Source organism: Streptomyces xantholiticus (genome assembly GCF_014651015.1).
GTDB lineage: Bacteria > Actinomycetota > Actinomycetes > Streptomycetales > Streptomycetaceae > Streptomyces > Streptomyces xantholiticus.
In genome coordinates this window covers 1-57671 of sequence record NZ_BMWB01000026.1, presented here as the reverse complement: position 1 = coordinate 57671, position 57671 = coordinate 1, and the positions used below count along the sequence as shown (strand labels likewise).

Here is a 57671-nt window from a genome sequence, read left to right as displayed (position 1 = left end):
GAGGAGGGCCTGCCGCCCGAGGTCGGCGCCGACTACGACTACGTGGTCGCCGGGGACGTCATCGAGCACCTGTCCCGGCCGGAGCGCGTACTGCGGGAACTGCGGGACGTGCTGCGTCCCGGCGGCCGGATGCTGCTGTCCGTGCCGAACTTCGGCCACTGGTACTCGCGCCTTCGCGTGGCCCTCGGCGTCTTCGGCTACGACCGGCGCGGCATCCTCGACGAGACCCATCTGCGTTTCTTCACCCGAGGCAGTCTGCGCCGCACCGTGCGGGCCGCGGGCTTCGACCAGCTGCGGCTCACCTCGACCGGCGCGCCCTTCTGGTCCGTGCTCGGCACCGGCGTCACCGCCGGGGTCCTGGCCGACGTCTCCCGGCTGTTGACGCGTGTGCGGCCGACACTCTTCGGCTACCAGTACGTCGCCGTGCTCACCCCGCACGCGGCGCAGACGATCATCGCCGGGGAGCACGTCGATGTACAGGACATTCTCAGCCGCCAGCACGTCCCCGCCGAGCTCGCCGCCCGAGTGGGCACCGGCAGCTGACCCCCGGCGCCGACGGCCCACCAGGAGGAGGACCTTGACCCTGCCCAGTCTGTTGCTGCTGCTCTTCGCCGTCTTCTCCTCGGCGGCGGGGCAGATCATGCTGAAACACGGCATGCGCTCCGCGGCCGCCGTGGCCGAGCACAGCGGGGGTTCGCTGATGGTACGGGCGGCGACCAGCCCTTGGGTCGTCCTCGGCCTCGTCGTCTTCGGCGTCTCCGCGGTGGCCTGGATGTCCACGCTGGCACGGGTGCCACTGAACATCGCCTATCCGTTCAACGCGCTGGGCTATCTGCTGATCGTGCTGGCCAGTTCCACCGTGCTGCACGAGCGGACCTCGATGTGGACCTGGGCCGGCTCGCTGATGGTCGTGGCCGGCCTGGTCACCGTGATGGCCGGCCATCAGAGCTGAGCATGTCCGCCCGGTGGGCGTGGGCCTGGCTCGGCAGCACCACCGGGCGGCGCTCCGCGGGCGGTGTCACGGGCAGCAGCTCGGGCTCGCCCAGCAGCACATGGCGTACGACGCGCTCCGCTGCCCGCCCGTCGTCGAACGTGCAGAAACGCTCCCGGAAGGCGGCTCGCAACGCACGCGCCGCCTCGCCGTCCCACGTGCCGTCGGAGAAAACCCGGATCAGCTCGTTGGTCGAACGGGTCACCGCGCCGGGCGTGTCACCCGGTGCACCGGAGAGCAGGTCGAAGCAGACGCCGCGCACGGCCCGGTACGTCTCCCAGTCGGGGGCGTGGATCACGATCGGCCGGTCCAGGTTGGCGTAGTCGAACATCGCGGACGAGTAGTCGGTCACGAGCGCGTCCGCCGCCAGATACAGCTCCTCGGCGCTCGGGTGACAGGAGACGTCGACGATGCCCGGGTGCGCGGCGAGACCGCTCTCGTCGTGGAAGTAGTGGGCGCGGACAAGGAGCACGGTGTCCTCGCCCAAGGCCTTCGCGACGCGCTCCAGGTCCAGCCGGCAGGTGAACGTCCGTTCGTAGTCGCGGAACGTCGGCGCGTACAGGACGGCCCGCTGCCCGGGGCGGACACCGAGCGCCGCACGGACGGCGCGGATCCGCTCCGGGTCCGCCTCGACGAGGACGTCGTTGCGCGGGTAGCCGGTCTCCAGATGCCGTACGGCGCCCGGGTAGGCGCTCGCCCAGCTCTCCGTCGAGTGCGGGTTGGACGAGAGGCTGAGGTCCCAGCGGTCCACCCGGCGCAGCAGGTCCTTGAAGTTCATGCCCTGTGCCGCCGCCGGGTACCGGGCCTGGCCCACACCCATCACCTTGAGGGGCGTGCCGTGGTGGGTCATCACATGCACCTGGCCACGGCGCTTGACCACCTGATTGGGGAAGTTGACGTTGCTGAAGAAGTACGTGGCACGGGCCATCACCGCCCAGTAGCGCCGCGATCCCGGCACGACGTGGTCGATGCCGGGCGGCAGTGCGGCGGCGGCCTTCTGCGTCACCACCCAGACCCCGCGCACATGCGGCGCCAGCTCCGCCGCCTTGCGGTGCACGGCCGCGGGATTGCAGCTCACTCCCCGGTTCCAGTACGCGCTGTAGACGGCGAGGTCGCGTTGCAGCGGCAGCAGTCGCTGGAGGCGGTAGTACAGCGGCGTGAGCCGCCGTCCCAGCCGCCGGCGCACCGCCGGCACGACGGCGAGCAGCCCGCGGCGGGCGGCGAGGGCGGCGTCGAGGGCCCGCAGCCGCCCGGCCCGGCCGCCGGTCAGCAGCCGCAGGCGCAGCGCCCTGACGCCGTCCGCCGGGCGGTGTCCGGGCGGCAGGTGGTCCCGGTGGAACGCCGCGACCGCACGGACGTAGGCACGACGGCGTCGCCGGAGCACCCCGTACGTCTCCAGCAGCTCCCGCGAAACCAGGTCGAACAGCGGCCCGTGCACGGCGTCGAACCGGGGCGCGTCCCGCAACGCGCGGATCAGGCCGCCGAACTGCTCGACGAGTTCGAGCTCACCGCCCAGGGCGGTCTGCTCGCTCCGACCGGTCTGCTCGCTCCGCTCGCCGGGAGCGAGGCCGTCGTGCGGTTCCGCGAGCTGCGGCACATGACGCTGCTGACGGTGCTCGACACACGGCACCGGCAGCGCGGCGACCGTACCTGCGGTGGCGAGTGTGCCCAGCGCGTACATCCGGTCGCCGTACTGCCCCGGGGCGAAGGGCACGTGCCCGGACTCGTGGAACTCGCGGCGCACCGCCCGGTTCCAGCACACCGCGGCCACCTCGAGGAGCTCGGGGCGGTCCGCGAGCATGCAGACCTCCGTACCGGCCATGTCCTTCAGCAGCTGGAGGGACCGGCTGGGCTGCGGCGTGCCGCGGAACGGTGTGCGGACATGGCCGAAGAGCAGCAGGTCCGGATCCTTCGCCGCCGCGAGCCGGTCGGTGATCCGCCGCAGTGCACCGGGCAGCAGCACATGGGTCCCCTCCAGGAACAGCAGGTAGTCGCCCTTCGCGTGCTCCGCCCCCGCCGTGCGCCGGCCGTCGGGGCCCGCCGGCTCTGCGAGATGGACGGCACGCACCCGTGGGTCGACTGCCGCGATCTCGTCGAGCAGCCGCCCGGAGCCGTCCGGGCAGCCGTCGGCGACCCCGATGATCTCGAAGTCGGCGAACGACTGGGAGAGCACCGACTCCAGGCACTCGCGGAGGCTTCCGCGTACACGGCGGACGGGGACGACGACGCTCACACGGGGCATGGACAACTTCTTCTCGCGTTCTTCTGGGACTCAGGCGTGCTGGGAGGGAACGAGGCCGCCGGCGCCCTGGGCGGGCAGCAGGCCGGCCGCCGGCCGCGGCACGGTGGCAGACAGCGGTACGGGGGCCGGGGTGGGAGCGGGAGCCGGGATGCGCTGCTCCTGCGGGACGACGACCGGCAGGCCGGCGCTCTCTCCGAGGAAGACCCGGCGCACGACGCGTTCGGCCGCGAGCCCGTCGTCGTACGGGCAGAAGCGCCGCCGGAACGCGGCCCGCAACTGGGCGGAGCGCGAGCCGCTCCAGTGGCCCGTCGCGAAGATGTCGACGAGTTCGTCCTCGGTACGGGCGACGGCTCCCGGCGGGCACTCCCGGATGTCGAAGTACGTCCCGCGCGCCGCCTGGTAGGCATCCCAGTCGCCGGTGTGCAGCACGATCGGCCGGTCGAGGACCGCATAGTCGAACATCAGGGACGAGTAGTCCGTGACCAGTGCGTCAGAGGCGAGGCACAGGGACTCCACGGAGGGATGGCCGGAGACATCGATGATCCGGTGCGCCTCGGCGCCGACCAGTGGGGTGTCGCTGAAGTAGTGTGCGCGGGTGAGCAGCACGAACCCGGGGCCGAGGGCCGTGGCGAACCGCTCGACGTCGATCTGCGGGGTCTGGCTGCGGCGGTAGTCGCGGTGGGTCGGCGCGTAGAGGACCGCGAGGCGGCCCTCCGGGATGCCGAGCGAGGCACGCAGCCGTGCCACGTCCTCGGCGCCGGCGCGCTGGTACACGTCGTTGCGCGGGTAGCCGTACTCGAGCACGGTGCACGCCGACGGGTATGCCCGCTCCCAGACCAGGGTGGAATGGCGGTTGGCGGAGAGGGCGTAGTCCCACTTGTCGGCGCTTGCCAGCAGCTCTGCGAAGTTCATGGAGCGGGCGGCGGCCGGGCGTTCCTGGAGGTCGATGCCCATCGTCTTCAGCGGCGTGCCGTGATGCGTCTGGACCATGATCTGTCCGGGCCGCTTGACCAGCCGCCGGTCGAAGTTGACGTTGTTCACCAGGTATCTGGCGCGGGCGAGCGCCAACCAGTAGCCGAACGACCCCGGCCGCAGCCGCCGCGTCCCTGCCGGGATCGTGTGGTGGTGGGCCTCGTCCGCGATCCACGCGGTGCGGATGTGCGGTGCGAGCTCGCGCACCTTCTCCTCGATCGCGGCCGGGTTGCAGGAGTAGCCGCGGTTCCAGTAGGCGGCGAAGACCGCCAGGTCGGAGCGGACCGGCAGCCGCAACTGGATGCGGTAGTGCACCTGCAGGGCCACGGCGCGCAGCACACGGCGGCCGCGCCCGGCGACCTGGCGGGTGCGGGAGCGCAGCCGGTCACCCGCCCACAGCGCGCGGTAGAGACGGTGGCCGCCGTTGCGGATCAGCGCATGGCGCAGCCGGCCGCGCAGGGCGGGCGTCGCCCCCGGCGCGCGGTACCGGCGGCAGTGCGCACGGGCCCGGCGGAAGAACTCGGCACGGCTGCCGCTGGGCAGCCGGCCCCGTGCCGTGGCCAGCGTCGAGAAGTGGTCGACCATCCGCCGGTACAGGACGGGCTTCCAGTGCTCGAGCGCGGGGCGGGCGTCGAGGAACGCGAACACCCGGTCGTACTGGTCGAAGATGTCGAAGTGCTTGCGGCTGGTGGTGGCGAGGATGTTGCCGCCCTGCCGGCGCTGGCGGTAGTGCACGCACACCCGGTCCAGGGTGGCGATGGTGGAGGCCGCCAGCAGCGCCGGATAGGTCCAGGGGGTGTCCTCGTAGTAGCCGGGCGGGAAGGCGAAGCCCTCACGTTCGACGAACTCCCGCCGGTACGCCTTGTTCCAGACCACCATCAGCAGCTTGAGCAGGTCCGGCCGGTCCGCGAGAGCGAACGGCGCCCGGCCCTGCTCGGACAGCAGTGCGGCGAACTTGTTCCGGGAGACCTCACCGGTCCAGTACGTGCGGGCGTAGTCGAAGACGAGGACATCGGGGGCGCCGGTCCTCTCGAGCCGGTCGGCGACGGCCTCGAGCGCCCCGGGGACGAGGCTGTCGTCGCTGTCCAGGAAGAGGATGTAGTCACCGGTCGCGAGGGCCAGCCCGGCATTGCGCGCCTGGCCGAGTCCCACGTTCCTCGGTAGGTGGACCGCCCGTACGCGCGGATCCCGCGCGGCAACCTCATCGATGATCGCACCGCAGGAATCCGGCGAGCAGTCGTCGACCGCGATGAGTTCGAGATCGGCGAAGGTCTGAGTCAGCACCGAATCCAGGCATTCATGCAGGTAGGCCTGGACCTTGAACGCGGGCACGATGACGCTGAACCGGGGCACGGCACATCCAGAGGTCGCGCGGGCAGGATGGCCCGAGAACGGCCAATGGGGTGACTTGGTTACGCCGCACGTGGCATACGGGGGACGAACATGGAATGGCGGCCCGGTTACGGGGTAACCAGGCCGCTTCTTCCGTACGTCCGTCAGTCAGCCGGTCACTTGACCGCGCCCGCCATCACACCGGAGACGAACTGCCGCTGGAAGGCGAAGAACACCGCCAGAGGAATGATCATCGACACGAACGCACCGGGCGCGAGCACGTCGATGTTGTTGCCGAACTGCCGTACCTGCCGCTGGAGCGCCACGGTGATCGGCGCGCTGTCGGAGTCCGCGAAGATCAACGCGACCAGCATGTCGTTCCACACCCACAGGAACTGGAAGATGCCGAGCGAGGCGATCGCCGGGCCGCCCAGCGGCATGACCACCCGGGTGAAGAGCCGGATCTCACCGGCGCCGTCGAGCCGGGCAGCCTCCAGCAGCTCGCGGGGGATCTCCGCGAAGAAGTTCCGCAACAGGAAGATCGCGAAGGGCAGGCCGAAGGCGACATGGAAGAGGACCACGCCGATCGTCGTCTCGAAGATGCCGATCACGCCGAAGAGTTCGGAGACGGGCACCAGAGCGACCTGCACGGGGACCACCAGCAGACCGACGACGACCATGAACCACCAGTCACGTCCGGGGAACTCCATCCACGCGAACGCGTATCCGGCGAGGGCGCCGATGACCACGACCAGCACGGTGGCCGGGACGGTGATCATCACCGTGGAGAAGAGGGAGTCGGTGATCGCCTCGTTCTCCAGCAGACGTGAGTAGTTCTCCGTGGTGATCCGGGCCGGGGCAGTGAACACCTTCCACCAGCCGCTGGCCGCGATGTCGCCGCTGTCGCGCAGCGACGAGAGCAGCAGGCCGACGGTCGGCATGAGCCAGAACAGCGCCGCCAGGACCAGGAAGACACGCAGCACACCACCGCCGGTGCGGGCGGCGATCCGGGTGGCGAGGGAGTGCTTGGCCTTGACCTCGGAGCCTGCCGTGGCGTCGGTCTTCGCCGTGGCGTCGGTCGCGCTCATTGCCGGGTCTCCCTTCGCATCCTGCGGATGTTGAAGAACATCACCGGCAGCACCAGCAGCAGGAGCAGCACCGCGATCGCACTGCCCAGACCGAGGTCAGCGTCGGTGCCGAACGACGACCGGTACAGCTGGAGCGCGAGGACGTTCGCGTCGTCCTGGGACGAGCCCGGCGCGATGATGAAGACCAGGTCGAAGATCTTCAGCACATTGATCATCAGCGTCACCAGGACGACCGCGAGCACCGGCGCCAGCAGCGGCACCGTGATCCGTCGGAACACCTGCCATTCGTTCGCGCCGTCGACCCGCGCCGCCTCCATGAGTTCGCGCGGCACGCTCGCCAGCCCCGCCGCGATCAGCACCATCGCGAACCCCGCCCACATCCACACGTAGCTGCCGATGATCGCCGGCGTGACCAGGTTCGGGCCGAGCCAGTTGACGCCGTTGTACGGCTCCCGGAAGTTGTCGGCGGGAAGCCGCAGCAGCGCGCCGTCCGCGGAGGCCGGCAGGGTGAACGTGCCGTCGGCCCCGGCGCGGGCCTCGGCGACCACCTTGCCGTCCTTGACCGCCTCCACCTCGATGCCCTTGAGGCCGAGTTCCTTGGTGTCGACGACGTTCGGCTTGCCGCCGCCGCCCCGGGTGAAGTCCAGCCAGGCCGTCCCGTGGATCTTCCCGTCGCCGGGCTCCGCCGTCTTGGCCGGCTGCGCATCGGACGGCATCTTCGCGGGCGCCACACCGACCAGGGGTATCCGCACGGGAGTTCCGGCCGAGACCGGCTCCTTGGTGATGAACGCACCGCCCCCGGCGGCCTCCAGCGGATGCACCGGCAGTGGGCGGGCCCGGGGGAAGCCGGCCGACTCGGCGAACGTGTCGTGCACGCCCACCCAGACCGCGTTGGCCACCCCGCGCTCCGGGTCCTGCTCGTACACGAGCCGGAAGATGATGCCCGCGGCGAGCATCGAGATCGCCATCGGCATGAAGACGATCAGCTTGAACGCGGTTCCCCAGCGGACCCGTTCGGTGAGCACCGCGAAGATCAGACCGAGCGCCGTGGAGACGGTCGGTGCGACCACGACCCAGATCGCGTTGTTCTTGACCGCGGTCAGGATCGTGTCGTCGGTGAAGATCTCCACATAGTTGCCGAGCCCGGCGAAGCCGCCGCCCGACTGGTCGAAGAAGGACCGGTAGAGGGAGTACCCGATCGGGTAGACCACGAGCGCGCCCAGCAGCACCAGCGCGGGCAGCAGAAAGCCGGCCGCCACGATTTTACGTGTGCCTGTCACGCTCTTGCGCTTGTCGGCGGGGGGCGCCGGACGGGCCGGGCCCCCCGCGGTGACGGGCGGCACGGCGTCAGCTCTTGAACGCCTTGGCCGCCTCGGCCTCCAGCTTCTGCTGGGTGCCCGCGACATCCTTGGGGTTCTTCAGGAAGTCCTGCAGGATCTTCCACTCGCCCTTGCCGGGCGTCCCGCCGAACGACTGCGGCATCTGGTCCGACATGTCGAAGCGGAAGTCGTCACCCGACGCGATCAACGCCTTCGCGATGTCACGCTGCACGTCGTTCGGATACGCGGCCACGTCCAGCGCCTTGTTCGGCGAGAGGAATCCACCGGCCGCCGCCTGGATCGCCGCGGCGTCGGGCGACGCCAGGAAGGTCAGCAGCGCCTGGGCTCCCTTGCTGTCCTTCAGCGCCACCGCCGCGTCGCCGCCGGTCACCACCGGCGGCTTCGCGCCGACGGCCGGGAACGGGAACACCTTGGCGTCCGTACCGATCTTGGCGTCGGTCTGCGCGATGTTGACGGTCACGAAGTCGCCCTCGAAGACCATCGCGGCCTTCGGAGCGTCACCGCCGGTGAAGGTCTGGGTGACGGACGCGGGGAACTCCGTCTGGAGCGCGCCGTCCGTGCCGCCCGCGATCAGGTTCGGCTTGCCGAACAGCTCGCCGAGCGTGGTCAGGGCGTCCTTCACCGACGGGTCGGTCCACTTGATCTCGTGCTTGGCGAGCTGGTCGTACTTCTCGGGACCGGCCTGGGAGAGGTAGATGTTCTCGAACCAGTCGGTGAGGACCCAGCCGTCGGCGCCCGCGACGGAGACCGGCGTCACGCCCGACGCGGAGATCGTCTCCGCCGTCGACAGGAAGTCCTTCCAGGTCTTCGGCTCCGTCGCCCCCGCGTTCTCGAAGACCGTGTTGTTGTACCAGATCAGGGACTTGTTGGCGGCCTTGTAGTACACGCCGTACTGCTCGCCGTCGACGGCCCCGAGGTCCTGCCAGCCCTTCGAGTAGTTCTTCTCCAGCTGCGCCTTGGCCTCAGGACCGACGGGCTTGGCCCACTTGCGCGCCACCGCCTGCTCGATCGCACCGACCTGAGGCAGCATCGCCACGTCCGGCGGGCTGCCGCCGGCGATCTTCGTGCCGAGGAAGTTGACGATCGGGTCCTGCGCGGGGACGAAGGTGACCGTCGCGCCGGTGCGCTTCTCGAACTCGTCCAGGACCTTGGTGAAGTTCTCCTGCTCGGGGCCGCTCCAGACGGCGGCGACCTCGATCTTCTCGCCGTTCAGCTTCGGCAGCTGGACCGATGCGGGCGACTCGCTGCCCTGCGCCGGACCGCCGTCACCCGGCTCGCCGCCGTCCTTGTCACCGCCGCATCCGGTGAGGGCGAGGGCGCCGATCGCGGCGAACACCACTGCGGCCCTGCTCGTACGAAGAGTTCTGCGCATCACTGCCCCGTCTCTCCTGTGCGCTGCTGTCCCTGACCTGTCGCGCCTTGCGACAGGTCTACGCCCGCGCTACGGGTGCCGCAATACCGCCCCCGGCGACTATCACTCTTTCGTGATGCCCTCGTGACGTGATGTCAGGTCAAACGGAGGCAGCGCAGTTGCACAGGCCGGTGCTCATGGGCAAGCCCGTCAGGGATGGGCCGGCGCCAGCGGAGGGACGGGCGCCGCGTCCACCGAGCGCGCGGCCCGCTCCAGCGCACTGGCCAGCAGCGCCAGGTCGGTCGGGCCGTTGCCCAGCTCACGGACGGGACGGCGGGTGGGCGGATCGCCCATCCGCTCCCACTCGAGCGGGACCACGGTGGGCCGCGAAGTCGCCGTACGCGGTATGCGTCCGGTGACCCGGCCGCTCTGGAACGCGGTCACCCGCCCGTCCGGATGCCCCAGCCTGCCCCGGCCCGGGGCCGGGTCGTCAGGCCCGGGCGCGACCGGCGGTGACTCCAGGACGACCCGCAGGCGCGCACCCTCGGCCAGCAGCGTGTCCGCGGTGCGGTCGGGGCGGGACGAGGTCGCCACGAGATGGACGCCGAGCCGCCCGCCGTCCCTGGCCACCGCTTCCAGCGCCCGTACGACGGAACCGGCCGCCGGCCGGCCCGGGCTGCCCAGCGCCGGGGCCACCAGCGCATCGAAGTCGTCGACCAGCACCACCAGGCGCGGCAGCGGGTCCGGCTCCTGGCTCCTCGTACGCCCCCCGGGCCGGAGCCTGAGGGTCCCCGACGAGGGCGAGTCCAGATCACCTCGCTGCTCTGCGGCGCTCGGCGGGCGCTGGCCCACCATCCGCTCGGCGACCTCGCGCCGGGTCCGCCACTCGGCGAAGTCCCGGGCGCCCGCCTCGTCCAGCAGGGCCGCCCGGCGCTTCAGCTCCGCGCCGAGCGACTGCGCGAACGCCCGCATCCGCACCGGATCGTTCGCCACCAGGTGTTCGGTCACATGCGGCAGCTCCGTGCAGACCGTCAGACCCTCGCCGCGCTCCCCGCCCGCGCCGTCGACCAGCAGCAGCCCGAGCCGGTCCGGGCGGCCCGCCGCCGCCAGGGACGCGGCGACCGAGCGGAGCAGCTCCGTACGTCCGCTGCCTGCGGGGCCCTCGATCAGGAGATGCGGGCCCTCCTGTGCCAGGTCGACGGACAGTGGCCCCCGGGGGCCGGCGCCGAGGACCACGGTGCCGTCGCAGGCCGACGCCCAGCGCGCCATCAGCGACGCCGGGGTGGCCCGCGCCAATTCCAGTTCGTCCAGCAGCCGCGCGGACTGCGGCAGTACGGCCGCCCTGCCGGTGTGCACGCTCGAGCCCTCCGCGCGCAGCGGGGCCAGCGCCCGTCCGAAGCGCTCCGCCCAGGCGGCGGACACCGCGTCCACCACGCCCACCGTGCCGTGGCCCGCCGGCTGCCCGCCGGCCACCCGCATCAGCCGCAGGGCGGTCGCCACGTCCCCGCTCAGCAGGGCGACGGCACCGCACTCCCGGAACGGCAGCGACACCGCGCAGGCCGACTCGTAGGTCGCGGCGACAGGGGAGAGGGGGGAGGCCGCGGCCGTCTCCGCGAGACAGATCACATGGATGCCGGAGGCCTGGCCGGCACCGGCCAGTCGGGCCGTCGTCTCACGCAGCGCGGCGGAGCCCGGATCCCCGTCGACGATCACCACGGTGCGCGGGCCCTCGTGCCGGTCGGCCGCCTCCGTGACGGCCCGGCGGTCTGCGCTCGGCCAGCCGGCGCCGAGCGGGCCGTCGTCCAGCCGGCGCATCAGCTCCGCGGCGCGGGCGGTGGCCTGGTCCCGGTCGTACGCGAGCAGCAGCCGGCAGTCCTGGCCGTGCGCCGGGCGAAGATGCGGCAGCCAGCCAAGCCAGGCCCACTCGCTCCTGCGCTCCTCGAGGGGGCGGGTGCGGTCCGCGCTGATCAGCACGATCTCCAGGTCGCCGGGGGAGTGCAGGGCGGCGAGCTGGGCCACGGCGGACCTGGCGAGGCCCGCGAGCCGCGCACGCGGGCCGGCGAGCCCGAGCGAACCGGCCTCCTTCAGGGCGACGGTCACGGGCACGGACGGCAGCTCCGCACGGTCCGCCGTACCGAGCCTGAGGACGAGCGACTCCGGATGCTCCGGGCCCCTCTCCCACAACCTGGGTCCGGGGCCGAGGGCGGTGAGGAGTACGGCCGCCGGATCCGGCCAGCTCGCCACGGCGGGCGCGGCCGTCTGCATCGCGGGCCGGCCCGTGCCGGCCTCCTCGAGTGCCGCCCCGCCCCGCCCGCCGGCGAGGCGGCGCGCCCAGGCCCCTATGCCCCGCCTGCGCGACTCCTGCCGCGGTCCCGGGTCCCCGGGACCGTACTCCGCGGCCTGTATGTGATGCGTCTCTCCGGCGCCGGCCTGCCCACGCCCCACGCGCGCCCGGCCGGCGGGGTCGTACGCCGCGGTGCCGCCGGGCCCCGGGTGGCCTGCGCCGGTGCCAGGCGCGCCCGGCCCGGTGGCCGCCCGGCCTGCGGGGCCGTACGGCACGTGTGCGCCACCCGAGGTGGGTGGCTGCGCTCCGGCGTGGTCAGGGGCTTGGGGCCAGGGGTCGTTCTGCGGACGGGTGGGCGTCGCCCGGTCCGCGGGGCCGTACGCCTCGCCCACTGCGGCAGGCGGCTCGGCCGTTCCTGTCGTCGTGGCCGCCCAGCCCGGTACGCCCGACGGGTCGGCGGCCCGGTGGACCGAGCCCTCGTCCGTGTCCGAGCGGCCGGCGTGGGGGGCTGCCCGGTCGGCCGGTCCGGCCGACCGGGGCAGGTGGGCCGCACCGTCGGCCCCGGTCGGACTCCCGCTGCCCGGGACGCGGAGGTGGCCTTCGCCGTCGGGGGCCGTGGGCAGAGCGGGGGGCGGAGATCCGGGGGCGAGACGGAGGGTCGACTCGCCGAGGCGCAGCAGCGCGCCCGCCGGCAGGCGGACGGGGCGGCTGCCCACGGACGTGCCGTCGACCGTCGTGCCGTTGGTGGAGCCGAGGTCGGTCACGGTGACCCGGCCGTCGCCCGCGACCGTCACCTCACAGTGCAGCCGGGACACGTCCGGGTCGTCCAGCGGCACATCCGCGTCGGCGGACCGGCCGATGCTTATCCGGCCGCCGTGCAGCAGATGGACGCCGCCCGCGTCGGGCCCGGCGACCACGTGGAGCCGGGCGGAGACGTCGCTCCCGTGTGGCTCGTCGTCGGCCGGCGTCTGGAGGGAAAGCACCGCGCCGTCGACCAGTGGCGGTTCGCCCAGGGTGCGTCTCTGGGGGTCGAGCCGCTCCTGTCCCGCGTAGAGGACGACGGCCCCGGAGACGTCGGGGCCGGAGACGGCTGCGGCGAGGCCGGAGGCGACGGCGGCGAGCGCCGTGCCCGCGGGCGCGGTCACGATCACGTCGCAGGGACGCCCGGCGGGCGCGGACTGTCCGCGCGGCGCGAGAACAGTCAGCCGGATCTGCATCGCCGTCAGCCATCCCTTCTGCGCGGGGTGCCCGGCAGGGGAGCCGCCCAGATCGCCCCCACCCGGCAGGTCGGCACGGACGAGGGTCTCCCTCCCCACGGCTCCGTGCTGAGGGCATCCTCGCATCCGCCGCCGACAACACGCCCGCCGACCACCCATAAGTGATCATGACCCGGCGGCAGGGGTAACAGATCCGGACAGAAAAGAGCCTGGTGGTATCCCGTAGAAGTCATCCTGCGGAATACGGACGGGAGGGATCGTGGTGTTCACCGCACGCGGACCCGGCAACCATCCGTACGATGCCCGCGTCTGTCCCTCGAACAGGAGCGACAGGAGAGACACCCCCTAAAGTGGGTCGGACAACCCGGCGGACCGGCAATCGTCCGGCGGACCGGGCCATGTGAGGATCACGATCAGCAGGGAGCGCATGACGTGCGGCCGGTAGGCAGCAAGTACCTGCTCGAGGAGCCGCTGGGGCGCGGCGCCACGGGCACCGTCTGGCGAGCCCGTCAGAGGGAGACCGCGGGCGCGGAGGCGGCCGTCGCGGGACAGCCCGGTGAGACCGTCGCGATCAAGGTCCTCAAGGAGGAGCTCGCGAACGACGCGGATGTGGTGATGCGTTTCCTCCGGGAGCGCTCGGTCCTGCTCCGTCTCACGCACCCGAACATCGTCCGTACCCGCGACCTCGTCGTCGAGGGAGACCTCCTCGCCCTCGTGATGGACCTGGTCGACGGCCCCGACCTGCACCGCTATCTGCGCGAGAACGGTCCGCTCAGCCCGGTCGCCGCGTCGCTGATGACCGCCCAGATCGCGGACGCGCTCGCGTCCAGCCACGCCGACGGCGTCGTCCACCGCGACCTGAAGCCGGCGAACGTGCTGCTCAAGACCGACGCCGACGGCCAGATGCACCCGATGCTGACCGACTTCGGCATCGCGCGCCTCGCCGATTCCCCGGGCCTGACCAGGACCCACGAGTTCGTCGGGACCCCCGCGTACGTCGCTCCGGAGTCCGCGGAGGGCCGCCCGCAGACCTCGGCGGTAGACATCTACGGCGCCGGCATCCTGCTCTACGAGCTGGTCACCGGACGGCCCCCGTTCGCGGGCGGTACGGCGCTGGAGGTGCTGCACCGCCATCTCAGCGAGGAGCCCCGGCGCCCCACCACGGTCCCCGAGCCGCTGTGGACCGTCATAGAGCGCTGCCTGCGCAAGGAGCCCTCCGAGCGTCCCAGTGCCCAGAACCTCGCCCGTGGTCTGCGCACGGTCGCCGCGGGCATCGGGGTGCACTCGAACGCCGCACAGGTCGATGCCGCACTCGGTGTCGGCGCGCTGCTGGCGCCGGATCCGGCCCCGGCGCCGGTTCCCGGCGCGCCGGGAGCCTCTGACGCGACGCAGGTCCTGCCGAACACCGGCGGGGGAAGCGGCAGCTCGGCGTACGACCCGGCGGCCGCCACCAGCGTCATGCCGCACACCGGGCAGCCCGGCGGCACGGCCGACCCGACCGCCGTCATGCCGCCCGTACCGCCGGGGCAGCCGGCCCCGGAGGAGCCGCACCCGTGGCAGACCCAGCTCCGTGCCGCCCGGGACCGCAACGAGCAGACGCAGGTCCAGTACCTCGACCCGAGTCAGGACCCGCTGCGCCGCCGTCCGCAGCGCCAGGCCCCGCAGCAGCCGCAGCAGCGGCCGCCGCAGCGCCCCCAGCCGCAGCCGTATGCGCCGGCGCCCCAGCAGCGCGGGCAGTACGCCCCGCAGCGGTACGCGCCCCCGCAGGCGCCGCCGCCCCAGCAGCCGCCCGCGCAGCGTCCGCCCCGCCAGCCGAGGCAGCGCGCGAACCCGATGCGCATCCCCGGGCTGGGTTGCCTCAAGGGCTGCTTGTTCTCGGTGCTGCTGCTCATCGTGGCCGGCTGGCTGATCTGGGAGCTCACCCCGCTCCAGGACTGGGTCGCGCAGGGCAAGGGCTACTGGGACGCGATCGGCGACGGCATTTCGACGGTCACGAACTGGATCTCTGAGCTCGGCGAGGCGAAGGACACAGCCGACCGAATCGGTAACCAGCAGTAACTCTGTCGTTTTGTCGACTTCTGCGGGTCGACTTATCCCGCAGAAGTGGAGGTTGGTGTCATCCGGGGCACACAGCACCCGGATGCCCGCGTACGTTGTGGGGCAACGCCAGCCGCTGAGGGAGCAGTCTTGGCACGGAATATCGGCAGCCGGTACACGGCCCACCAGATCCTGGGGCGGGGGAGCGCCGGCACTGTGTGGCTCGGTGAAGGACCCGAGGGGCCCGTCGCCATCAAGCTTCTTCGTGAGGACCTAGCCTCCGACCAGGAGCTCGTCGGACGCTTCGTCCAGGAGCGCACCGCCCTGCTCGGGCTCGACCACCCCAGGGTCGTCGGCGTCCGCGACCTCGTCGTCGACGGCAACGACCTCGCACTGGTCATGCAGCTCGTGCGCGGCACCGATCTGCGCACGCGTCTGGACCGAGAACGCCGCCTCGCACCGGAGGCCGCGGTCGCCATCATCGCGGACGTCGCCGACGGCCTTGCGGCCGCCCATGCGGCGGGCGTCGTGCACCGGGACGTGAAGCCCGAAAACATCCTGCTCGACATGGAGGGCCCACTCGGGCCCGCCGGCTCGCACCCCGCGCTGCTCACCGACTTCGGCGTCGCCAAGCTGATCGACACCCCGCGCCGCACCAAGGCGCAGCGCCCCGCCGGCGCCGCCGCGCCGAACCCGTCGGGGATCATCGGCACCCCCGACTACATCGCCCCCGAGATCGTGGAGGGCCTGCCGCCCCGTGCGGCAGTCGACATCTACGCGCTGGCGACGGTCCTCTACGAGCTGCTGGCCGGCTTCACCCCCTTCGGCGGCGGGCACCCGGGCGCGGTCCTGCGGCGCCACGTCACGGAGACCGTGGTGCCGCTTCCCGGCATCCCCGACGAGCTCTGGCAGCTCATCGTCCAGTGCCTGGCGAAGGCACCGGCCTCCCGGCTGCGCGCCTCCGAGGTGGCGTCCCGGCTGCACGACCTGCTGCCGACGCTCGCGGGCATCCCGCCCCTGGAGGTCGACGAGCCCGATGCGGAGCCGTCGGCCGAGCCGTACGAGGACGTCGCGGCGCCCGTCCCCGGCGCGCCGCGCCGCCGTGGTGCCGTGCCGCTGGTCCCGGGTGCCGCGCCGGCCGACTCCAACCGTGACACCCATACCTCGATGCGGGTCCCCGCCCCCGACGAGCTCGCGGGCGGCGCCCACGGCACGGCAAGGGCGCCGCGCACGCCCGGGCAGCGCCGGCCGGGCTCGGCCCGGAACCGGTCCACCGCAGTGCGCAGGCGGCGCATCACTCTCGGTGTCGTCGCTCTCGCCGTGGCCGCGGCGGTCGGCGTCGGCGGCTGGCTGGCCACCAGCGGCGACGACGGCGAGGCACCGCCCCGGGACAACCGTCAGTCGGCACCCTCCGAGCCCTAGGGCTTTCCCCGGGGCGCCGGGGGCAGCACTGGTCCGTTCGCCCAGCCGTTACGCTGGACCCGTGGCAGTCGTCGATGTATCCGAAGAGCTGAAGTCCCTTTCCTCGACCATGGGGTCGATCGAGGCCGTTCTGGACCTCGACAGGATGAGGGCAGACATCGCCGTGCTCGAGGAGCAGGCGGCGGCACCGTCCCTGTGGGACGACCCCGATGCGGCGCAGAAGATCACCAGCAAGCTCTCGCACCTGCAGGCCGAGGTCCGCAAGACCGAGGCGCTCCGGGGTCGTATCGACGACCTCGAGGTGCTCTTCGAGCTGGCAGAGGCAGAGGACGACCCGGACACCCGGGCCGAGGCCGAGACCGAGCTGGAAGCGGTGCGGAAGGCGCTGGACGAGATGGAGGTCCGCACCCTCCTGTCCGGTGAGTACGACGAGCGCGAGGCGCTGGTCAACATCCGCGCCGAGGCGGGCGGCGTCGACGCCGCCGACTTCGCCGAGCAGCTCCAGCGCATGTACCTGCGCTGGGCCGAGCGGCACAACTACGGCACCGAGGTCTACGAGACGTCCTACGCGGAGGAGGCCGGCATCAAGTCGACCACCTTCGTCGTCAAGGCGCCGTACGCGTACGGCACGCTCTCCGTCGAGCAGGGCACGCACCGGCTGGTGCGCATCTCGCCCTTCGACAACCAGGGCCGCCGCCAGACGTCGTTCGCGGGTGTCGAGGTGCTGCCGGTCGTCGAGAAGACCGACCACGTCGAGATCGACGAGTCCGAGCTCCGCGTGGACGTGTACCGCGCATCGGGCCCCGGCGGCCAGGGCGTCAACACCACCGACTCGGCGGTGCGTCTGACGCACGTCCCGACGGGCATCGTCGTCTCCTGCCAGAACGAGCGCTCCCAGATCCAGAACAAGGCGAGCGCGATGAACGTCCTGCAGGCGAAGCTCCTCGAGCGCCGCCGTCAGGAGGAGCAGGCCAAGATGGACGCCCTCAAGGGCGACGGCGGCAACTCCTGGGGCAACCAGATGCGTTCGTACGTGTTGCACCCGTACCAGATGGTCAAGGACCTGCGGACCGAGTTCGAGGTGGGCAACCCGCAGTCCGTGCTCGACGGTGAGATCGACGGTTTCCTCGAGGCGGGAATTCGCTGGCGCAAGCAGCGGGAGAAGTAGCGAAGCGCTTTGTCGACAAGGTAACTGCCGCCCGCAGGGCGGCAGTTACCTTTTATGTCACAGTTGCATGCCCGCAGGTCAGGCAACTGACGGTATTTCGGACATCGCGTCCGCTAACGACCTTGACGTGCTTTCGAAAACTGGGAAGGCTGACGCGCGGCATGCGTGTTTGTGGGGCGTGTGCGAACGGGGGCGAAGCGCAACAGCTCCCGGATCCGCTGCCCCTGACGCTGCTCCATTGACAAGACAGCTACTGGGGGTAGCAGTTACATGACGAAGAAGACGCGGATCCGGGTCGCGCGCATCGCCGCCGGCGCAGTGATCGCCGCGGGTGCGTCGTTGACCGCCGCCGGCGCGGCGCAGGCCTTCGACCTGACCGGCGAGGCCGAGGTCGCCGACATCGGCGTCGAGGTCAGCATCAACAACGACGACGACCCGGGTGAGGACTGCGAGCTCATCCCGACGCTCTGCGAGCCGGGTGACCCCGGTGACCCCGGTGACCCGGGCGACCCGGGCGACCCGGGTGACCCGGGCGACCCCGGTGACCCGGGCGACCCGGGCGACCCCGGTAACCCGGGCGACCCCGGCGACCCCGGTAACCCGGGCGACCCCGGCGACCCCGGTAACCCGGGCGACCCCGGCGACCCCGGTAACCCGGGCGACCCCGGCGACCCCGGTAACCCGGGCGACCCCGGCGACCCCGGTAACCCGGGTAACCCGAGCGACCCGGAGGAGCCCGGTGACCCGGAGCAGCCCGGTGGTGGCAACGACAACGACACCGACGGTGGCGACGACGGCGTGATCGACGGCGACGCCCCGGTCGGCTCCGGTGACGGCACCGACACGGACAGTGCCGGCTCACAGCCGGCCCAGCAGGGCGAGGCCAAGGAGGAGCTGGCGGAGACCGGCGCCACCGAGACCACCTTCCTGCTGATCGGCGCCGCGACGATGATCGCCGGTGGCATCGGCTTCCGTATGCTGCCGCGTCTCGTGGGCGGTGGCCGCACCGTCGCCTAAGCGACACGGGCGGTAACGGACGAAGGAAGGGCCCGAGGTGCCGAGCACCTCGGGCCCTTCCGCGTCTCCGGACGACCGCCTACGCGGTCTGCGCCGCCAGGAGGGCCACCGCGGCCACCAGTAGCACCAGCAGGGCCAGCAGAGCCGCCGGGCTCAGGCCGGCGAAGGGCCCGTCCTGCTGCAGCCGTTCACGATTTGCCCGGCAGACCGGGCAGCGGCCTTCGGCGACGGGTGCCGCGCAGTTGGCGCACACCAATCGGTCGTAGGTCATGCGCTCTCCTCCTCCCGCGCGCCGGGCCGCAGGCGCGGACCGCAAGCACATTTCTCTCCCGACAACGCCCAGGGAAACGCGACTGTTCCCCTACCACTGTGCCAGCTCGCGCGCTTTTCGGCGCGGGCCGTCGGATTTGCCCCCGATCCACGAACGGACAAAACGCGCAAGTCAGGGCGGGGACTGCGCGGCCGCGTCGCAGTCGCGTAAGGTCACGCTCACCTACTCCCGGCCGACCGTGGTGCACCCGTGATCCGATTCGACAACGTCTCCAAGACATACCCCAGGCAGAACCGACCTGCCCTGCGCGACGTCTCCCTCGAGATCGAGAAGGGCGAGTTCGTCTTCCTCGTGGGCTCGTCCGGTTCCGGCAAGTCGACGTTCCTGCGGCTGGTGCTGCGTGAGGAGCGCGCCAGCCAGGGCATGGTCCACGTCCTCGGCAAGGACCTGGCCCGGCTCTCCAACTGGAAGGTGCCGCAGATGCGCCGCCAGTTGGGCACCGTCTTCCAGGACTTCCGCCTGCTGCCCAACAAGACCGTCGCGGAGAACGTGGCGTTCGCACAGGAGGTCATCGGCAAGCCGCGTGGTGAGATCCGCAAGGCCGTGCCCCAGGTGCTCGACCTCGTCGGTCTCGGCGGCAAGGAGGACCGGATGCCCGGCGAGCTCTCCGGTGGCGAGCAGCAGCGGGTGGCGATCGCCCGGGCCTTCGTCAACCGCCCCATGCTGCTCATCGCGGACGAGCCGACGGGAAACCTCGACCCGCAGACCTCCGTCGGCATCATGAAGCTGCTCGACAGGATCAACCGCACCGGCACCACCGTGATCATGGCGACCCACGATCAGAACATCGTCGACCAGATGCGCAAGCGCGTCATCGAGCTCGAGAAGGGCCGTCTCGTCCGCGACCAGGCACGTGGCGTCTACGGCTACCAGCACTGAGCCCGGACAGACTGCAAGACTGAAAGGCTGACAGCACGCCATGCGCGCCCAGTTCGTGATGTCGGAGATCGGGGTCGGTCTCCGCCGCAATCTCACGATGACCTTCGCGGTGATCGTCTCCGTAGCCCTCTCACTCGCCCTATTCGGCGGTGCGCTGCTCATGCGCGAGCAGGTCAGCACGATGAAGGACTTCTGGTACGACAAGGTCAACGTCTCCATCTTCCTCTGCAACAAGAACGACGCGGCGACCTCGCCCCAGTGCTCCAAGGGCGCCGTCACCACCCCGCAGAAGGAGCAGATCGAGGCCGATCTGAAGAAGATGGACGTCGTCGACACGGTCCATCACGAGACGGCGGAAGAGGCGTACAAGCACTACCGCGAGCAGTACGGCGACACCCCCATCGCGTCCACGATCACCCCGGACCAGATGCAGGAGTCGTTCCGAGTGAAACTCGACGACCCTGAGAAGTACAAGGTCGTGGCGACCGCGTTCGCCGGCCGTGACGGTGTGCAGTCGGTTCAGGACCAGCGCAACATCCTGGAGAACCTGTTCTCCCTGATGAACGGCATGAACGTCGCCGCGATCTTCGTCATGGGTCTGATGCTGATCATTGCGCTGATGCTCATCGTCAACACCGTGCGCGTTTCGGCGTTCAGCCGTAGGCGTGAGACCGGCATCATGCGGCTCGTCGGTGCCTCGAGCTTCTACATCCAGATGCCGTTCATCATGGAGGCCGCCTTCGCGGGCCTGTTGGGCGGCGTGGTCGCCTCCATGATGCTGCTGGTGGGCCGTTACTTCCTGATCGACCACGGTCTGGCGCTCTCCGAGAAGATGCAGCTGGTCAACTTCATCGGCTGGGACGCCGTGGTCACCAAGTTGCCCCTGGTGCTGGCGATCGGGCTGCTGATGCCCGCCGTGGCCGCTTTCGTCGCATTGCGCAAGTACCTGAAGGTGTGACAAGCGCCCCGGGCGCCGTGCGGGCAACGTCCGTACGGCGCCCTTTGCTTGTCCTAGACTCAACGCCATGTCGGGCCCCGAGTTCAGTCCCCGGCCCCACGGCATCCGCCGCGGGGCTGCCCTGACATTGGTCTTCGGAGTCGTCCTCGCCACGGCCGCGGCCACCAACTGCCTGCCGCACGACGACCACTCCGCACCCGGCCCGCTCTCCGCCCGTGCCGCCGTGGCGACCGTGGACCGCGAGGACGTGGCACGGGCCGCCGCAGAGGCGGCGGCGAAGGGCAAGTCGGGTACGGAGGCGGCCGAGGAGGTCGTCAGTCGCAGCGGCGACCGCTGGGGCGCCGTGTACGACAAGCAGGAGTACGAGGAGTTCCGGAAGGCGCTCGAGGGCGAGTACACCGGCGTCGGTCTGGGCGCGAGACGCACCTCGGAAGGCCGGGTCGAGGTCGCCAGGGTGCAGCCGGACAGTCCCGCGGAGCGGGCCGGGATCAGGGCCGGTGACCGGCTCCTCGCGATCGACGGCAGCGACGTCGCCCGCCGCCCCGTCACGGAGGTCGTGGCGCTGCTCCGCGGCAGCAGCGGCACCGATGTGACCCTGGAGCTGGAGCGGGACGGGCGTCGCTGGTCCCGGACCCTCACGCGGGCCCTGCTGACCACCGAGACCGTCACCGTGGAACGTCTGCCCGACGGCGCCGTGGTGATCAGGGTCTCCTCGTTCACCAAGGGCTCCGGCGAGCGGGTCAGGAAGGCCGTGCGCGAGGCGCCCGCGGGCTCCGGTGTCCTCCTCGATCTGCGGGGCAATGACGGCGGCCTGGTCTCCGAGGCGGTCACAGCCGCATCGGCCTTCCTCGACGGCGGCCTGGTCGCCACGTACGACGTACGCGGCGAGCAGCTGGCCCTCCACGCCCGGCAGGGCGGCGACACCGAGCGGCCCGTCGTCACCCTCGTCGACGCGGGCACCATGAGCGCCGCAGAGCTGGTCACCGGGGCACTCAAGGACCGTGGCCGTGCCGTCACGGTGGGTACCCGCACCTTCGGCAAGGGCTCGGTGCAGATGCCGAGCAAGCTCCCCGACGGATCGGTCGCCGAGCTCACCGTCGGTCACTACCGCACTCCGTCGGGTCACAGTGTGGACGGCAAGGGCATCGCGCCCGACCTGGTGGCGCCCGAGGGCGCGGAAAAACGGGCGCAGACGGTATTGAGTGGCCTCGGAGGTGGGTCGTAGTGCGAAAATGACCGCACTATGGCTAAGGAAACAGGGCGCAAACTGATCGCGCAGAACAAGAAGGCGCGGCACGACTACCACATTCTCGACACCTACGAGTGCGGCCTCGTGCTGATGGGTACCGAGGTGAAGTCGCTGCGTCAGGGGCGGGCCTCGCTGGTCGACGGCTTCGTCCAGATCGACGGCAACGAGGCGTGGCTGCACAACGTCCATGTGCCGGAGTACAGCCAGGGCACCTGGACCAACCACAGCGCCCGCCGCAAGCGGAAGCTGCTGATGCACCGGGTGGAGATCGACAAGCTCCAGTCGAAGTCGCAGGAGACCGGGCACACGATCGTGCCGCTGGCGCTGTACTTCAAGGACGGCCGGGCGAAGGTCGAGATCGCGCTGGCGAAGGGCAAGAAGGAGTACGACAAGCGGCAGACGCTGCGCGAGAAGCAGGACCGCCGCGAGGCGGACCGCGCGGTGTCGGCGGCACGGCGGCGCCAGCGCGGCTGACCGCGGGGAATACGCTGGCATCCGGGTGCGTTGGTCACGTACGATGGCACCTGCCCCGCACGGTGGGGCGCCGCCCCTCAGGGGCTTGAAAAATCAACATGGGGATGATCGGTTTCGACAGCGGATGTCGAAGCAGGGGAAGCGTGTCGAGGAAGCGGCAATGATCTCGTAAACCATATGTCGCAACCAATAATCGCCAACACCAAGCGCGATTCCTTCGCCCTCGCTGCCTAAGTAGCGACTTGCGAAGTGTCAGCCCGGGGCTGTTCCCGACCCGGATCCTGGCATCAGCTAGGGAACTAAACCTCTGAGCCCGGTCACGGGGAGCAGAGGGAAAACAAACAGTGACTGAGCCCGTCGGAGACTTGTCCGCGTGATCTCCGGGGCCGAGAAAATCGCAGCGGACTGCACACGGAGAAGCCCTGATTCTGCACCGTTGGACGCGGGTTCGATTCCCGCCATCTCCACTCATCCCATGTAGGCCTCCGGCCCGCGGAAACATCCGCGGGCCGGAGGCCTTTCCGTCGACGGGCGTCGACAGCAGAGACCGGTCCGCCCGTACGTGCACCAGCGGCCGGCGGCTCAGACGGCGGGCGGTTCCATGCCTGCCCGGCGTCCACGATCGACGGGTTCGGCCGTCACCGGTGCACCGATGGACCGGTCGGTCGTCCTTGCGGCTGCGGAAGGTCTCTTCGGGAACATCGTCTTCGCTGCCGCTTTGGCCAGGACCTTCCCGGCGACGGCTGCGATCTCGCCTGCGTCTTCGACTGCCTGCACGACATGGGTGACCCCGGCGGAGCGCTGTGCTCCAAAGTCGCCGGTGGCGGTCCGGCTACGCGAGGGCCGGGCCGGCCTGGATCCCGTTGAACGCGCTCGCCGACGAAGCCGTATACGTCGGCGGGGGCGACGCGGGCGACGCCGATGCCGGAAGTGGTCCACCGATTCGCCCCCCGCGAAGCGTGGCTGGAAAGAACGCCAGGCCGATGGTTGCCGGAAAGTGATATGTCGCTGATGTGTGACAACAGCTGACTGCGGCGCGCGGGGCCCATCGAGGGTGCGCTACATTCATGGACCGGGTGAGTGAGTGGGGTAGAAGCGCTCGGGCAGGGTTGGGGACCCACGTCCGGAAGCGGCCGGTCAGCTGTGCGCGCACCCGATTCCAGTCAGTGGGGGGATGTGCCACAAGCCATGGAAAATTGGCAAGAAAACGTCGGTACCGGTTACACGCACGAGCCGCACGAGGTGACCATTCAACTCGACGGCCTCGGCCGGAAACTGCGGGATCTGCCCATCGAGCCGATCGTCGCCCCGGACAGTGCCGAAGGGCCGGTCTTCGTCGACGAGAGCGGCCGGCGCAGCAAGAAGTTCCGCCGTATCGGCTGGGTGCTGGCCGCCGCCTGTGCCTGCTACGCGATCACGCTCGTCGCCGCCCTGCTCGGCGGCGACTCCAGCGCACCCTGGATGCCCGGTCTCGGACAGGTGAGGGACAAGAAGCCCGAGCAGGTCGAGATCCAACCCGCCCCGACCGGCCGTGGGTCCACGGTGGCCACACCCAACGCCCCTCCGGGCAGCCCCGCCCCCGCGGACTCCGCCGGCGCCGTGCTGCCCCTGCCGTCGGGCACCACGGGCGGCGGCCGCTCGCTGCCCGCCGCGCCGGCGTCCGCCTCCGCTTCCCCGTCCGCGCCGCCACCGAGCGGCGGCACCGGCACGGAACCGGCCGCGAGTCCGGCCGCTCCAGGCGCCGGCGCTTCCTCTTCCGGTGTCACCCCTTCCGGCGGCCCCGGCCCCGCGGAGCCCGCCGCTCCCAGCAGCGGCTCCCCCCGACAGCCCGTGCAAGAAGGCGCACCGTAAATGACCGTCCCCGTCCCCGGGGTTCCGCCGCGGCGGAACCCCAAGAGCGTCGTACGCCGCAGACTGCCCATGCGCTATCTGCTGCCCGTGGTCTTCCTCGTCGCCCTGCTCGCGATGCTGATGCTGCGCGGCTATGTGCACAGCGAGATACTCGCCGACCACCGTGTCCGCCCCCCGGCACCCACGGACCAGGTCCCCGAGCACATACTCGCGGGCGGCCCCGTCATCGACGCGCGCGACAAGCAGAACCCCAAGGCGCTCGGCATCCCCGACCGGCGTCTGGTGCTGACCTTCGACGACGGCCCTGACCCCGTCTGGACGCCGAAGGTCCTCGACAAGCTCAAGGAATACGACGCGCACGCCGTCTTCTTCGTCACCGGCACCATGGCATCCCGCCATCCCGACCTGGTCGAACGGATGGTGCGTGAAGGCCATGAGATCGGCCTGCACACCTTCAACCACCCGGATCTGTCGTTCCAGTCGACCGACCGCATCGACTGGGAGCTGTCGCAGAACCAGCTGGCACTCGCGGGCTCGGCGGGCATCCGCACCTCCCTGTTCCGGCCGCCGTACTCCTCCTTCTCCGGCGCCCTCGACAACGAGTCCTGGCCGGTCACCCAGTACATAGGCAGCCGCGGCTACATCACGGCCTTCAACAACACCGACTCCGAGGACTGGAAGCGTCCCGGCGCCGACGCGATCATCGAGCGCGCCACGCCCGACGGCACCGAGGGCTCCATCGTGCTGATGCACGACTCCGGCGGCGACCGCTCCCAGACCGTCGAGGCCCTCGACCGCTTCCTGCCGGACATGAAGGAGCGCGGCTACAGGTTCACCAACCTCACCGAGGCGCTCGGCGTCCCCAGCGCCCACACCGGGGTCACCGGCCTCGAGCTGTGGAAGGGCAAGGCGTTCGTCGGAGCCGTTGCCGTCTCCGAGAACACCACCGAGGTCCTGGTGGTCGGCCTGGCCGTGATCGGCGTGCTGGTCTTCGCCCGCTTCGGTCTGATGCTGATCCTGTCCTTCGCGCATGCCCGAAAGGTGCGCCGCAAGGGCTTCAGCTGGGGGCCGCCCATCACCAGGCCGGTCTCCGTGCTGGTCCCCGCGTACAACGAACGCGAATGCATCGCCAACACCGTGCGCTCGCTGATGGCCAGCGATCACCCCCTCGAAGTCATCGTCATCGACGACGGCTCCAGCGACGGCACCGCCGACATCGTCGAGGGCATGGGGCTGCGCGGCGTACGCGTCGTGCGGCAGCCGAACTCGGGCAAACCCGCCGCCCTCAACAACGGCATCAGGAACGCCCGTTACGAGATCGTCGTCATGATGGACGGCGACACCGTCTTCGAACCGTCCACCGTCCGCGAACTCGTGCAGCCCTTCGGAGACCCGCGCGTGGGCGCCGTCGCAGGCAATGCCAAGGTCGGCAACCGCGACACCCTCATCGGCGCCTGGCAGCACATCGAGTACGTGATGGGCTTCAACCTCGACCGGCGGATGTACGACGTGCTCGGCTGCATGCCCACCATCCCCGGCGCCGTCGGCGCCTTCCGCCGCAGCGCCCTCGAACGGGTCGGCGGCATGAGCGAGGACACCCTCGCCGAGGACACCGACATCACCATGGCCATGCACCGCGACGGCTGGAAGGTCGTCTACGCGGAGAAGGCCCGCGCCTGGACCGAGGCCCCCGAGTCCGTGCAGCAGCTGTGGTCGCAGCGCTACCGCTGGAGCTATGGCACCATGCAGGCGATCTGGAAGCACCGCCGCGCCCTCGTCGAACGCGGGCCTTCGGGCCGCTTCGGCCGGGTCGGCCTGCCGCTGGTCTCCCTGTTCATGGTCCTGGCGCCGCTGCTCGCGCCGCTGATCGATGTCTTCCTGCTGTACGGGCTGGTCTTCGGCCCCACACAGAAGACCATCGCCGCTTGGCTCGGCGTGCTTGCGATACAGGCCGTCTGCGCCGCCTATGCCTTCCGGCTGGACAAGGAACGCATGGTCCACCTCATCTCCCTGCCGCTCCAGCAGATCCTCTACCGACAGCTGATGTACGTAGTTCTCCTGCAGTCCTGGATCACCGCACTGACCGGCGGCCGCCTGCGCTGGCAGAAGCTGCGGCGCACCGGAGCGGTGGAAGCGCCCGGTGTCGTGAACAACCAGCGGCAGCACACCGCCGGCGAGCGGAGGCCGGTCGCGTGACCCCGTACACCGCACCGCAGACGGTGCCTCAGCCGTCCCACGGCGGCACCTCCGCGGTGCCCGCCGGCGGCCGGGACCGCTACTTCGACCTGCTGAGGGCGCTCGCCCTGTTCCGTGTCGTGCTCTACCACCTGGTGGGCTGGGCCTGGCTGCCGCTCGTGTTCCCGTCCATGGGCGTGATGTTCGCGCTCGCCGGTTCACTGATGGCTCGCTCCCTGGCCCGCCCGGCGCTCCGGGTCATCCGCAGCCGGGTACGGCGGCTGCTCCCTCCCCTGTGGGTGCTGGGCGCCGCGGCCGTCACCGCGATGCTCCTCGAGGGATGGCGTCCCGGCCCCTCCGCGGTCTTCTGGATCCTGCCGCTGAGCGACCCGCCGTTCCTCGTCGCCGAATGGGCCGGTGACATGGCGGAGCCGCTCTGGTACCTGCGCGCCTATCTGTGGTTCGTGCTCCTGTCGCCGCTGCTGCTCCGCCTGCTGCGCAGGCTGCCGTGGCTCACCCTTGCCGCGCCGGTCGCCCTGTCCTTCGCTCTCGCCGCCGGTTACCTCACCATGCCGGAGCGGATCGACTCGGCGCTCACCGACTTCACCACCTTCGGCGCGTGCTGGATCCTCGGCATGGCCCGCCAGGAGGGCGTCCTCGCCCGCCTGCCGCGCTACATCGTGCCCTCGCTGGCGCCGTTCGTGATGCTGGCCGGGCTCTGGTGGGCCGGGCAGCACGGGTTCGCGACGGGCGGCGAGCTCGACGGCATCCCGCCGGCCGATGCCCTCTGGTCGCTCGGCGCGGTGATGATGCTGCTGCACTTCAGCCCGTCGTGGGAGTGGTGGCCGCCGAAACTGCGCCAGTGGGACAGCGTGATCACCCTGCTCAACGCGCGCGCGGTGACCGTATACCTCTGGCACAACGTGTGCATCCTGCTCGCCGCGTTGCTCTGGGACCGGATGTGGGACATCGACCTGCTCGCCGAGCACGCCTCGTGGCTGCTGGACAGCTGGGTGCCGGTGCTGCTGATCGCCTGGGCACTGATCGCCGTGTGCGTTCTGCTCTTCGGCTGGGCCGAGGACCTGGCGGCCGGGCGCCGCCCGCGGCTGTGGCCGAACGGCCAGGACACGGGCAATGCGGGGACCGGACTCTCACATCCCGCCCGACCGGCGGGTGAGAGCAAGGTTTCGCACCGGTCACGTGCAGCCATCGGCCCTGAAACGCGCCGTCCGTAGCGTCGTCCTCACGATCGAAACAGGTGGAGGCGCGTGATGGCAGGGCGATGGATCGAGCAGTGGGACCCCGAGGACGAGACGTTCTGGAAGACCAAGGGGGAGCGGGTCGCACGGCGCAACCTCGCCTTCTCGGTGCTCAGTGAGCACATCGGGTTCTCCATCTGGAGCCTGTGGTCCGTGATGGTCCTCTTCATGGGACCGGAGTACGGGATCGACCCGGCCGGCAAGTTCTTCCTGATCGCTACGGCGACCCTGGTCGGCGCCGTGATCCGGGTGCCGTACACCTTCGCCGTCGCCCGGTTCGGCGGCCGTAACTGGACGATCTTCAGCGCCCTGCTCCTGCTGCTGCCGACCGGCGCGGCGTACCTGGTGATGGAGCCGGGCACCTCGTACACGACCTTCCTCGCGGTCGCCGCGCTCACGGGTGTCGGCGGCGGCAACTTCGCCTCGTCGATGACGAACATCAACGCCTTCTTCCCGCTGCGGAAGAAGGGCTGGGCGCTCGGCCTCAACGCGGGGGGCGGCAACATCGGCGTACCGGTGATCCAGCTGATCGCCCTGCTGATCATCGGTACGGCAGGGGCGGCCCACCCTCGGCTGGTGCTCGGCATCTACCTGCCGCTCATCGTGATCGCCGCGCTGTGCGCCGCACTGTGGATGGACAACCTGGCACCGGTGAAGAACGACACCGGCGCGGCCGTCGACGCCGCCAAGGAGGGCCACACCTGGATCATGGCCTTCCTCTACATCGGCACCTTCGGCTCGTTCATCGGCTACAGCTTCGCCTTCGGACTCGTGCTCCAGACCCAGTTCGGCCGCACCCCGCTGCAGGCCGCATCGCTCACCTTCATCGGCCCGCTGCTCGGCTCCCTCATCCGGCCCCTCGGCGGACTGCTCGCCGACCGCTTCGGCGGTGCGCGCATCACCCTGTGGAACTTCGTGGCCATGGCCGCCGCGACCGGGGTGGTCGTCGCCGCCTCCGTCCAGGAGTCGCTGAGCGTGTTCCTCATCGGTTTCATCGCGCTGTTCGTGCTCAGTGGCCTCGGGAACGGCTCGACGTACAAGATGATCCCCGGCATCTTCCAGAACAAGGCGCTCGCCAAGGGCATGACCGGTGAGACCGCAGCCGCCTACGGGCGACGGCTGTCCGGCGCCTCCATGGGGCTCATCGGCGCCGTCGGCGCGGTCGGCGGCCTCGCGATCAACCTCGCGTTCCGCCAGTCCTTCCAGACCGCCGGCACCGGAACCGCCGCCTTCGTCTCCTTCCTCGCCTTCTACGCGGTCTGCTCGGCCGTCACCTGGGCGGTATACCTTCGCCGTCCCGTCGCGGTGCCGGTCCGGGCCGCGGACGCCCAGACGGAGCCGGAGCCGGTCTACGCACGGGTCTGAGCGAGCGGAGTCCGTAACGACGGTGAAATATGAGCGAACCGGGCCTGTCACGCACCTTTGACAGGCTCGGTCGCCACGTTCACAGTCCGATGGCACCGCCGATGGGGCATTCAAGTGGGGACGACCGAGATGCACGACCAAGGCCAACCGCACGGCCCCCTCGCGGGCTTCACCGTCGGCGTGACCGCCGCCCGGCGCGCCGACGAACTGGGCGCACTGCTCCAGCGACGGGGCGCGGCCGTCGTGCACGCCCCCGCGCTTCGTATCGTTCCGCTCGCCGACGACGCCGAGCTGCTCGCCGCCACCAAGCAGCTGATCGACCACACCCCCGACGTGGTCGTCGCCACGACCGCCATCGGCTTCCGCGGCTGGGTGGAGGCCGCCGACGGCTGGGGGCTCGGCGAGCAGCTGCTCGGTCGGCTGGGCGGCGCCGAGCTGCTGGCACGCGGCCCCAAGGTCAAAGGCGCCATCCGTGCGGCGGGGCTCAACGAGGAGTGGTCCCCGGCCTCCGAGTCCATGGCGGAGGTCCTGGACCGGCTGCTCGGCGAGGGGGTGGCGGGCCGCCGGATCGCGCTCCAGCTGCACGGTGAGCCGCTGCCCGGGTTCGTCGAGGCGCTGCGGGCGGGGGGCGCGGACGTCGTCCTCGTACCCGTCTACCGCTGGATGCCGCCCGAGGACATCGCCCCGCTCGACCGGCTGCTGGACGCGACCGTCGCCCGCGCCCTTGATGCCGTCACCTTCACCAGCGCCCCGGCCGTCGCCTCCCTCCTGAACCGCGCCGAGAGCCGCGGTCTCCTTCCCGATCTGCTGGGCGCCCTCGGCCACGACGTCCTCGCGGCCTGCGTGGGCCCGGTCACCGCCGTGCCGCTGCAGGCCGTCGGCGTCACCACGGTGCAGCCGGAGCGGTTCAGACTCGGGCCGCTCGTGCAACTGCTCGGTACCGAGCTGCCCGGCCGCGCCCGTACGTTCCCGGCCGCCGGCCGCCGCGTCGAGATCCGCGGCCACGCCGTCCTCGTCGACGACGAACTGCGTCCGGTGCCGCCCGCCGGCATGGCGCTGATGCGCGCCCTGTCGGAGCGGCCCGGCTGGGTCGTCTCCCGCTCCGACCTGCTGCGCGTCCTGCCCGGCTCGGGCAAGGACGAGCACGCGGTGGAGACGGCCATGGCCAGGCTGCGTACCGCGCTGGGCACGCCCAAGCTGATCCAGACCGTCGTCAAACGGGGCTACCGGCTGGCCCTCGACCCCGCGGCCGACGCCAAGTACGCCGACGCGCAGAGCTGACGCGTCCGGACGAGGTCTTCCGGCCGCCCCCGTCGGCGGGCACTCTGGTGGGGACACCCGGCGGTGACCCCGAGGCGGTGACAGGCGCATGACAGCGGCGGGCGCGGGCGGCTCGAACCCCCGGCAGTGGCGGTTCGACTCCGGTCGGATCTGTCTGGACCTGGTGGCGACGTCCCACGAGGCGGACCGGCCCGACGGACCCGAACCACTGGCGAACACGGGGAGGTTGACATGCTGGCTGGTGGGCGCCGGCCTCGTCCCCACCGGGACGCGTCTGACCGGTGTGGACGGCAGTTGGGTGGCCGGCTTCGTCGAACTGCGCGACTGTATCGACCGCTTGGTGCGCTCCAGACCCCTGAAGGGCTGCCCGGAGCACGACCTGGAGGTCGTCAACTCCCGTGCGCAGAGCCCGCCGCCGGGCATCAGGGCCGTACGGGACGAGGGGGGCGATCTGGTACGGGCGCTCAGCGCCACCCCCGAGTGCGCGGCGCTCCTCGCGGTCGTCGCCCGTGACGCGGTCGATCTCCTCACCGATCCGGTCGCGCGCTCGCGGCTGCGGCAGTGCGAGGGCGACAACTGCCGCCGGGTCTATCTGGACACGTCACGCGGCAGGCGGCGGCGCTGGTGCTCCAGCGAGGTGTGCGGAAACCGCGAGCGCGTGGCCAGGCACCGCCGGCGGACCTCTGTAAAAGATCTTGAAGTTTCTTCGGCCGGGATTGAGTGAACCTCCCACCGTCCCCGTAGTGAAGGGGGACCACGGCGCGCCACCAGGCCGCCTGGCGACCAGCCGACGAAAACAGGGGCTCGACCGGGAGGTTCAGGTGCGCAAGGATGCCGCCGTGGCCGATGACCGTCCGCAACGGGCCCGCCATCGCAGCGAGAAGCCACGTATCGACACCTCTGTGCCCGACGAGGAGTTGATGCGTGCCCTCTACCGCGAACACGCAGGACCGTTGCTCGCCTATGTACTGCGTCTCGTTGCCGGCGATCGCCAGCGCGCCGAGGACGTCGTGCAGGAGACGCTCATCCGTGCCTGGAAGAACGCCGGCCAGCTCAACCGTGCGACCGGCTCTGTCCGACCCTGGCTGGTGACGGTCGCCCGGCGCATCGTCATCGACGGTCACCGCAGCCGGCAGGCCCGGCCGCAGGAGGTCGATCCGTCGCCGCTGGAGGTCATGCCCGCGGAGGACGAGATCGACAAGGCGTTGTGGCTGATGACGCTCTCAGATGCACTCGATGATTTGACGCCCGCCCACAGGGAAGTTCTTGTCGAGACGTATTTCAAGGGGCGTACGGTCAATGAGGCGGCCGAAACGCTCGGCATACCCAGCGGGACCGTCCGGTCCCGAGTGTTCTACGCGCTCCGTTCCATGAAGCTCGCTCTTGAGGAGAGGGGGGTCTCGGCATGACCATGTACGAGCAGGAATCCGTGCACGACGCCGTCGGCGCATATGTGCTCGGTGTGCTCGACGAAGCGGACGCCTCCGCCTTCGAGGCGCATCTGGCAGGGTGCGACATCTGTGCCGCCCACCTCGAGGAGTTCTCGGGGATGGAGCCGATGCTCGCGATGCTCGCGGAGGCACCTGCCCCCGCACCGCCGCAGAGCAACGTCTACAGCTTGCCCGGAATGCGCGGCATGGAGGACTTCCCGCCACCCCGGCCCGTCCCCGTGGTGCCGACGTCGCCGAGCCCCAAGGTGCTCGACGGCCTGCTGAACGAGGTCGCCGTCAAGCGAGCCCACAAGCGCAGGCGCGGCATGTACCTGCTCGCGGCGGCCGCGGCGCTGATCATCGGCGGGCCCGCCGTCGCGGTCGTGGTCACCGCGGACGACACCGGCAGCAACGTGGCGGGTGCCGACCCGCATCCCACCAGTCCCGCAGAGGACGCCTTCTTCAACCACATGGAGGAGAAGGTGCAGGCCACGGACGCGACCACCAAGGTCAGCGCCGTCGTCGGCATGGAGAAGAAGGGCTGGGGCACCCACGCCGTCCTGGAGCTGAAGAACGTCAAGGGACCCTTGAAGTGCAACCTCATCGCCGTCTCCAAGACCGGCGAGGAGGAGGTCGTGACCTCCTGGGCCGTCCCGAAGTGGGGCTACGGCATCCCCGACAGCCCGAACAAGGACGCCAAGAAGCCGCTGTACGTCCACGGCGGCTCGGCGATGGACCGTAACGACATCGACCACTTCGAGGTCCGTACCTTCGAGGGCGAACGGCTGGTCGAGGTCGCCGCGTAGACCCTGAGTGGGCTGGGCCGTTTTCCGGCCGGGGAGCTGTGTGGCCCCCGGCCCCGTTTTCATGTCCGCAGCCAGTGTCCGCGGGCCGTGCCCTCCGGCCCGCGGCCCGGACAGGTGCAATATCCTCCCCCCTTGCCGTACGGTTGACGGCTGCCCAGTGCACGTCAGAAGGGGGCCTCGGTGGCCGCGCAGGATGCCGCTGTCGAATCCGTGGTCGGTTCCACCGCCGACACGGTGCGAGACCGTGAGATCGGTGTCGAACAGGAACACCTGGACCAGGTGTACCGCCGTCTCGAGGAGAAGATCCACGAGGCCGAGTTCCTGATGAACGACGCCGCCAAGAGGGGCCAGGTCGGGACTCCCGGTGCGCTCGCGGAGCGGGACGCCCAGGTCTTCCGCGCCGGGATCCACCTCAACCGCCTCAACAACGAGTTCGAGGACTTCCTCTTCGGCCGGATCGACCTGCTGTACGGCAAGGACGGCAAGAAGGGCCCCGACGGCGCCTACACCTCGGTCGAACCCGCCGACGACGCCGTACGGCCCGACAACACCGCCGACATCGGCGAGACCCTCCACATCGGCCGGATCGGCGTCCTCGACTCCGACTACGCCCCGCTGGTCATCGACTGGCGGGCCCCGGCCGCCGCGCCGTTCTACCGCTCCACGCCGGTCGACCCCGGCCGTGTGGTGCGTCGCCGCGTCATCCGCTCCAAGGGCCGCCAGGTCCTCGGAGTCGAGGACGACCTGATGCGCCCGGAACTGACCGCCACGCTGAACGGCGAACGGCTTCCCGTGGTCGGCGACGGCGCGCTGATGGCGGCGCTCGGACAGGCGCGCAGCCACTCGATGCGGGACATCGTCGCCTCCATCCAGGCCGAGCAGGACCTCGTGATCCGCGCCCCCGCCGCGTCCGTGACGTACGTGGAGGGCGGCCCCGGTACCGGGAAGACGGCCGTAGCCCTGCACCGGGCCGCGTACCTGCTCTACCAGGACCGGCGCCGCTACGCGGGCGGCATCCTGATCGTCTCCCCGACGCCGCTGCTCGTCGCCTACACGGAGGGCGTGCTGCCCTCGCTCGGCGAGGAGGGGCAGGTCGCGATCCGCGCGGTCGGCTCGCTCGTCGACGGCGCTGAGGCCACCGTCTACGACGAGCCGGCCGTGGCCCGCCTCAAGGGGTCCTCCCGGATGCTGAAGGTGCCGCGCAATGCCGCGCGAGGCGCCCTCGAGGTGCCGGCGCGGCCCGGCGGGGGCGAGCAGCTCGCCCTCGGCGAGGAGCCCGCGGCCCCCGCCGCGACGCCCGACCGGCTGCGCGTCGTCGCCTTCGGCCGCCGCCTCGAGCTGGAGGCAGAGGAACTCAGGCGCATCCGCCAGGGCGTGCTCGGCGGAACGGCCCCCGTGAACCTGCTGCGCCCCCGCGCCCGGCGGCTCCTGCTGGACGCCCTGTACGCCAAGTCGGGCGCGGCGGGCCGGCACGCCACCGACCCCGAGCTCGCCGCGGAGCTCCGCTCGTCCTTCGACGAGGACGTCACCGGCGAGGACAGCTTCGTCGCGTTCCTGGACGCCTGGTGGCCCGAGCTGACCCCGCGAGGAGTGCTCGCCGCCATGGCCGACGAGCGGCGCCTCGGCCGCTGGGCGCGCCGCGTGCTCAACCCCGGTGAGGTACGCAGACTCGCCCGCTCGCTGCGCCGCGACGCCCTGTCCGTGCACGACGTGGCCCTCCTCGACGAGCTGAGCACCCTGCTCGGCACACCCGCCCGCCCCCGCAGGAAGCGCGAGCTCGATCCGCTGGACCAGCTGACCGGGCTCGAGGAGCTGATGCCGCAGCGCGAGGAGTCGCAGCGCGAGCGGGCGGAACGGCTGGCGGCGGAGCGCGTCGAGTACGCGCACGTCATCGTCGACGAGGCGCAGGACCTCACACCCATGCAGTGGCGGATGGTCGGGCGCCGCGGTCGGCACGCCACCTGGACGGTCGTCGGTGACCCGGCCCAGTCGTCCTGGTCCTCCCCGGACGAGGCGGCAGAGGCCCGCGACGAGGCGCTGGGCACCCGTCCCCGCCGCCGCTTCGAGCTGACCGTCAACTACCGGAACCCGGCCGAGATCGCCGAACTGGCCGCCAAGGTGCTCAGGCTTGCCATGCCGGGCATGGAGTCCCCGTCCGCCGTCCGCTCCACCGGGGTACGTCCGCGGTTCGCGGTCGTCCGGGACGGCGGCGACCTCGCCGGAGCCGTACGGGCGGAGGCCGAGCGGCTGCTCGCCCAGGTCGACGGCACGGTCGGGGTCGTCGTCGCGATGAACCGGCGCGAGCAGGCGGCGCGGTGGCTGGCGGGGCTGGGCGAGCGGGTCGTGGCCCTCGGCTCGCTGGAGGCGAAGGGACTGGAGTACGACGCGACCGTGGTCGTCTCGCCCGCGGAGATCGCCGACGAGTCGCCCGCAGGACTGCGGGTGCTGTACGTGGCGCTGACCCGGGCAACGCAGCAGCTCACGGTGGTCTCCGGCCGCCGTGACCAGCCCGACGCGGACGGGGTGCCGGACCTGCTGCGGGACTGAACGGGCGACCGTCCTGGGGTTGGCGCGCCGTACGGGAATCACTTGCCCAGGCGGTGCGTTAGCCTGGATACGGCACCGGCCCGATCCAAGCCCCCGGGCCCAACCTTCGTCCCTCAGAGGGACCACTTGCCGCGAGGCGAGCATGGCGGGTCGGTGCCACCTGTACGTGCGAAAGAGGCCCGCTCCACCTGGACCAGGTGGAGCGGGCCTCTTTCTGTTTTCGGCCCATTTCTCGTATGGTGGAAAATAGTTTCCGAAAACATTATGACCACATTACCTGCTACCGGCAGGTAGGTGACACCATCTTCACAGCGCTGCCGCGCCCCAGGTCGGTGCCGCACAGTGAAGAAGCTAGGGAAAGCAGAGGAACCCGGTCATGGCAACGGCGCCCAGCGTCTCGTACTCGATGACGGTCCGGCTGGAGGTGCCCGCGAGCGGAACCGCGGTCTCCCAGCTGACCACGGCCGTGGAGTCCTCCGGCGGCTCCGTGACCGGCCTGGACGTGACCGCCTCCGGCCACGAGAAGCTGCGGATCGACGTCACGATCGCGGCCAGCTCGACGGCCCACGCGGACGAGATCGTCGAAGGTCTGCGGGACATCGAGGGCGTCGTCCTCGGCAAGGTCTCCGACCGTACGTTCCTGATGCACCTCGGCGGCAAGATCGAGATGGCGTCCAAGCACCCCATCCGCAACCGTGACGACCTGTCGATGATCTACACCCCCGGAGTGGCGCGCGTCTGCATGGCGATCGCGGAGAACCCGGAGGACGCCCGCCGGCTGACCATCAAGCGCAACTCCGTTGCAGTGGTGACCGACGGCTCCGCCGTCCTCGGCCTCGGCAACATCGGCCCCAAGGCCGCGCTGCCGGTGATGGAGGGCAAAGCGGCCCTCTTCAAGCGCTTCGCAGGCATCGACGCCTGGCCCATCTGCCTCGACACCCAGGACACCGACGCCATCGTCGAGATCGTCAAGGCGATCGCCCCCGGCTTCGCCGGCATCAACCTCGAGGACATCTCCGCGCCCCGCTGCTTCGAGATCGAGGCACGGCTGCGCGAGGCCCTCGACATCCCCGTCTTCCACGACGACCAGCACGGCACCGCCATCGTGGTGCTCGCCTCGCTGACCAACGCCCTGCGTGTGGTGGGCAAGAGCATCAGCGACGTACGGGTCGTCATGTCCGGAGCCGGCGCCGCCGGTACCGCGATCCTCAAGCTCCTCATCGCGGCGGGCGTCAAGCACGCCGTCGTCGCCGACATCCACGGCGTCGTGCACGCCGGCCGCGAGGACCTGGTGGCCGCCACCCCGGGCTCGCCGCTGCGCTGGATCGCCGACAACACCAACCCCGAGGGCGTCACCGGCACGCTCAAGGAAGCCGTCGTCGGAGCGGACGTCTTCATCGGTGTCTCCGCGCCGAACGTGATCGGCGGGGAGGATGTCGCGGCCATGGCCGACGGGGCGATCGTCTTCGCGCTCGCGAACCCCGACCCCGAGGTCGAGCCGGCAATCGCCCGCCAGACGGCGGCAGTTGTGGCCACCGGCCGCTCCGACTTCCCGAACCAGATCAACAACGTGCTGGTCTTCCCGGGCGTCTTCCGCGGTCTGCTGGACGCCCAGTCCCGTACGGTCAACACCGAGATGATGCTCGCGGCCGCGGCCGCGCTCGCGGACGTCGTCACCGAGGACGAGCTGAACCCGAACTACATCATCCCGTCGGTCTTCAACGACAAGGTCGCCGGAGCCGTCGCTGGAGCGGTACGGGACGCGGCGAAGGCCGCGGGCGCCGCTGTGACGGGCCCCACGTCCGCCTGATATACGGCGCGTCGCGGGTCGCGGGGTCGCAAACCCCCCTTTAGGGTGGCGGATCAGGGAGCACGCGGCCCCGACCTGCCCGCTCCGACGGGTCCGAAGGAGTCGACGGAACGTCATCACGATGAGGCAGTGGTGGATTTCGTGCGGCTCCGGGGTGACCCCGGAGGGTGCCGGATTGGCTTTCCCGCCGCTGGTGGGGGCAGGATGCTTCCCCGAGGACCTGCGTCCTGGGGGCAGCCCCCGCGGGCGCGGAGGGGTCTGACAGCAGACCCGGGTCCGGGGACTGTCCGAGGGCCCTGGCAGCATCGGCTTCGATCCACGCCTCACAGGCAAGAAGAACACGGGAGTAACAAAATGAACCGCAGTGAGCTGGTGGCCGCGCTGGCCGACCGCGCCGAGGTGACCCGCAAGGACGCCGACGCCGTTCTGGCCGCTCTCGCCGAGACCGTCGGCGAGGTCGTCGCCAAGGGCGACGAGAAGGTCACCATCCCCGGCTTCCTGACCTTCGAGCGCACCCACCGTGCCGCTCGCACCGCGCGCAACCCGCAGACCGGCGACCCGATCCAGATCCCGGCCGGCTACAGCGTGAAGGTCTCCGCGGGCTCGAAGCTCAAGGAAGCCGCCAAGGGCAAGTAAGGCCTTCGGCAACGCGAGGGCGGCCACCCGGTCCGGGTGGCCGCCCTTGCGCGTGCGCGGGGCCCTGTGTGTCGGACCGGGTCGTCGGGCCCTGCCCCCGCCGCTGGGCGGCGCCGTGTACGCCGGCCGGGTTGTCGGGGCTCCGCCCGGGCGCCGCGCCTCAATCGCCGGCGGGGCCTGACGCGCCGCACGTGGCGGGGCCGACCTCTGGCGCCCGTGGGCCACGCGGCCCGGGCCCGCCCCGGGCATGTGCCATGTGCCCGGGCCCGCCCCGGGCATGTGCCATGAGGGCGCCCCCGGGGGCTGGGTTTTGCACCGGTTTCGGGAAGGGGCGGGTTGGGGACGCGTCCCGCGCAGCGCCCCCCTCCCGGCGCGCCGCACACGCGCAACGGCCCCCACGGGGCAACCCGCGGGGGCCGTCGGCGTACGGCAGGGCGTCAGACGATCGGGCCGCCCGGCAGCTCAACCTTCGCGCCGAGCTTCTCCAGCTTCTCCATGAAGTTCTCGTAGCCCCGGTTGATCAGGTCGATCCCGTGCACCCGGCTCGGCCCCTGCGCCGCCAGCGCCGCGATCAGATAGGAGAAGCCGCCGCGCAGGTCGGGGATGACCAGGTCCGCGCCCTGGAGCTTCGTCGGGCCTGACACGACCGCGGAGTGCAGGAAGTTGCGCTGGCCGAAGCGGCAGTGGGAGCCGCCCAGGCACTCGCGGTACAGCTGGATGTGCGCCCCCATCTGGTTCAGCGCCGACGTGAAGCCCAGCCGCGACTCGTACACCGTCTCGTGCACGATCGACAGCCCCGTCGCCTGCGTCAGGGCCACCACCAGGGGCTGCTGCCAGTCCGTCTGGAAGCCGGGGTGGACGTCCGTCTCCAGCGCGATGGACTTCAGCCGCCCGCCGGGGTGCCAGAAGCGGATGCCCTCGTCGTCGATCTTGAAGGCGCCACCGACCTTCCGGTACGTGTTCAGGAACGTCATCATCGAGCGCTGCTGCGCGCCGCGCACATAGATGTTGCCCTCGGTGGCCAGGGCCGCCGACGCCCAGGACGCCGCCTCCAGGCGGTCCGGGAGCGCGCGGTGGGTGTAGCCGCCGAGTTTGTCGACACCGGTGATCCGGATCGTCCGGTCGGTGTCCATGGAGATGATCGCGCCCATCTTCTGCAGCACGCAGATGAGGTCCTCGATCTCCGGCTCGACCGCCGCGTTCGTCAGCTCGGTGACGCCCTCGGCGAGCACCGCGGTCAGCAGCACCTGCTCGGTCGAGCCGACCGACGGGTACGGCAGCCGGATCTTCGTGCCGCGCAGCCGCTGCGGGGCCTCCAGATACTGGCCGTCCGCACGCTTCTCGATCGTCGCGCCGAACTGTCGCAGTACGTCGAAGTGGAAGTCGATGGGCCGCCCGCCGATGTCGCAGCCACCGAGCCCGGGGATGAAGGCGTGGCCGAGGCGGTGCAGCAGGGGACCGCAGAAGAGGATCGGGATGCGCGACGAACCCGCGTGGGCATCGATGTCGGCGACGTTCGCGCTCTCGACGTGCGTCGGGTCGAGGACCAGCTCGCCCGGCTCCTCGCCGGGGCGGACCGTCACACCGTGCAGCTGCAGCAGTCCGCGTACGACTCTTACGTCACGGATGTCCGGCACGTTGCGCAGCCGGCTCGGTTCGCTGCCGAGCAGGGCGGCGACCATTGCCTTGGGCACGAGGTTCTTCGCGCCGCGGACGCGGATCTCGCCCTCGAGCGGGGTGCCGCCGTGGACAAGCAGTACATCGTCTGTGCCGGTCATGAATCTCGCGTTCCGGAGAGGTCGGTCGGGGGACAGAGAAAAGGGTAAGGGGGCACAGCGGCTGCTCCGTAAGGGCCGGGACGCTTCTCGGACGTAATGAATTGGGTACAACACGCTGTGTCCGCCGCGCCTCGCTCACCGTCACCGGCCCGCCGGGCCCGACGGCCGCCGTCCGCTCGCCTCTTGAGCTGCGGCCATCGTGCGAGGTTCGGGCAGTGATCCCGCTCGGGCCCCGCGCACGGCGAAGATGCGGGATCATGTCTCGCATGACCGAGGTGTCCTCGCTCACAGGCCGGCTGCTCGTCGCCGCGCCCGCCCTGGCGGACCCGAACTTCGACCGGGCGGTGGTCCTGCTGCTCGATCACGACGACGAGGGTTCCCTCGGCGTGATCCTCAACAGGCCCACCCCCGTGGTCGTCGAGGACATCCTCGAGGCGTGGGGTGCGCTGGCCGGTGAGCCGGGCGTCGTCTTCCAGGGCGGCCCCGTCTCCCTCGACTCGGCGCTCGGTGTCGCCGTGATCCCCGGCGACGAGGGCCCGCTCGGCTGGCGGCGCGTGTACGGCGCGATCGGCCTCGTCGATCTCGAGGCCCCGCCGGAGCTGCTCGGCGACGCACTCGGTTCGCTGCGAATCTTCGCCGGGTACGCGGGCTGGGGTCCGGGGCAGCTGGAGGACGAGTTGCAGGACGGCGCCTGGTATGTCGTCGAGTCTGAGCCGGGGGACGTTTCATCCCCCCACCCGGAGGGCCTGTGGCGGTCGGTGCTGCGGCGCCAGCGCAACGAGCTGGCCATGTTCGCCACCTACCCGGACGACCCGAGCCTGAACTGAACGGGCGACCCGAGCCGAGCCGGCCAGGCGACGCGAGCCGAGCCGGCCGGGCGACGCGAGCGAGCCGCAGGCCCAGCCCGAACGGGCCGGACGGCCCCAGCCGAACCGACGACCCCAGCCGAACCGAACTGGACGACACGAGCCGAACCGAGCCGGGCGACGACAGCCGAGGCGAGCCGAGCCGGGCGACCGAGCCCGAACGGGCCGGGCCGTCGAGGCAGGACGCCGGGTCGACGTAGAAGGACGGGGTCGTCGGAAAGGCGCACGGGGCCTTGCTCCCGCGGGCGCCGGGTCGTGGGTACCCTTGGAGCCCATGAGCACTCTTGAGCCCGAGCGCGGGACAGGCACGGGGACCCTCGTAGAGCCGACGCCACAGGTGTCGCACGGCGACGGCGACCACGAGCGCTACGCCCATTACGTCCAGAAGGACAAGATCATGGCGAGCGCCCTCGACGGCACTCCCGTGGTGGCACTGTGCGGGAAGGTCTGGGTGCCGGGGCGTGACCCCAAGAAGTACCCCGTCTGCCCCATGTGCAAGGAGATCTACGAGTCCATGGGCGCCGGCGGCGACAAGGACAAGGGCAAGGGCGGCAAGGACAAGAAGTAGTCTTCCGCCGCCCAGTCGGCAACGGCCCCCGGACGCGCTTCGGCGCGTCCGCGGGCCGTTTGCGTTGCGGCGCGCGGCCGGGGCGCGTTGCACGGAATGCTCCACCCGGTCACAGAGTGGTTGAGACCTCTTGTCGCCCCTTGTCCGGCCGTTCGCCCCGGGCCTAGCCTCCTGCCTGTTGTGCAGTGCGAAACACTCGTTGCGTATGTTGCAACGCTCTATTCGTAGGGGTCCCGCATGAAGCTCATCTCCCGAATCCTCGCCACGGCCGCCACGCTCGCGCTGGCGGGCCTCACCGCCACCGCCTGCGCGCCCCAGACGTCCGACACCGGCGCACAGCAGGACGACAAGAGCGGCACGCTGCGGATCTGGCTGTTCCAGGAGGTCAACAACAAGCCCAAGCAGCAGGTCGTCGACGCCGCTGTCGCCGCCTTCGAGAAGTCGCACCGGGGTGCCGAGGTCGAGGTCGAGTACATACCGGTGGAGACCCGCACCCAGCGGATCAAGGCGGCGTTCAACGACCCGAAGAGCGCCCCCGACCTGATCGAGTACGGCAACACCGACACCGCCGGCTATGTCAAGGACGGCGGACTCGCCGACATCACCGCCGAGTTCGGCGCCTGGGACGAGGCCGAGGACACCGACCCGACCGCCAAGCAGTCCGTCACGGTCGACGGCAAGATCTACGGAGCGCCGCTCTTCGTCGGCGTACGGGCGCTCTACTACCGCACCGACGTCTTCAAGGACCTGGGCATCGAGGCACCCAAGACGCAGGACGAACTCATCACCACGGCCAAGAGGATCCACAGGGCGAAGCCCGACCTCTACGGCCTCGCGGTCGGCGGCGCCTACACCTACGGTGCGATGCCCTTCATCTGGGCGCACGGCGGTGAGCTCGCCGAGGAGAGCGGCGGCTCCTACACGTCCGCCATCGACAGCGCCGCCGCACAGAAGGGCATCAAGGCCTACACGTCGCTCTTCGGCGACGACAACTGCCCGGCCGCCAAGTGCGCCTCGATGGGCGGCAACGCCACCGTCACCGCTTTCGCCTCCGGCAAGGCGGCCATGGCGATCGGCGGTGACTTCAGCCACCAGGCCGTCGAGGCCGGCACCGTCAAGGGCAGGTACGCCGTCGTACCGCTGCCCGGTCTGAAGGCCGGCGAGATCGCCCCCGCCTTCGCGGGCGGCAACAACCTCGGCGTGCTCAAGAGCAGTTCGCACCGCACCCTGGCGGTGGACCTGATGAAGCAGCTCGCCGGCAAGGAGACGCAGGGCCAGCTCTTCGACGCGATGGGCTTCCTGCCCACGTACACCGATGTGCGCACCGAAGCGGCGAAGAAGCAGCCGTTCGTCGAGCCCTTCATCGAGACGCTCGGCGCGGGCGCGAAGTTCGTCCCCGCCTCGCCCGCCTGGGGCCGGATCGACGCCTCGCTGGTGCTGCCGACCATGTTCCAGGAGGTCGTCAGCGGCAAGAAGGACGTGCCCGCGGCCGCCGGTGACGCCGCGAAGAAGATGAACGCCGCGTTCACCGACGCGGGCTGAGCCCATGGCGTACAAGACGGCCGCCGCCGAGCCGGCCGCGGTCCCCGCACGGGCCGCGGCCCACCCGCCGCGCACGAACCCACGGCTGCCGGTGAAGCTGCCGCGACGCGGAGGGGCCTCGACGCCCTGGCTCTATCTCGCACCCGCCCTGGTGGTGCTCGCCGGGCTGCTGGTCTACCCGATCTACCAACTCGGCCTGATCTCGCTCCTCGAGTACACCCAGGCCCAGGTCAGCGGCGGCGAACCGACCACCTTCCAGGGGCTCGGCAACTACCGGACGCTCCTCGCCGACAGCCAGTTCTGGCAGGTGCTGCTGGCGACCCTGGTCTTCGCGGCGGCGTGCGTGCTCGCCACACTCGCCGTCGGCTGCACACTGGCCGTCCTGCTGACCCGAGTACGCGCACTGCCGCGGCTCGCGCTGATGCTGGCCGCGCTCGGCGCCTGGGCGACACCCGCGATCACCGGCTCCACCGTCTGGGTCTTCCTCTTCGACCCCGACTACGGGCCGGTCAACCGGATACTCCGACTGGGCGACTTCTCCTGGACGTACGGGCGTTTCAGCGCCTTCGCACTCGTCCTGTTCGAGGTCGTGTGGTGCTCGTTCCCGTTCGTGATGGTGACCGTGTACGCGGGCATCAGGGCGATCCCCGAGGAGGTGCTGGAAGCGGCCTCGCTGGACGGCGCATCCGCATGGCGGATCTGGCGCTCCGTCATGGCGCCGATGCTCCGGCCCATTCTGGTGGTCGTCACCATCCAGTCGATCATCTGGGACTTCAAGGTCTTCACCCAGATCTACGTGATGACGAACGGCGGAGGTATCGCCGGACAGAATCTCGTGCTCAATGTGTACGCCTATCAGAAGGCCTTCGCGTCCTCGCAGTACAGCCTGGGGTCCGCGATCGGCGTCGTCATGCTGCTGATTCTGCTGGCGGTCACCCTCGTCCATCTGCGCCTGCTGCGACGTCAGGGAGAAGAGATATGAGCCTGGTGCGCCCGCAGATACGGGTCCGGCGACCGGGAAGGCTGCTGGCAGAGACAGCGGCGCTGGTCATCGCGGCCGTCGTCGCCTTCCCGCTGTACTGGATGGTGCTCTCCGCCTTCAAACCGGCCGGTGAGATCCAGTCGACGGAGGCGAAGCCATGGACGCTATCCCCGTCGCTGGACTCGTTCCGGCGGGTCTTCCAGCAGGAGGAATTCGGCGGCTATTTCATCAACAGCCTGATCGTCGCCGGCACGGTCGTCGTCGCGTCCGCGCTGATCGCCTTCCTGGCCGCCACCGCGGTCACCCGGTTCCGGTTCAAGTTCCGTACGACGCTGCTCGTCATGTTCCTGGTGGCGCAGATGGTCCCCGTCGAGGCGCTGACCATTCCGCTGTTCTTCCTGATGCGCGACTTCGGCCAGCTGAACACCCTCGGCTCGCTGATCCTGCCGCACATCGCCTTCTCGCTGCCGTTCGCCATCTGGATGCTGCGCGGCTTCGTCAAGGCCGTCCCCGAAGCACTGGAGGAGGCGGCGTACATCGACGGCGCGAGCCGCACCCGCTTCCTGTGGCAGATCCTCTTCCCGCTGGTCTTCCCGGGGCTGGTCGCGACGAGCGTGTTCTCCTTCATCTCGACCTGGAACGACTTCCTGTTCGCCAAGTCGTTCATCATCAGCGACACCTCGCAGTCGACCCTGCCGATGGCGCTGCTGGTCTTCTTCAAGCCCGACGAGAACGACTGGGGCGGGATCATGGCGGCGTCGACCGTGATGACCGTCCCGGTGCTCGTCTTCTTCGTACTCGTACAGCGACGACTGGTCTCCGGACTGGGCGGCGCGGTGAAGGACTGACGGCGTGGCGCGTGGGGCCCGCGTTCGGAGGTCCGGTGGGCCGCCCCGGCGAGGCCGGGGCGGGAGACGTGAACCACTCCGAAAGGCTGAAACCTCTCCGAAAGGCTGACGACATGACAGACCTCGTCCCCGCGCCACGCGGCCTCGAGCAGCGGGACTCCAGCCCCGCGCGGCTCTCCCTCGGGCAGCGGACCACACTCGACGCGCACCCCGGTACGCAGGGCGTGGCGCGGTGGCTGCGTCGGGAGGTCGGCGCCGCCACCGGCCTGCCGTTCGCGGAGGGCGCCGGGCCCCGCAGCGTGCTGCTGCGGCTGAGCGCGGACGTGGCCCGCGAGTCCGGCCCGGAGGGCTACCGGCTGTCCACGGACGGCTCCGTGGACGATGCGGCCGTGCTCATCGAGGGCGGCAGCGCGGCCGGCGTCTTCTGGGGGGCGCAGACGTTCCGTCAGCTGCTGGGGCCCGACGCCTACCGCAAGGCGCCGCTGAGGGAACGCGACTGGGACGTGCCCGCCGTCACGGTCGAGGACGCGCCCCGCTTCGCCTGGCGCGGCCTCATGCTCGACGTCTCACGGCACTTCATGCCCAAGGAAGGCGTCCTGCGCTACCTGGACCTGCTTGCCGCGCACAAGCTCAACGTCTTCCACTTCCACCTCACCGACGACCAGGGCTGGCGCATCGAGATCAAGCGCCACCCGAAGCTCACCGAGGTCGGCGCCTGGCGGGCCCGGACCAAATACGGACACCGGGCCTCACCGCTCTGGGACGACAAGCCCCACGGCGGTCACTACACCCAGGACGACATCCGGGAGATCGTCGCGTACGCCACCGAGAGGCATATCACCGTCGTCCCCGAGATCGACGTCCCCGGGCACTCGCAGGCAGCCATCGCCGCATATCCAGAACTGGGAAACACGGACGTCATCGACACAACCTCCCTGGCGGTCTGGGACAACTGGGGCATCAGTCCCAACGTACTGGCACCCACCGACAACACCCTCCGCTTCTACGAGGGCGTACTCGAAGAGGTCCTCGACCTCTTCCCGTCGACGTTCGTGCACATCGGCGGCGACGAGTGCGCCAAGGACCAGTGGAAGGCGTCGCCGGCGGCCCAAGCACGCATCAAGGAACTGCGGCTCGCCGACGAGGACGAACTGCAGTCCTGGTTCATCCGCCACTTCGACCGCTGGCTCACGGACCGCGGCCGCCGGCTCATCGGCTGGGACGAGATCCTCGAAGGGGGCCTGGCACCCGGCGCCGCCGTCTCCTCGTGGCGCGGCTACAAGGGCGGCATCGCCGCTGCGGAGGCGGGCCACGACGTCGTCATGTGCCCCGAGCAGCAGGTCTACCTGGACCACCGGCAGGCCGCCGGGGACGACGAGCCGATGCCCATCGGCTACGTACGCACCCTTGAGGACGTCTACCGCTTCGAGCCCGTGCCCCCGGCGCTCACACCGGAGGCGGCCGCCCATGTGCTGGGCACCCAGGCCAACGTGTGGACCGAGGTGATGCAGGACGGCTCCCGCGTCGATTACCAGGTCTTCCCGCGCCTCGCCGCGTTCGCGGAGGTCGCTTGGTCCGCGCTGCCCGCGCCCGCCGAGCGCGACTTCACGGACTTCGAGCGCCGAATGACCGCCCATTACGCCCGCCTTGACGCGCTCGGCGTCCACTACCGGCCGCCCGGCGGCCCGTTGCCCTGGCAGCGGCGGCCCGGAGTGGCCGGACGTCCGATCGACAAAGCGCCCCCGAACGTGTGAGCCCTGCCCGAGGCTGCCGCCCCGCGGCCCGGGTCCTGGGACCGTGGAGCCGTGGCCGCGAGGAACGAACCGCGAGGAATGACGCGTGCAACGAGGCGAACAACCGCCGTCGAAGCACTGCAATGCGCCCTTGGCGCCGCCGGGGTACGAAACCGGACCATTGACGTGAATTCGCACTTGAGGGGCGAATGCCCCCTTCGCGTACCCTCTCGTCGGTCCGCCCGGAAGATGTGCCAGAGTTGCCACGTCCGGCCTGTGAGCACGTACGGTACGGCAACACAGGCGGGACAGCCGGGACACCGGGAAGGGGCAGCTGGGTGACCACGCACGCACCGCAAACGGCACAGTCGGTGACGCTGCCGGCCTCGCTCGACGAGGCCGTGGCGGCGCTCAGCGCCATGCCCGCCGCCGTTCCAGTCGCCGGCGGCACCGATCTCATGGCCGCGGTCAACAGGGGCCAGTTGCGTCCCGCGGGCCTGGTCGGCCTCGGCCGCATCAGCGAGATCCGCGGCTGGCGCTACCAGGACGGACACGCGCTGCTCGGCGCCGGACTCACCCACGCCAGGATGGGCCGCCCCGACTTCGCGGCCCTCATCCCCGCGCTCGCCGCGTCCGCACGCGCGGCCGGCCCACCCCAGATCCGTAACGCGGGCACGCTCGGCGGCAACATCGTCAGCGCGGCCCCCACCAACGACACCCTGCCGGTGCTGGCCGCCCTCGAGGCCGACCTGGTCGTCGCGGGGCCCGACGGCGCGCGCCGCGAGATCCCCGTCTCGCACCTGCTGGCCGGTCGGGAGATGCTCGGCCCGGCCGAACTGATCGGCTTCGTACGCGTACCCCTCCTGCACGCCCCGCAGGTCTTCCTGAAGGTGACCGGCCGCACCGGCCCCGGCCGGGCCACCGCCTCCGTGGCCGTCGTGCTCGACCCGGCCCGCCGCGGCGTGCGCTGCGCGGTGGGCGCCATCGCGCCGATGCCGCTGCGGCCGCTGGAGGCCGAGCGGTGGATCGCGTCCCTCATCGACTGGGACGGCGAGCGCGGCCTCGCGGGCGAGGCACTCACCGCGTTCGGCGAGTACGTCGCCGCCGCGTGCATCCCCGACCCGGCACCGGCCGCGGACGGTGAGGAACAAGCGGTGCATTCGCCGGCCGTACTGCACATGCGGCGTACGGTCGCAGCACTGGCCCGACGGGCACTGGGGAGGGCGCTGTCGTGAGCAACGAGGACAACCCGCTCGGCCTTCCGCCGGAGTTCCGGCAATCGCCGGAGGGCTACGAGCCGGAACACCGCGGCGATCACTACGACGGCCACGCGCAGTCCGAGCAGGCCGACCCGTACGGCTCCTACGACTCCTACGACTCGTACACCGACCAGGGGGGCGGCTGGCAGCCCACGCCGCAGGGCGGTGAGTACGACGGCGAGGCCACGGCCTTCTTCCAGCTCCCGCCCGAGGTCACCTCCGACGCCGCCCCGCTCGAGGCTCCCGGACACGGCTTCGTACCCCCGATGATCACGCCGTTGGTGCCTGCCGCCGGTACCGACCCGGGGGCGCCGGGCGGCTGGGCGCCCCAGTGGCCGGAGCCCGCGGCGCACGACGCCTCGCACGACGCCTCACAGGGCCCGAGCGAGCTTGCTGAGGCGGGTGGAACGGGCCAGTGGACCTTCCACGACTCCCAGCAGACCGCGCCCGCGGTGTCGTTCGAGGGCGACTCCGACTCCGGCGAGTTCCCGCTGCCGCCGGGCGCGGACGCGACGTGGGCCGGTACGACCCCACCCGCGACGCTCCCCGGAGGCGCGCCCGCACCCTGGGCGACGCTGCCGGGCGGGGCGCCGGCGCCCTGGGCGGAGCAGCCGCGGCAGGAGGAGCAGCCCGAGCCGGTGGAGGAGCCCCCGGCCGCCGCACCCGCGCCCACCGACACGGTCCAGGAAGCCGCCGAGCCGTCCCCCGAGCCGGGGCCGGAGCCCGAGGCCACGTCGTCCGGGGCCGAGCCCGAGGCCGTACCCGACGGGCCCCCGGCCGCCCCGGTGGCCGACGGGACGCCCGCCGGGAACGAGGAGCACCCGCCGACCTCGTACGTCCTGCGCGTCAACGGCACCGACCGCCCGGTCAGCGACGCCTGGATAGGCGAGTCCCTGCTCTACGTGCTCCGTGAGCGCCTCGGCCTCGCAGGCGCCAAGGACGGCTGCTCCCAGGGCGAGTGCGGCGCCTGCAACGTCCAGGTCGACGGCCGGCTCGTCGCCTCCTGCCTCGTCCCCGCCGCGACCGCCGCAGGCTCCGAGGTCCGTACGGTCGAGGGGCTGGCCACCGACGGCGAACCCTCCGACGTCCAGCGTGCCCTGGCCGCCTGCGGCGCGGTCCAGTGCGGCTTCTGCATCCCCGGCATGGCCATGACCGTCCACGACCTCCTCGAGGGCAACCACGCCCCCTCCGAGCTCGAGACCCGCCAGGCCCTGTGCGGCAACCTCTGCCGCTGCTCCGGCTACCGCGGTGTCCTCGACGCCGTGCGCGAAGTGGCCGCCGAACGAGCGGCGAGTGCCGCGGCCCTCTCCGAAGCGGCCGCCTCCGACACGGCGAACGCCGGTGAGGAAGCCCGCATCCCGCACCAGGCACCCCCCGGCGCAGGTAGTGTGCAGATTCACCCGCACGACGGAGGCATGGCGTGAGCAACGACGCGGCCACCACTGCGATGCCGCAGCAGGTCGACAGTCCCCAGCCGGAACCTCCTGCCCACGGCCTCGGCGTGTCACTCCCCGCGGCCGACACCCGCGCGAAGAGCGAGGGCACCTTCCCCTACGCCTCCGACCTGTGGGCGGAAGGCCTGCTGTGGGCCGCACTGCTCCGCTCGCCGCACCCGCACGCCCGCATCGTCTCCGTCGACACCTCCGCCGCCAGGGAGATGCCCGGCGTGCATGCGGTGATCACCCACGAGGACGTCCCGGGCGACGGCTCGTACGGCAGGCGCATCGCGGACCGGCCCGTCTTCGCCGCGGAGACCGTCCGCCACCACGGCGAGGCGATCGCCGCGGTCGCGGCCGACCACCCCGACACCGCCCGCCTCGCAGCGGCGGCGATCGCGGTCGAGTACGAGGTCCTCGAACCGGTCACCGACCCCGAGAAGGCCTTCGCCGCCGAACCGCTGCACCCCGACGGCAACCTCATCCGCCACATCCCGCTGCGCTACGGCGACGCCGACGCCACCGGCGAGGTGATCGTCGAGGGCCTCTACCGCATCGGCCGCCAGGACCCGGCCCCCATCGGCGCGGAGGCCGGCCTCGCCGTGCCCCGCCCCGACGGCGGCGTCGAGCTCTACGTCGCCTCCACCGACCCGCACACCGACCGCGACCTGGCCGCCGCCTGCTTCGGCCTGGAACCGGAACGCGTCAAGGTCGTCGTCACCGGCGTCCCCGGCGCGACCGGCGACCGCGAGGACCCCGGCTTCCAGCTTCCGCTCGGACTGCTGGCCCTCCGTACCGGCTGCCCGGTCAAGCTCACCGCCACCCGCGAGGAGTCCTTCCTCGGCCACGCCCACCGCCACCCCACGCTGCTGCGCTACCGCCACCACGCGGACGCCGAGGGCCACCTGGTCAAGGTCGAGGCCCAGCTGCTGCTGGACGCGGGTGCGTACGCCGACGCCTCGTCCGAGTCCCTGGCCGCCGCAGTCGCCTTCGCCTGCGGTCCGTACGTCGTACCGCACGCCCACATCGAGGGCTGGGCGGTCCGTACGAACAACCCGCCGTCAGGACATGTGCGCGGCGAGGGAGCGATGCAGGTCTGCGCCGCATACGAGGCGCAGATGGACAAGCTCGCCGCGAAACTGGGCCTGGACCAGACCGAGATCCGCCTGCGCAACGTCCTGGCCACCGGCGACATCCTGCCCACCGGCCAGACCGTCACCTGCCCGGCCCCCGTGGCCGAACTGCTCCAGGCCGTACGCGACTTCCCCCTCCCGCCCCTCCCCAAGGACTCCCCGGAGCACGACTGGCTCCTCCCCGGCGGCCCCGAAGGCGCCGGCGAACCGGGCGCGGTACGCCGCGGCGTCGGCTACGCCCTCGGCATGGTCCACATGCTCGGCGCGGAAGGCACCGACGAGGTCTCCACCGCCACGGTCCGGGTCCAGGACGGAGTGGCGACGGTCATCTGCGCGGCCGTGGAGACCGGCTCCGGATTCTCCACCCTGGCCCGCCAGATCGTGCAGGAGACGCTCGGCGTCGAGGACGTCCGCGTCGCCGCCGTGGACACCGACCAGCCCCCGGCCGGCCCGGCCGCCCACGGCCGCCACACCTGGGTGTCCGGCGGCGCCGTCGAACGCGCCGCCAAGATGGTCCGCACCCAGCTTCTCCAGCCGCTGGCCCACAAGTTCGGCATGTCCACCGAACTGCTCCAGATCACCGACGGCAAGATCACGTCGTACGACGGCGTCCTGTCGACGACGGTCACCGAAGCCATGGACGGCAAGGAACTCTGGGCCACCGCCCAGTGCCGCCCCCACCCCACCGAGCCCCTGGACGAGTCGGGTCAGGGCGACGCCTTCGTCGGTCTCGCGTTCTGCGCGATCCGAGCCGTCGTCGACGTCGACATCGAACTCGGCTCCGTCCGCGTGGTCGAGATGGCCGTCGCCCAGGACGTCGGCCGCATCCTCAACCCCGCCCAACTGGCCACCCGCATCGAGGCCGGCGTCACCCAGGGTGTCGGCGCGGCCCTCACGGAGAACCTCCGCACCGCCCGCGGGCTGATCCGCCACCCGGACCTCACCGGCTACGCCCTCCCCACGGCCCTGGACGCCCCCGACATTCGCATCGTCAAACTCGTCGAAGAGCGCGACGTCGTGGCCCCCTTCGGCGCCAAACCCGCCAGCGCGGCCCCGGTCGTCACCTCGCCGGCTGCCGTCGCCTCCGCGGTCCGCGCCGCCACCGGCCGCCCGATCAACCGCCTCCCGATCCGGCCCCAGGCGGCGGTGGCTGTTCCAAAGCCGTGACGTACTTGGGGAGTTGCTAGTGCAATCCAGGGATGCGCGGTGTCATGCCCACTCGGTACAGTGATCCCTGTAGACGTGTGTAAACGGGGAGGCATTCGTGGCGGAGGACGACGGGACGGGGCGGCCGGTGTACGGCCCGCCGATGCCGAAGCCCAGCGCGCCCAGCGGGGGCGGCAGTGGCAAGGACCTGGACGTCGACGCTGGGGAGTTGCAGGCGTTCAAGGCCCGCGTGGACAAGCTGCTGATCCGGCTCGAGGCATCGCCGGCTGCTCCCAGCAAGCTGGCCGACGGGGAGATCGCGGAGGGAGACATCGGCGTCGAGTTCGATGAGGCGAAGGCATTCTTCGGGATCTACAAGAAGGTTCACGCGGAGCTGAAGAACCTGTCCAAGGGACTCGCGGGTCAGATCGAGGGTCTGAGTATCGCTGTGACTGGGGCGTCCAAAGGCTTTCAGAATATCGAGGACGACCTGAAATTGCGCATGAACCGCATCTACGCGGACGCGCAGGCGACCGTTGACCGGCGTGAGCAGGAGCGCCGCGAGGCGGAGCGGCCTACGGGCGACGACAAGCCCAAGGGTGAGACGGGGCAGGGCGACACCTCAGGCGGAACGGACTTCTGATGTCGCCGGACATGAAAACACGGGGAAGGGTGGGGAAGCGAGATGGCTGAACCGAAAGAGGGCGGCGGAGGGGGCATGCCTTCCTTGGGGTTCCTGGGTCGCTTCTTCGGGACCACCGATTTCGAGTCCAAGACGCACGAGCAGATGCTCGCCATGGTGGCCGCGGCCAATCCTGAGACCCTGAAGACGATGTCCGCCCAGTTGACCGATGCTGGTAAGACGATCACCGAGATCGCTGAGGACCTCAAGGCTTACATCGAGGGTGTCGACTGGGTGGGCGAGACCGGCAAAGCGATGGAGCTGTGGGGCGAGCAGGCGTGGAAGGCAACGCTCCAACTCGGGACGTACAGCACCACCGGCGGTACGTGGATGGGCAACGCGGCACAGACGCTCCGGGAAGTGAAGGCCAACCTGCCCGCCAAGGACGCGACCGCGCAGGCGAACTACGACGCTGCCGTGAAGTACCACAACGACCCTGATTCCAAAGACATCAGGAGTGAAGCGTGGGCCAAGTTGAATGAGGACCACGCCCAGGCCGTGCAGCAGATGAACAAGCTGGCTCAGTCCTACTCGTTCTCAACATTCGTGATCAGCGCCGCGGAGCCGCCGACGTTCCCGCCGCCGCCGGGTGAGTTCGTGCCGCCGGCACCCGTGCGGGCAGAGTACAGCGGGGGCGGAACCGACCGAAACGTCGGTGCGAATGATCGCGGAACCGGCGATCAGTATGTGCCCGCGATGAGCCGGGAGTTGAAGGAGGGGCGGTCGGACACTACTTCTGTCGTGTCGCGTGATGGGATCGCGCCCAGGCAAGAGCGACCTGTCGAAATGGGTATCGACAGCGTGGAGACACTGCCTCCGCAGTCCCAGCTCCCACAAACCAGTCCGGGGCCGACGACCTCGACAAATCGGCCGGATCACAACGTCCTTCCGCCTGTCACTCCAGTGCCCCCCTCCCAGGTGGGCAAGTCCGGGCCACCGGCCCCTGGTTTGCCCGGAAGCGGAAAGTCACTCCCAGGTGCGCGGAACATCGTGCCGCCGCATGGTGGCCTCAACGCCAGAGTGCCTCGCGAGAGCGGCATCACGGGCGGGCGCCCCGTTTCGCCTACTACGGGTAGGACGACCGGTGGCATTCCTCGTGGCACCGTGATCGGTGGTGAGGGCAGTTCAACTGCTCGCGGTCCCATGGGGCGCAGCATGACGGGAATGCCAGGGATGCCCAACGGCCCGATGGGCCCCGGACAGGGCAGCGGCATCAGTGGCCGTCGTCTGGCTTCGGAGGGTGGTGGCATGGTCGGTGGTCGCCCTCTTCAGTCAGGACAGACAGGAGCTCGCCCGTTCACGCCCGGGGGGTCTGGCCTGGTACGCGGAGCCCCCACCAGTGGCGGGACCGGTCCCGGTCAAGTGGGTCGTACGGGCGCGATGGGCGCTGGAGCGAACAGCAGTGGTCGGCGTCGGGACGACGAGAATGGCGAGCGCCCCGATTACCTGTCCGAAGACGAAGAGACCTGGCAGCAGGGCAGTCGGCGCGTCGTACCGCCGGTCATCGACTGAAACAGCAATCGCGAAGGATGAGGATGCGTACCAGTAGCCGTCACAAGGCCCGGCTTGGCCGATCGATCTCGGCCACCTTGGGGCTTCTGCTGGTGGGTGTCGCAGCTACACCTGCTCATGCGGAGTCTGTTCGATCGATGCAATGGCACCTCGACGCCATGCACGCTGACGAGATGTGGAAAACGAGTACCGGCGAAGGAGTGACCGTCGCTGTGATCGACTCGGGCGTGGACCCAGATCTTCCTGCCCTGCGTGGACAGGTACTGGAAGGGCGGGACTTCTCCCCTGAAGCCGGGACCTACGCAGACGATGCCGAGGGTCACGGGACCGGCATCGCCGCCGTCATCGCAGGCACCGGCATGGGTGCAGGTGCATACGGCTTGGCGCCGGGAACCAAGATCCTTCCCATCCGTCTCTGGAAGGAGAACGGTGAGCAGACGGGCAAGGATCACGAGAGAACGCTGGCCGCAGCGATCCGCTATGCGGCGGACTCGTCCGCCAAGGTGATCAATATGTCCATCGGCGGTCCGAAGCAATCAGACATTGTGACCGAGGCGGTCCAGTATGCGCTGGACAAGGGGGCACTACTTTTCGCCGCTACGGGAAACACAGGAACCTCGGTGGTGGAGTACCCCGCCGCCGTGCCCGGTGTGGTCGGAGTCGGTAGTGTCGATAAACAAGTGAACAGGGCGCCGGAGTCGGCGACTGGACCGGAAGTCGATTTGGTTGCCCCAGGGGTCGACATCGTCTCAGCCTGCAACAAGGACAGTTCCCTCTACTGCAGAAGTCACGGCACGAGTGACGCCACAGCCCTCGCCTCCGCCTCCGCCGCGCTGATTTGGTCCAAGTACCCGGAGTGGACGAACAACCAGGTACTGCGGGTCATGCTCAATACGGCAGGTGGTCCGCGGAGCGGCAACAAGCGCAACGACTCGATCGGTTACGGCGTCGTCCGTCCGCGCATTGCCCTGAAGTCCCCTGGGAATCCCGGCCCCGCAGGCGAGTACCCGCTGCCTGACCTGGCGGCGGCCGCTTCTCCGTCCCCCTCCCCAGAGGATTCCAAGCCTGCCGCCGGCAGCCAGGGCGACAACCAGCAATCGGCTGCCGCTGCTCCTTCCTCCGACGACGAGAGCAATGCAGGCTTGTGGATCGCGCTCGGAGTGGGCGCGGCCCTGCTCATCGGGGCCGCAGTCGCGATTCCGGTCGCCCGGGCCCGTCGCGGCTAGAAGCGAAGAGGTACCGCTACAAGACGGGTACGGCGGTCAGATTTCCGTCGTTCACGAGGAACACCCGCCGTCCCGATCCCGCCATCACGGTGGGTGTTCCTGTGTCGGACCTGTACACCCACGCAAGCCTGGACGGGGGGTCGTGGAATACCGACACGCCTTCCACTCCGTCCACCAGTACGCTTCTCCCTTCTATGACGGGTGGAAGGGCGATCATCACGTCCGATTCCACTGAGTCGGTCCCCCGCATGTCCGTGTCGCCGTTGGACATGCGCACCGATTGGGCTCGGCCGCCGTTGAAGGAATAGACAACCTGTTCCTTGAGCCAAGGAGCGCCCCACCCATCTACGGGGGAGGAGGCGTAGCCGGAAACGGTCCACCGTTCAGTGCCGTCCGCCAGCATCAGGGCGGCGAGGTCTGTGCCGCCGAGATACACGCTGGACCGGTCAATAGCAGGCATCGCGGGTCCCCAGCCTTGACTGCGCCGCCAGACCTCACGGCCTGAATCCGTGCTCAAAGCGATCACGACCCCGTTCGAACCAGAAATGACCAGGCGTTCACCACCCGCCGCGGCCAGCGGACGGTCGGCGGTTTGCATGCCCTCCGGCGCTTTCACCGTCCACAACGGCTTAGGTTCGGACATTTCGACAGCTCGGATCTCATCGGCACGTGTGAGTACGTAGACACAGGATTCGTCCAAGGCGAGCAGCCGTTCAGCATCTGCGGGCACCGCCCACAGCTGCTCCCCGGTCGAGGCGTTCAAGGAAACGACCTCGCCCTTGTCCGTGACCGCTATGAAGTCCGCCTCCGACAGTTGCAGCGTTCCCGCTGTGCCGGACGCTTCAGGAAGACGCCATACTGCCTTACCGTCTACTGCCTGGTGGGCAGCCAGACCACTGTCACGAGCGCTGAAGATCACTACTCCGTGCATGGCAAGTGGCTGGGGGACCGTGCCCCGTGCAGCCACGCTCAACGGTCCCCACAGCGGTCGGGGAGACCTTCCGTCGGCGTACTCGTCATAGGCAACGGAGTCCGCGTCCGGTGGAATGGCAACCGGCTCGCCGCGGCGATTGTTCATCCACCAGGCTGCGCTTCCGCCGACTGCGGTCAGGGCTACGCCTCCGGCGACCAGCGATGCGACGAGGAACCTGCGGCGCGACGGCTGGCGTTCGGCCGTCGGGCCGACTGCTGTGACGAAGCGGGTCACCTCGGCTTCGCGGTCTTTGATGTCAGATGCGAGAGCGCTCGTACGCCAGTTCTTCTCGTCTCCGCGTCGGGCGGTGAAGACCCGTGCGATCTGCTCGGGCAGAGGGCGATTTCCCGGCACCTTCGACAGAAGGGGTTCAATGAGACTGCGGAACTGCTGCGGCACGAGGTTCAGCTGTGGCTCTCCATGAACGACCTCGTACTGCACGGCTGCGATGTGCGCACCGTCGAAGGTTCGGCGCCCGCTGGCCGCGTACGCGAGGACGGCGCCCAGCGAGAAGACATCCGCCGAAGGTCCCACCCGCTGGCCCAGAACCTGCTCCGGCGCTCCGTATCCCGGAGTTGCGGGTGCTTGCCCGGTAGTCGTGAGAGTAAGGCCGTGTTCTGGGCGGGCGATGCCGAAGTCGATCACTCGCGGGCCTGTCGACGTGAGCACGATGTTGGACGGCTTGATGTCCCGATGGATGAGGCCTGCGCGGTGGATGTCACTGAGGGTACGGGCCAGTGAGTGAGCCAGGTAACGCAGTGCAGACTCGTCAAGAGGCCCATGCTTCTCGACTGCGCTGTCGAGCGTCGGCCCTGCCAGAAACTCGGTCGAGATCCATAGCCGTCCGGCTTCCGTCTGAGCGTCGAGCAACCGGGCTACGCCACGACTGGTGACCGTTCGGGCTGCCTGGGCCTCACGAACAAACCGCTGCGCAAGGTTGTGGTCGTTCGTCAGAGCCGGGTGCAGCACCTTCACGGCGGCCGTCCTCCCTGCGCCGTCCTGGCCCAGATAGACACGCCCCATGCCGCCGGCCCCTAGGACCCCCAGGAGCCGGTAGGGACCGAGCCGAAGGGGATCGCCGGGGCCGAGGGGCTGCATGAGAACTCTTTCTGATGTCGGAGGAACGGGGGCGAGAGCGCGTCATGCCGTGGGGAAGCCGGCGATAAGGTCGGTCTGTGCAGCGATGAACATGCCGTTGTCATCAGGGATGAAGCTGGCATCCTGCGGCATCGTCAGCGTCTTTCGTGTGCGCTGGGAACGGGTATCGATTACTTCGAGTCCAGATTCCCCGATGACGTAGAGGTCTCTATCAGTCACGAAGGAGACTCCATACCTGGCCGGTACGGGGGAAGATTCCCAGACAAGGTTTCCCTTGGCCGCGTCGATCGCCGTGATAATTCCGTCGTAGCGCATGGTGTACAGCATCCCGCCGTGCAGCACAGGACCTGGAAGGTCTTGGGGTACATCCTTGCCGTATTCCCAGACCGTCCTGCCATCTGTCACACGCAGCGAAACCACCTGGTGGCGATTCTCCAGCGCCGAGGAGTTGGCACCCAGGTAGACATGCTCCTCGTCCATGACGATGCCGTCCGTAAGAGCGTAACCGGGCTCAACTGTCCATCGAAGCTTCCCGGTGCCGGCGTCATAGCACTTGAGGAGGGTCTCATTGACGGAGTCGCCGACAGTCATGAGGAAGCTGCCGCCGAGGGACCGCGCCGCGTAGAAGGATTTTAGGGCGGGGTTCTCCAGCGCGCCGAGCTCGCTGCGCCAGAGCTCCTTTCCGGAAGCGAGGCCTGCGGCAATCAGGTACCAGGAGGCGCCGGCATCGGTCTCGCCCTGTCCTGCAACAAGAAATGCCGTGCCGCCTGAGACGCACAGAACTCTCCCGTTCTTGAGAGCACTGTTGAAGTCAGGAAGCACGACCACAGGATCGAGGGATCCTCTCACCAGATCTACGGTGCAGAGGGCCAGTTGAAGGCGACCTGGTTCGGGGGGTGCGACTGCATATATACGAACTCCGTCGGTCGCCACAGAGCCGGCCGACAACAACTCCTTCTGGAGCCACATGTCTTCCCCCGTCTTGGCATTGAAACCGATCAGCCCTTCGGTGGTCGTGATCGAGAGGCACTCCCCTGCCAACAAGGGAGTGGTATGGATCTCTTGGGAATTCCTGGAGATCCTTCTGGTCCAAAGCGAGCCAGGCAGCTTGCTGACCTGGGGAGCGGGCGAGGCGGCGTCAGCCGCCCGTGCATCGTTGCCGCTGCCCCTGTCGAGCCAGGTCCAGATGCCTGCGCCCACTGCTGCCACGCCTGCGGCGGCTCCGCCGCCGAACTTGAGGAGCGTGCGACGTGAGACCGCGGAGGATGCAGGGTGCGTGTCATCGTGCGTGGCGTTACGGGGCGCTGGGAGCCGGTGGGGTTGGTGTTGCCAGACGTGGGTGGCGCGTTGGGTGATGTGGGTGAGGAGGGTGTGGGG

43 protein-coding genes and 1 other RNA gene (1 of these 44 running past the window's edge) are annotated in these 57671 nt (G+C 70.3%); 34 read left to right on the top strand and 10 right to left on the bottom strand.

Annotation, left to right across the window (positions count from 1 at the left end; all coding sequences use genetic code 11):
• Window positions 1-543, top strand: partial view of a bifunctional glycosyltransferase/class I SAM-dependent methyltransferase gene (locus IE198_RS29120; protein WP_189891933.1) — the 3' portion only. The gene continues 987 nt to the left of window position 1, outside the view; only the last 543 of its 1530 coding nucleotides appear in the window; its start codon lies off the left edge, out of view; the stop codon is at window positions 541-543.
• Between the two features lie 34 nt (window positions 544-577).
• Window positions 578-952, top strand: coding sequence for a DMT family transporter (locus IE198_RS29115; RefSeq protein WP_229834447.1), 375 nt, complete (start codon window positions 578-580; stop codon window positions 950-952).
• On the opposite strand, the gene IE198_RS29110 is transcribed toward IE198_RS29115, so the two are convergent.
• From IE198_RS29110 to IE198_RS29085, 6 genes are all read right to left on the bottom strand, one after another.
• Window positions 924-3233 carry a bifunctional glycosyltransferase family 2 protein/CDP-glycerol:glycerophosphate glycerophosphotransferase gene (locus IE198_RS29110; RefSeq protein ID WP_189891931.1) on the bottom strand — a complete coding sequence of 770 codons (2310 nt, stop codon included), beginning with the start codon at window positions 3231-3233 and terminating at the stop codon, window positions 924-926. The two genes, IE198_RS29115 and IE198_RS29110, sit on opposite strands and share 29 nt — an antisense overlap.
• Window positions 3234-3263: 30 nt before the next feature.
• A complete protein-coding gene (locus IE198_RS29105) occupies window positions 3264-5558 on the bottom strand; it encodes a bifunctional glycosyltransferase/CDP-glycerol:glycerophosphate glycerophosphotransferase (protein WP_189891929.1) in 2295 nt (764 codons plus the stop codon).
• Window positions 5559-5713: 155 nt separating this feature from the next.
• Window positions 5714-6625, bottom strand: a complete 912-nt coding sequence (locus IE198_RS29100) for a carbohydrate ABC transporter permease (RefSeq protein WP_189891927.1) — start codon at window positions 6623-6625, stop codon at window positions 5714-5716.
• Window positions 6622-7968, bottom strand: a complete 1347-nt coding sequence (locus IE198_RS29095; RefSeq protein WP_189891925.1) for a carbohydrate ABC transporter permease — start codon at window positions 7966-7968, stop codon at window positions 6622-6624. The genes IE198_RS29100 and IE198_RS29095 overlap by 4 nt, the downstream gene beginning before the upstream one ends.
• Window positions 7969-7972: 4 nt before the next feature.
• Window positions 7973-9337, bottom strand: coding sequence for an ABC transporter substrate-binding protein (locus IE198_RS29090; protein ID WP_189891923.1), 1365 nt, complete (start codon window positions 9335-9337; stop codon window positions 7973-7975).
• A gap of 189 nt (window positions 9338-9526) precedes the next feature.
• On the bottom strand, window positions 9527-12817 hold the full coding sequence (locus tag IE198_RS29085; RefSeq protein WP_189891986.1) for an FHA domain-containing protein: 3291 nt from the start codon (window positions 12815-12817) through the stop codon (window positions 9527-9529).
• A 432-nt stretch (window positions 12818-13249) separates the two neighbouring features.
• Between IE198_RS29085 and IE198_RS29080 the strand changes: the two genes are divergently transcribed.
• From IE198_RS29080 to IE198_RS29065, 4 genes are all read left to right on the top strand, one after another.
• On the top strand, window positions 13250-14875 hold the full coding sequence (locus IE198_RS29080; protein ID WP_189891921.1) for a serine/threonine-protein kinase: 1626 nt from the start codon (window positions 13250-13252) through the stop codon (window positions 14873-14875).
• Window positions 14876-15004: 129 nt separating this feature from the next.
• The gene (locus IE198_RS29075; RefSeq protein ID WP_189891919.1) at window positions 15005-16276 is read left to right on the top strand and encodes a serine/threonine-protein kinase; all 1272 of its coding nucleotides are present in this window, start codon (window positions 15005-15007) and stop codon (window positions 16274-16276) included.
• Window positions 16277-16337: 61 nt separating this feature from the next.
• The gene (prfB, locus tag IE198_RS29070; protein WP_189891916.1) at window positions 16338-17444 is read left to right on the top strand and encodes a peptide chain release factor 2; all 1107 of its coding nucleotides are present in this window, start codon (window positions 16338-16340) and stop codon (window positions 17442-17444) included.
• A gap of 270 nt (window positions 17445-17714) precedes the next feature.
• Window positions 17715-18461 carry an LPXTG cell wall anchor domain-containing protein gene (locus tag IE198_RS29065; protein WP_189891914.1) on the top strand — a complete coding sequence of 249 codons (747 nt, stop codon included), beginning with the start codon at window positions 17715-17717 and terminating at the stop codon, window positions 18459-18461.
• 79 nt (window positions 18462-18540) lie between these two features.
• Here the strand turns inward: IE198_RS29065 and IE198_RS29060 are convergent, their stop codons facing one another.
• Window positions 18541-18732 (bottom strand): hypothetical protein, encoded by a 192-nt coding sequence (locus IE198_RS29060; RefSeq protein WP_189891912.1) that lies wholly within the window; start codon window positions 18730-18732, stop codon window positions 18541-18543.
• A gap of 249 nt (window positions 18733-18981) precedes the next feature.
• On the opposite strand from IE198_RS29060, the gene ftsE reads away from it, so the two are divergent.
• From ftsE to IE198_RS28980, 16 genes are all read left to right on the top strand, one after another.
• Window positions 18982-19671 carry a cell division ATP-binding protein FtsE gene (ftsE, locus tag IE198_RS29055; protein WP_005316903.1) on the top strand — a complete coding sequence of 230 codons (690 nt, stop codon included), beginning with the start codon at window positions 18982-18984 and terminating at the stop codon, window positions 19669-19671.
• Between the two features lie 40 nt (window positions 19672-19711).
• Window positions 19712-20629, top strand: a complete 918-nt coding sequence (gene ftsX / locus IE198_RS29050; protein ID WP_189891910.1) for a permease-like cell division protein FtsX — start codon at window positions 19712-19714, stop codon at window positions 20627-20629.
• Window positions 20630-20696: 67 nt separating this feature from the next.
• Window positions 20697-21854, top strand: a complete 1158-nt coding sequence (locus tag IE198_RS29045; protein WP_189891908.1) for a S41 family peptidase — start codon at window positions 20697-20699, stop codon at window positions 21852-21854.
• An 18-nt stretch (window positions 21855-21872) separates the two neighbouring features.
• A complete protein-coding gene (gene smpB, locus IE198_RS29040; RefSeq protein WP_189891906.1) occupies window positions 21873-22352 on the top strand; it encodes an SsrA-binding protein SmpB in 480 nt (159 codons plus the stop codon).
• Between the two features lie 100 nt (window positions 22353-22452).
• Window positions 22453-22822: a transfer-messenger RNA gene (gene ssrA, locus IE198_RS29035) on the top strand.
• A gap of 718 nt (window positions 22823-23540) precedes the next feature.
• A complete protein-coding gene (locus IE198_RS29030) occupies window positions 23541-24203 on the top strand; it encodes a hypothetical protein (RefSeq protein ID WP_189891904.1) in 663 nt (220 codons plus the stop codon).
• A gap of 69 nt (window positions 24204-24272) precedes the next feature.
• Complete coding sequence (locus tag IE198_RS29025) at window positions 24273-26399, top strand: bifunctional polysaccharide deacetylase/glycosyltransferase family 2 protein (protein ID WP_189891984.1); 2127 nt, start codon at window positions 24273-24275, stop codon at window positions 26397-26399.
• Window positions 26396-27613, top strand: coding sequence for an acyltransferase family protein (locus IE198_RS29020; RefSeq protein ID WP_189891902.1), 1218 nt, complete (start codon window positions 26396-26398; stop codon window positions 27611-27613). Before IE198_RS29025 ends, IE198_RS29020 begins: the two co-directional genes overlap by 4 nt.
• A gap of 36 nt (window positions 27614-27649) precedes the next feature.
• The gene (locus IE198_RS29015) at window positions 27650-29002 is read left to right on the top strand and encodes a nitrate/nitrite transporter (protein WP_189891900.1); all 1353 of its coding nucleotides are present in this window, start codon (window positions 27650-27652) and stop codon (window positions 29000-29002) included.
• A gap of 129 nt (window positions 29003-29131) precedes the next feature.
• Window positions 29132-30283 carry a uroporphyrinogen-III synthase gene (locus IE198_RS29010; RefSeq protein ID WP_189891897.1) on the top strand — a complete coding sequence of 384 codons (1152 nt, stop codon included), beginning with the start codon at window positions 29132-29134 and terminating at the stop codon, window positions 30281-30283.
• A gap of 88 nt (window positions 30284-30371) precedes the next feature.
• Window positions 30372-31007 (top strand): CGNR zinc finger domain-containing protein, encoded by a 636-nt coding sequence (locus tag IE198_RS29005; RefSeq protein WP_189891895.1) that lies wholly within the window; start codon window positions 30372-30374, stop codon window positions 31005-31007.
• A 97-nt stretch (window positions 31008-31104) separates the two neighbouring features.
• Window positions 31105-31692, top strand: a complete 588-nt coding sequence (locus tag IE198_RS29000; protein WP_005316925.1) for a sigma-70 family RNA polymerase sigma factor — start codon at window positions 31105-31107, stop codon at window positions 31690-31692.
• A complete protein-coding gene (locus IE198_RS28995; RefSeq protein ID WP_189891893.1) occupies window positions 31689-32519 on the top strand; it encodes a zf-HC2 domain-containing protein in 831 nt (276 codons plus the stop codon). The genes IE198_RS29000 and IE198_RS28995 overlap by 4 nt, the downstream gene beginning before the upstream one ends.
• A 180-nt stretch (window positions 32520-32699) precedes the next feature.
• Complete coding sequence (locus IE198_RS28990; RefSeq protein WP_189891891.1) at window positions 32700-35066, top strand: HelD family protein; 2367 nt, start codon at window positions 32700-32702, stop codon at window positions 35064-35066.
• Between the two features lie 376 nt (window positions 35067-35442).
• Window positions 35443-36876, top strand: a complete 1434-nt coding sequence (locus tag IE198_RS28985; protein WP_189891889.1) for an NAD-dependent malic enzyme — start codon at window positions 35443-35445, stop codon at window positions 36874-36876.
• A 354-nt stretch (window positions 36877-37230) separates the two neighbouring features.
• Window positions 37231-37512, top strand: coding sequence for an HU family DNA-binding protein (locus tag IE198_RS28980; RefSeq protein ID WP_004571953.1), 282 nt, complete (start codon window positions 37231-37233; stop codon window positions 37510-37512).
• Window positions 37513-37949: 437 nt separating this feature from the next.
• Here IE198_RS28980 and murA read toward each other — a convergent pair whose 3' ends face one another.
• Complete coding sequence (gene murA, locus IE198_RS28975) at window positions 37950-39290, bottom strand: UDP-N-acetylglucosamine 1-carboxyvinyltransferase (protein ID WP_189891887.1); 1341 nt, start codon at window positions 39288-39290, stop codon at window positions 37950-37952.
• Window positions 39291-39556: 266 nt separating this feature from the next.
• Here murA and IE198_RS28970 point away from each other — a divergent pair, with 266 nt between their 5' ends.
• From IE198_RS28970 to mycP, 12 genes are all read left to right on the top strand, one after another.
• A complete protein-coding gene (locus tag IE198_RS28970; RefSeq protein WP_189891884.1) occupies window positions 39557-40117 on the top strand; it encodes a YqgE/AlgH family protein in 561 nt (186 codons plus the stop codon).
• A gap of 313 nt (window positions 40118-40430) precedes the next feature.
• Complete coding sequence (locus IE198_RS28965; protein WP_189891882.1) at window positions 40431-40724, top strand: DUF3039 domain-containing protein; 294 nt, start codon at window positions 40431-40433, stop codon at window positions 40722-40724.
• A 237-nt stretch (window positions 40725-40961) separates the two neighbouring features.
• Window positions 40962-42266, top strand: coding sequence for an extracellular solute-binding protein (locus IE198_RS28960; protein ID WP_189891880.1), 1305 nt, complete (start codon window positions 40962-40964; stop codon window positions 42264-42266).
• Window positions 42267-42270: 4 nt separating this feature from the next.
• Complete coding sequence (locus IE198_RS28955) at window positions 42271-43248, top strand: carbohydrate ABC transporter permease (protein ID WP_189891878.1); 978 nt, start codon at window positions 42271-42273, stop codon at window positions 43246-43248.
• Window positions 43245-44096, top strand: a complete 852-nt coding sequence (locus tag IE198_RS28950; protein WP_189891876.1) for a carbohydrate ABC transporter permease — start codon at window positions 43245-43247, stop codon at window positions 44094-44096. Before IE198_RS28955 ends, IE198_RS28950 begins: the two co-directional genes overlap by 4 nt.
• A 113-nt stretch (window positions 44097-44209) precedes the next feature.
• A complete protein-coding gene (locus IE198_RS28945) occupies window positions 44210-45850 on the top strand; it encodes a beta-N-acetylhexosaminidase (protein ID WP_189891874.1) in 1641 nt (546 codons plus the stop codon).
• Between the two features lie 317 nt (window positions 45851-46167).
• The gene (locus tag IE198_RS28940) at window positions 46168-47064 is read left to right on the top strand and encodes an FAD binding domain-containing protein (protein ID WP_189891872.1); all 897 of its coding nucleotides are present in this window, start codon (window positions 46168-46170) and stop codon (window positions 47062-47064) included.
• Complete coding sequence (locus IE198_RS28935; RefSeq protein ID WP_189891869.1) at window positions 47061-48512, top strand: 2Fe-2S iron-sulfur cluster-binding protein; 1452 nt, start codon at window positions 47061-47063, stop codon at window positions 48510-48512. Before IE198_RS28940 ends, IE198_RS28935 begins: the two co-directional genes overlap by 4 nt.
• Window positions 48509-50824 carry a xanthine dehydrogenase family protein molybdopterin-binding subunit gene (locus tag IE198_RS28930; RefSeq protein WP_189891867.1) on the top strand — a complete coding sequence of 772 codons (2316 nt, stop codon included), beginning with the start codon at window positions 48509-48511 and terminating at the stop codon, window positions 50822-50824. Before IE198_RS28935 ends, IE198_RS28930 begins: the two co-directional genes overlap by 4 nt.
• 97 nt (window positions 50825-50921) lie before the next feature.
• A complete protein-coding gene (locus IE198_RS28925; RefSeq protein WP_189891864.1) occupies window positions 50922-51446 on the top strand; it encodes a DUF2563 family protein in 525 nt (174 codons plus the stop codon).
• 42 nt (window positions 51447-51488) lie between these two features.
• Window positions 51489-52997 carry a mediator complex subunit 15 domain-containing protein gene (locus IE198_RS28920; RefSeq protein ID WP_189891862.1) on the top strand — a complete coding sequence of 503 codons (1509 nt, stop codon included), beginning with the start codon at window positions 51489-51491 and terminating at the stop codon, window positions 52995-52997.
• 23 nt (window positions 52998-53020) lie between these two features.
• On the top strand, window positions 53021-54223 hold the full coding sequence (gene mycP, locus IE198_RS28915; protein ID WP_189891860.1) for a type VII secretion-associated serine protease mycosin: 1203 nt from the start codon (window positions 53021-53023) through the stop codon (window positions 54221-54223).
• Window positions 54224-54239: 16 nt separating this feature from the next.
• On the opposite strand, the gene IE198_RS28910 is transcribed toward mycP, so the two are convergent.
• Window positions 54240-56294: a serine/threonine-protein kinase gene (locus IE198_RS28910; protein ID WP_189891858.1), complete on the bottom strand. Its 2055-nt coding sequence runs from the start codon at window positions 56292-56294 to the stop codon at window positions 54240-54242.
• Window positions 56295-56336: 42 nt separating this feature from the next.
• Window positions 56337-57671: outer membrane protein assembly factor BamB family protein (locus IE198_RS28905; RefSeq protein ID WP_229834446.1), on the bottom strand; the 1335-nt coding region annotated here is incomplete at its 5' end.

Bases quoted from the DNA above. Each gene is read 5' to 3' on its own strand.
- IE198_RS29015 (WP_189891900.1), top strand. From the start codon at position 27,650: ATGGCAGGGCGATGGATCGAGCAGTGGGACCCCGAGGACGAGACGTTC.
- IE198_RS28980 (WP_004571953.1), top strand. From the start codon at position 37,231: ATGAACCGCAGTGAGCTGGTGGCCGCGCTGGCCGACCGCGCCGAGGTG.
- IE198_RS28985 (WP_189891889.1), top strand. From the start codon at position 35,443: ATGGCAACGGCGCCCAGCGTCTCGTACTCGATGACGGTCCGGCTGGAG.
- IE198_RS29060 (WP_189891912.1), bottom strand. From the start codon at position 18,732: ATGACCTACGACCGATTGGTGTGCGCCAACTGCGCGGCACCCGTCGCC.
- IE198_RS29065 (WP_189891914.1), top strand. From the start codon at position 17,715: ATGACGAAGAAGACGCGGATCCGGGTCGCGCGCATCGCCGCCGGCGCA.
- IE198_RS28970 (WP_189891884.1), top strand. From the start codon at position 39,557: ATGACCGAGGTGTCCTCGCTCACAGGCCGGCTGCTCGTCGCCGCGCCC.
- murA (WP_189891887.1), bottom strand. From the start codon at position 39,290: ATGACCGGCACAGACGATGTACTGCTTGTCCACGGCGGCACCCCGCTC.
- IE198_RS29110 (WP_189891931.1), bottom strand. From the start codon at position 3,233: ATGCCCCGTGTGAGCGTCGTCGTCCCCGTCCGCCGTGTACGCGGAAGC.
- IE198_RS28960 (WP_189891880.1), top strand. From the start codon at position 40,962: ATGAAGCTCATCTCCCGAATCCTCGCCACGGCCGCCACGCTCGCGCTG.
- IE198_RS28950 (WP_189891876.1), top strand. From the start codon at position 43,245: ATGAGCCTGGTGCGCCCGCAGATACGGGTCCGGCGACCGGGAAGGCTG.
- IE198_RS29030 (WP_189891904.1), top strand. From the start codon at position 23,541: ATGGAAAATTGGCAAGAAAACGTCGGTACCGGTTACACGCACGAGCCG.
- IE198_RS29010 (WP_189891897.1), top strand. From the start codon at position 29,132: ATGCACGACCAAGGCCAACCGCACGGCCCCCTCGCGGGCTTCACCGTC.
- IE198_RS28910 (WP_189891858.1), bottom strand. From the start codon at position 56,294: ATGCAGCCCCTCGGCCCCGGCGATCCCCTTCGGCTCGGTCCCTACCGG.
- IE198_RS28945 (WP_189891874.1), top strand. From the start codon at position 44,210: ATGACAGACCTCGTCCCCGCGCCACGCGGCCTCGAGCAGCGGGACTCC.
- IE198_RS28965 (WP_189891882.1), top strand. From the start codon at position 40,431: ATGAGCACTCTTGAGCCCGAGCGCGGGACAGGCACGGGGACCCTCGTA.
- IE198_RS29090 (WP_189891923.1), bottom strand. From the start codon at position 9,337: ATGCGCAGAACTCTTCGTACGAGCAGGGCCGCAGTGGTGTTCGCCGCG.
- IE198_RS28995 (WP_189891893.1), top strand. From the start codon at position 31,689: ATGACCATGTACGAGCAGGAATCCGTGCACGACGCCGTCGGCGCATAT.
- IE198_RS29025 (WP_189891984.1), top strand. From the start codon at position 24,273: ATGCGCTATCTGCTGCCCGTGGTCTTCCTCGTCGCCCTGCTCGCGATG.
- IE198_RS28955 (WP_189891878.1), top strand. From the start codon at position 42,271: ATGGCGTACAAGACGGCCGCCGCCGAGCCGGCCGCGGTCCCCGCACGG.
- IE198_RS28920 (WP_189891862.1), top strand. From the start codon at position 51,489: ATGGCTGAACCGAAAGAGGGCGGCGGAGGGGGCATGCCTTCCTTGGGG.
- smpB (WP_189891906.1), top strand. From the start codon at position 21,873: ATGGCTAAGGAAACAGGGCGCAAACTGATCGCGCAGAACAAGAAGGCG.
- IE198_RS29005 (WP_189891895.1), top strand. From the start codon at position 30,372: ATGACAGCGGCGGGCGCGGGCGGCTCGAACCCCCGGCAGTGGCGGTTC.
- IE198_RS29085 (WP_189891986.1), bottom strand. From the start codon at position 12,817: ATGCAGATCCGGCTGACTGTTCTCGCGCCGCGCGGACAGTCCGCGCCC.
- mycP (WP_189891860.1), top strand. From the start codon at position 53,021: ATGCGTACCAGTAGCCGTCACAAGGCCCGGCTTGGCCGATCGATCTCG.
- IE198_RS29045 (WP_189891908.1), top strand. From the start codon at position 20,697: ATGTCGGGCCCCGAGTTCAGTCCCCGGCCCCACGGCATCCGCCGCGGG.
- IE198_RS29100 (WP_189891927.1), bottom strand. From the start codon at position 6,625: ATGAGCGCGACCGACGCCACGGCGAAGACCGACGCCACGGCAGGCTCC.
- ftsX (WP_189891910.1), top strand. From the start codon at position 19,712: ATGCGCGCCCAGTTCGTGATGTCGGAGATCGGGGTCGGTCTCCGCCGC.